This window comes from Methylobacterium sp. yr668 (genome assembly GCF_900116245.1).
Taxonomy (GTDB): Bacteria; Pseudomonadota; Alphaproteobacteria; order Rhizobiales; family Beijerinckiaceae; genus Methylobacterium.
Genome location: NZ_FOZY01000001.1, coordinates 290,493 through 346,741, shown reverse-complemented (window position 1 = coordinate 346,741; position 56,249 = coordinate 290,493). Strand labels below are relative to the sequence as shown.

Sequence of the window (56,249 nt, the reverse complement as noted above, 5' to 3'; positions counted from 1 at the left end):
GGCTGATGGCCACCGTCCTGCACAAGGTCGCGCCTCTGGTCGGCGTACTGGTCGAGGCGGTGCCTGTCGCGGGATGGAGCGTCGGTGCCGAGGCGATCGCCCGCGCCGCGCAAGTGGACGCCATCATCAGCGCGGACACGAATACGCCCGATGAGAAATCGCGCTTCATTTCTGAAGTAAACCAGCTCCTGAAGACCGTCCTCGGGGCCGAATTGGCGGAGGTGTCCTACATCGTCATCCACGAGGTGCCGAAGGACAGCTGGGGTTACGACGGCCTGACCCAGGCGGAGCGCGGGCGCCGCCGCGCATAGCTCGCAGCGTTCCGCAAATGGGCGCGCCGGATCATGTGTCGGCCGACCGGCGCCGCTGGCCTATCACGAACGCGCCCGGCGCTTAATCCGACTGCCGGCACCAACGACGTGAAATTGTGGTGCCTGCAGCTTTTACGACATGTGGAACGGACAATCTGTATTAATCGTCTGGGATCGCCCAAAATCTCAGCTTGACGGCTCGACCCGTCTCGGGAGATCTCCCTCCCAGAGTGCCACGGTGAAGGGCACACCGCGCACGCGGAATCTTGGAGAGGAAACGATGGTCTTCGCAGGTCGCGCTGCAGCCGCGGTGCTGTTATTGACGATGGTGTCGGCCCCGGCGCGGGCCGCGGACCCGATCAAGATCGGGCTGAGCGGGCCCTATACGGGCGGCTCGTCTTCGATGGGTGTCTCGATGCGGGACGGCGCCAAGCTCGCCGCCGCCGAGATCAACAAGGCCGGCGGCGTTCTCGGCCGGCCGATCCAGCTGATCGAGCGCGACGACGAGGCCAAGAACGAGGTCGGCGCGCAGGTCGCGCAGGAACTGATCAACAAGGAGAAAGTCGTCGCGAGCGTCGGCTTCATCAATACCGGCGTGGCTCTGGCCGCCCAGCGCTTCTACCAGGAGGCCGAGATCCCGGTCTTCAACAACGTCGCGACCGGGACGATCATCACCAACCAGTTCAAGGAGCCGGACTACGACGCCAACTACGTCTTCCGGAACTCCGCCTACGACGTGCTTCAGGCCGGCCTGATGGTCGACGAGGCCCTCGCCCAGGGTCACAAGAAGATCGCGGTCCTGGCGGACTCGACCAATTACGGGCAGCTCGGGCGCGAGGACATCGAGAAGTATCTCGCGACCAAGAACGTGAAGCCCGTCGCGGTCGAGAAGTTCAACATCAAGGACGTCGACATGACGGCCCAGCTGCTGAAGGCGCAGCAGGCCGGCGCCGAGGTGATCCTGGCCTACGGCATCGGGCCGGAACTGGCCCAGATCGCCAACGGCATGGCCAAGCTCGGCTGGAAGGTTCCGATGATCACGAGCTGGCCGTCCTCGATGCAGAGCTTCATCGACATCGCCGGCACGAACGGCAACGGCGTGATCATGCCCCAGACCTTCATCGAGGATCAGACCCTGCCGAAGCGCAAGGCGTTCCTTGAGAACTACTACAAGACCTATGGCGTCACGAAGATCCCGACCCCCGTGGCCGGCGCCCAGGGCTACGACTCGATCTACCTCCTCGCCGCGGCGATCAAGCAGGCCGGCGGCACCGACGGCGCGAAGATCCGCGCCGCCCTGGAGAACCTGAACGAGAAGGTCGAGGGCGTGGTCACGACCTACGACAAGCCCTTCACGGCGAAGGACCACAACGCCATCTCGCGCAACATGGTCGTGTTCGGGAAGGTGCAGGACGGCAAGATCGTCTACGCCAAGGACGAGGACGCCAAGAACGCCGGCGTGGTTCGTCTGAAGGAGAAGTCCTCGAACTGAGGATCCGGACGCTGCGCCCGCGACGGGCGCGGCGTCTCCCTAAGGGCCGGCGGCGTAACAGCCCGCCGGCGCTCAGCACAGCGGTCCCGCGGCGCCCGCCGCGCGACCGGACGTCCCTCCGGCGACAGCGATCCCATGGAAATCCTGCTCCAGCTCATCGCGTCCGGCGTCGCGGTCGGCATGATCTACGCCGCCATCGCGTTCGGCTATCAGCTGACCTTCGCGACCTCGAAGACCCTCAATTTCGGCCAGGGCGAGGCGCTGGCCCTCGGGGCCCTGTTCGGCCTGACCCTGGTGCCGTTCGTCGGCTACTGGCTGATGATCCCGCTGGTCCTGGTCTTCGGCTTCGCCCTCGGAGCCGTGGTCGAGCGCCTCGGCGTGCGCCCGGCCGTGAAGATCAAGTCCGAGTACGGGTGGATCATGGCCACCATCGCGCTCGGCATCATCTTCAAGAACGTCGCCGAGAACGTCTGGGGACGTGACGACCTCAAATTCCCCTCCCCGCTGCCCGAGACGGCGCTCCAGGTCGGCGGCGTGCGCGTCCTGCCGATGGAACTGCTGATCGTCGCGGGCGCGCTGCTGATGATGCTGGCGGTGGAGATCTTCAATCGCAAGTCGATCTGGGGGAAGGCGGTCGTCGCCACCTCCAACGACATCGACGCCGCCGGGCTGATGGGCATAAACACCCAGAAGGTCATCACCCTCTCCTACTCGATCAGCGCCATGACGGCGGCCTTCGCGGGCGTGCTGGTGGCGCCCGTCACCCTGACCGGGGCGACGATGGGCTCCGTGCTGGCGCTCAAGGCCTTCGCGGTGGCGATCATCGGCGGCCTCGAATCCGGCCTCGGCGTCATCGTCGGCGGCCTGATCCTCGGCGTCGCGGAGACGCTGACCGGCTTCTACATCTCGACCGGCTACAAGGACGTGCCGGGCCTGATCCTGCTCCTCGTCGTCCTCTCCATCCGCCCGGTCGGCCTGTTCGGCAAGGCCGTCATCAAGAAGGTCTGAGCGTGACCTCCCGCGCAATTCTCACGGCAGCCTGAGCCATGGCGCAGACCCTCGCCCCCACCGAAGCGCCCGCCCCGGCGGCCGCCCCCAGCCTGTCGCGCCACGTCGGCATCCTCGGCGCCGTGCTGCTGGTCGTCGGCCTCGCGGTCTTCCCGCACGTGGTCACGAGCTCGTACTACATCCACCTGATGATCGTGATCGCGATCTACGCGATCCTGATCCTCGGGCTCGACATCGTGGTCGGCTATACTGGGCAGGTGAGCCTCGGCCATGCCGGCCTGTTCGGCGTCGGCGCCTACTCGGCGGCGGTGCTGTTCCTGCACTTCAAGCTCGGGATCTGGTGGGGCATCCTGGCCGGGATCGGGGTGACCTCCGCCTTCGGCGTGCTGCTGGCCGTGCCGGCCCTGCGGGTGACCGGCCCCTACCTCGCCATGGTGACGCTGGCCTTCGGCACCATCGTCCAGATCTTCATCAACGAGCTGACGCCGCTGACCAACGGTCCCCTCGGCATCACCCTGCCGCCGGCCCGGGTCCTCGACTTCTCGCTGCTGGGCCTCCAGGCCCCCTGGGGCGCGGCCGGCCGCAAGCTCGAGTTCTACTACCTGGTCTGTCTGGCGCTCCTGGCCACGATCCTGGTCGTCAACCGGGTGGTGCGCTCGCCCTACGGCCGCGCCTTCGAGGCGCTGCGCGACTCGCCGATCGCCTGCGATTGCATGGGCGTCAGCGTCTACCGCTACAAGGTCTACGCCTTCGTGATCTCGGCGGCTTTGGCCGGCCTCGCGGGCGCGCTGTTCGCGTGGTCGGAGCGCTACGTGGCGCCGAATTCCTACGGGTTCGAGCTCACCGTGCTGTTCCTCCTCGCCGTCACGATGGGCGGCCGCAAGTCGCGGGCGGGGCCGATCATCGGCTCGGCGATCATCGTGATGATGCCGAACGTGCTCGCCGATATCGGCCTGGTGCGGATCATGGCGGGGATCATCGCCGCCGCGGCACTGGTCGTGGGCGCTCTCACCTTCCTGCGTCGCGCAGAGAACCGGTTCGCCCTGCTGGTGCCGGTCGCGCTCTGCCTCGCCTTCTTCCCGGCCACGCTCGCGCTCGAATCGGTCACCGACTTTCGGCTGACCGTGTTCGGCCTGATGATCCTGTTCGTGGTGTATTACCTGCCGGACGGGATCGTGGGCTTCCTCCGCGAGAAGATCCCCGCCCTGCGCCCGGCCCACACGGCCGAGGGCAAGAGCCTCCACGCCGAGGGCGCGGCCCTCAGCGTGCAGAGCGGCGACCGGGGCGCCGACCCGCTCCTCACCGTCGATCAGGCGCTGATGCAGTTCGGCGGCCTCAAGGCGCTGGCCGGCGTCGACCTCACGGTGCGGCCGGGCACGATCCACGGGCTGATCGGTCCCAACGGATCCGGCAAGAGCACGATGATGAACGTGCTCACCGGCATCTACAAACCGACCGGCGGCAGCGTGACCCTCGCGCGCGGCCAGGGGACGAAGCGCCTCGACGGGCGCACCCCGTCGGAGATCGCCGCTGCCGGCGTGGCACGCACCTTCCAGAACGTGCAGCTCTTCCGCGAGATGACCGCGCTCGAGAACGTGCTGGTCGGCCTGCACCACAGCTTCCGCGGCACCCTGTTCGACGCGATCCTCGGCACGCCCCGGCGGCGCCGGGAGGAGCGCGAGCAGCGCGCCCGCGCCATGGCGATCCTCGACTTCGTGGGCCTCGGCGCCCTGGCGCAGGTGGAGGCCCGCAACCTGCCCTACGGCAAGCAGCGGCTCCTCGAGATCGGTCGCGCGCTCGCCCTCGACCCGGTCCTGCTGCTCCTCGACGAGCCGGCCGCGGGCCTCACCGCCCCCGACATCGCCGAGCTGACGGCGATCATCCGCAAGATCCGCGACGCCGGCATCACGGTGATCCTGATCGAGCACCACATGGACGTGGTCATGGGCCTGTGCGACCGCGTCAGCGTCCTCGATTTCGGCCACAAGATCGCCGAGGGCAGCGCCCGCGAAGTGCAGGCCGACCCGAAGGTGGTCGAGGCCTATCTCGGCAGCCCCGTCGCCGACGAGGAGATGACCCATGCTTGAGGTCACGGGTCTGTCGGCCGGCTACGGCCAGGTGGAGGTTCTGCACGGCCTCGACTTCCAGGTTCCGAAGGGCCAGGTCGTGGCGCTGATCGGCTCCAACGGGGCTGGCAAGACCACCACGATGCGCGCCCTGTCGGGCATGATCCGGCCGCGGGCCGGCTCGATCCGCCTCAACGGACAGGAGATCGGCGGCCTCGACAGCCACGACGTCGCCCGGTTCGGCCTCGCGCACTCGCCGGAGGGCCGGCGCGTCTTCCCGACGCTCTCGGTCGAGGACAACCTGACCCTCGGTGCCTTCCCGCGCCTGACCGGCTCGCGTCCGAAGGGCGACGTCGCGGCCGACCGCGAGCGGGCCTTCGAGATGTTCCCGCGGCTCAAGGAGCGGCGCGCCCAGCTCGCCGGCACGCTCTCGGGCGGCGAGCAGCAGATGCTCGCCATGGGCCGGGCGCTGATGCTGCGGCCCGAGATCCTCCTGCTCGACGAGCCCTCGATGGGCCTCGCTCCCAAGCTGGTGGAGGAGGTCTTCCGGATCATCCGGCTGCTCAAGGCCGAGCAGGTGACGATGCTGCTCGTCGAGCAGTTCGCCATGGCGGCGCTCGGCGTCGCCGACCACGCCTACGTGCTGGAGAACGGCCGGATCCGCTTCCAGGGCCCGGCGCAGCAGATGCGCAACGATCCGGCCGTGCGGGCGGCGTATCTCGGCGGCAGCCACTGACATCCGACCGCGGATCGGTGCCGCGCGTGGCCTGGGATGTCCCCCAGTCCCGGCGCCCGGCATGACCCTGTCCCGCCGGGGCCGGCGGGTCACGCCCGGCGCACCGTCGTCGGCGCGGCTCGCGAGTGCCTGACGGTCGGCGCATCACCCTCGCGGACAAGCGCCCGCGCTCGCGGACGCCCTACAGGATTGTCCGACGCCGGGCGCGGGCGGCCCGGTGTTTGCTGAGGTTCGCCGGGGACAACGCTGAGGCCGGTCGGGCACTGATGCCCGTAGGCCGCGCCGCCGCTCTCCTGTAGAGACCGTCGGGACGCGGCCGGCGCGACGGCCACACGGGAGGTGTCGATTTTGGACGACGGTTGGGCGACTGCCTTAGGGTTGTTTGCCGTCCTCGCCCTGGTTCTGGCGAACGGCTTCTTCGTCGCAGCGGAGTTCGCCCTGGTCGCGGTGCGCAGGAGTCGCGTCGCCGAACTCGTCGCCGAGCGGCGCGTGAACGCGAAGGCGCTGCTCTGGGCCACGGACCACCTCGACGCCCACCTCGCGGCGACGCAGCTCGGCATCACCATCTCGTCCCTGGCGCTCGGCTGGGTCGGCGAGCCGGCGCTGGCCCACCTGATCTTGCCCACACTGACGTGGCTGCCGGACATGCTCTCGACGGCGGCCGCCCACACGGTCGCCGTGGTGATCTCGTTCGTCATCATGACGGCGCTGCACATCGTGCTGGGCGAGTTGGCGCCGAAGAGCCTCGCGCTCCAGCGCAGCGAGCGCACGGCCCTGGCGGTGATCCGTCCGCTCAGCGTGTTCCTGTTCGTGTTCCGCCCGGCCATCCTGTTTCTCAACGGGCTCGGCAACGGCGTCCTGCGCCTGTGCGGATTGCAGCCCGGCCACGGCGAGGGCGGCCACCACTCGACGGCCGAGCTCAACCTCCTGGTCGAGGCGAGCCGCGAGGCAGGCCTCATCCGCGAGGCCCAGCAGGAAGCGGTCGAGCGCATCTTCCGGCTGGGAGACCGCCGGGTCCGCGAGATCATGACGCCGCGCCACGAGGTCGAGTGGGTCGACCTCGACGGATCGCCCGAGGAGATCACGCGGGCGGTCCGCGCCTGCAGCCACGCCCATGTCGTCGTGAGCCGCGGCGGCATCGACGAGGTCGTCGGCGTGCTGCGCAAGCAGGATCTGCTCGATCAGATCCTCGATGGGCGAGCCCTCGATATCGCCACCGCCATGCGGCCGCCGAACGTCGTCCACGAGGGCATGACGGTGCTCACGGCGCTGGAGAGCTTCCAACGCAACCCCGTGCAGCTGGCGGTGATCGTCGACGAGTACGGCAGCCTGGAAGGCATCGTCACGCAGACGGATCTCCTCGAGGCCATTGCGGGCGACATACCCGAGGTCGGTGAGGACCCGGCGGTCGTCGAGCGCGAGGACGGCTCGTTGCTCATCGACGGCATGATGCCGGCCGAGGACGCGTTCGAGCGTCTCGCCTTCAACGATCCGCCGGGCACGGACGACTACACGACTTTGGCCGGCTACGTGATCTTCCAGCTCGGCCGCATTCCGGCGGCGGGGGACGCGTTCGTGGCGGAGGGGTGGCGTCTCGAGGTGGTCGACATGGACGGCCGTCGCATCGACAAGGTCCTCGCCACCCGCTTGCCGGCGCGGGCGCTGGTCGGAGGGGCGTGAGCGCGTCGCCGGACCATCAATTGGCGCATGTCCAATCGGCGCATATGCCTGCGAGAATCGCGGGCGCGTCGTCTCGCGCGGCGGTAGCCGTCGACCGCGCGAGTTCGGAGCGATATCGCGACCGTCAGTAGTGATCGTAGCGATAGCCACCGTAACGTCGCCCTTCGTAGAAGCGCGCGTCCCTGCGTCCGTAACCACCGAACTCACTGTGGCGGCGATAGCCGTGCGCGGGCGCCCAGGGTGGCGGGCCGCCGTGACGGAAGCCCCGCTCTCCGCGGGCCCAGGGCGGATCGGCGAAGGCGGCCGAGGTCGATCCGAGGATGCCTCCGGCCAGTGTCAGTGTGCCGAGCAGGATCAGCGTTGGCGTGCGGATCATGGATGCCTTCCTCACAGCGGGGGCGTCCCGCGTCGCCCCAGTTACGGTGCTCCGCGGCAAACCGTTCCCCGCCGTCGCGAAGGCACGAGGCCGGTCAGCTCGGAGCCTCTCCGAATAACCGCGCGGTCTTCAGGATCGCGCTGGTCCGAGAATAAGCACAGGTGGCGATGGAACGGCACAGGTTCCGGTGGAACAGGCGTTCACAGCGTGATCGTGCGCAGTCACGACGTCGATAGCGGCACGAATTGTCGGAACGGTCCCGGAGATCCTGCCGTTTAGGGGCTCCAAAACAGGAGACGCTCCATGACACGCTTGCCGATTATCGTCCTCGCCACCCTCGCACTCGGGGGCAGCGCCGTCGCCGCCGAGCAGGGGGCCTCGTCCAAGACTCCGGGCCACGAGATGCAGGATCGCGGGAGCCGGGCCGGGAGCCCGGGCGCGTCCGGTTACGCGGCGGGCCACGAGATGAAGTCCGGCGGGACGGACTCGACCGGTTCGACGTCGCGAAGCGGCGGAAGCACGACGGGCACCACCGGCACCAGCTCGACCGGCACCCGTCGCTGACACGACCGTCGTCCCGTCCGGCTATTTTGCCCGACGGGACGAACCGGCCGCAAGTCGAGCAATGCTGATCAATAAGGATCCGGGCTCGGTTCCGGCTCATGAGGCGCGGATCGCCGAAGATGAATTGTCGATGAACGGCAAGATTGATTAATTTCGTGAGCCGTGGAACGCGATGATTGGCGACTGCATTTCTCGTTTCAGTTCGATGAACGAGGTTGGAGTATGAAGAAGCTTATCACGACCCTGGTCGCCGGCACCGCGCTGTTGGGTGCAGCCTCTGCCGCTCAGGCCCATGAGTGGGGTGGCGGCTATGGCTACGGCTACGGTCCGGGTCACGGCCATTCTCGCGTTATCGTGCGCGAAGGCTACGGCGACGGCTATCGCGGCGTTCGCTTCGGCCACCGAGACTGGGATCGTCCGGATGTTCGCGTGATCGAGCGTCGCGGGTACGGTCATCGTTACCACGACGACGATTGGGACGATTGATCCGACCCGGATTCATGCGAAGCAGAGAGGCGCCCGGCCGGGCGCCTTTCTTTTATTTCCGATCATCGGCGCACTGCATGCAACGGTTTGGCGCCCGTCCGGCTTTCTGAGCGGTTCATCGACATGAGGAACAGCATCGCTATGCCGATACGTCTGATCACGACTGCTCTGCTTCTGTCCGCAGGGGCCACGGCCGCGCTCGCCGCGCCCATGTCGGCCGACGACAAGGCGGCGCTCCAGCAGCAATGCATGGGCGATTTCACGACCTTCTGCGGTGGCATGCCGCCCGACGATGGGCCCGAGACTCAAGCCTGTTTCGAGAAGAATATGGCCAGGCTGTCGCCGGGCTGCCAGGGCGCCATCCAGAGCTACAAGCAGGGCAAGAAGGGCTGATCCAACCCGGCTGTCGTCTCCCAAGATCGGACGCGATCAGCCTCGCCATCGGTCCCGCGCGGGTCTGATCGCACAGGCAATACAGCGGATCGAAGACCGTAGACGCGGGGGCGACCCGAGCCGCCCCCGCAGGTGTTCAGTAGCTGTAGGACCGGCGCGGGTAGGCCTGGGGCGCGCCGTACCCGGTGTCGCGCGGCTGGACCCGCGACCCGTACTCGATCTCCTTGCGCCGCGCCTGCCGGTTGGCGAGGTAGCGGCCGCCCAGGCAGCCTGCGACGGCGCCGACGACGCCGCGCTCGGCGAGGTAATGGCCCGCCAGACCGCCGATGATCGCGCCCTTGATACAGCCCTTCGCCTCAGCCGCACCGACGCTCATGAGTGTCACGAGAGCGATGGCGGATGCTTGTCCCACGATGCGCATGCTGATGCTCCTCTTCGATCCGGAAGAGAATGCACCTGCGTCACGACCGTTCCGGACGTCGGAAAAGGGGTCGGCGCCCCCTTGTTCGTCGCCGCGGAGGTCCGACTGTTTCGCGCGCGTCGCTTCGTCCTGATGTCGGCGCCGATCCTGTGGCTCCGCGACCGACGATCGAGCCGGACCGAGCCGTCGCCGTCGGAGGTCGTCCTTCGTGAGCAATGGCCCGTTCCAGAGCTGCGGTGCGCGTGCGGAGCGGCGATTGCCACTCCGCTTGACTCCAATGCTTAGGACTCCTAAATATCGATCTATGGACCACGCGGCCGACCCAGATCCCGTCCTGATCCGGCTGCGCGAGGGCTTCGAGCGCGTCGCCCTCGTGCTGCGGGCCGACCTGTGGGCGGCCGCGGGCGATGCGGGCCTGAATCCGACACAGGCGCAGGTGCTGGCGCTGCTCGCGGGACGCCCGGCCGGCCTGAGGGCGAAGGAGATCGCCGCGCAGCTAGCCGTCTCGGCACCGAGCATGGCCGACACGCTCGCCGCGCTCGCCCGCAAGGCCCTGCTGACGCGCGCGCCCGATCCCGCGGATGCCCGCGCGGTGATCGTGCGCCTGACCGACGAAGGCCGCGCGCTCGGGCGCGCCCTCGCCGCGGCCACGTCACAGGTGATGTCGGCTCTGGCGCGGCTGACGCCGCCTGAGCAGGCGGATCTCCTCCTGACCCAGATCAAGCTCATCCGGACCCTGCAGCAGGCGGGTGCCATCCCCGTGCAGCGGATGTGCGTCAGCTGCCGCCATTTCAGGCCGAACGCCCATCCGGCCGAGGCCCAGCCCCACCATTGCGCCTTCGTGAACGCCGCGATCGGGACCCGGGATCTCCGGCTCGATTGCGGCGAGCATGAAGCGGCCGATCCCGACGTCCAGGCTGCCACCTGGACGTCCTTCGCGAATGGATCGCCGCCCCTCCGAGCACCACGAGAGACCTGAAAGGACACATCGTCATGACGAGGATCAAGGCACGGGGCGTCGGCCTCGTGGCGGCGGCTCTGTGCGCGCTCTCCACAGGCGCCTCGGCCGAGCCCATCCGGGCGCAGCCGAGTCCCGCTGTCCTGGCGTCGTTCGATATTGTCGAGACGACGATCGCGACCAGGGGCGACACCGCCGTCTTCACCACCCGGGTCCGGGGCGAGGCGGGCAAGGACAAGCCGGATGCCACCGGCAAGTTCGAGGGCTCGAGCGTCTACGCCTACGTCTGGCCGACGACCCTCGACAGCGACGCGATCGGCTTCGACAAGGCTCAGGGTATCGTGGCGCTCGCCGTCACCTTCCACCCCGATTTCGACGACGCGGCCTACGGTGCCAGGAACCGCCATGTCTGGCACCCGCACTGGGTGGTGCTCGCCAAGGACGCGGCCTGCGGCGGCGGCCTGAAGGTCGTCGATATCCCGGACGGCGCGAAGCCGAAGGTTCCGCCAACCTGGCCGAAGGTCCCGCTCCTGATCGACAGCCCGGACTATCCGACCACCTTCCGGGGCGACACGGTTCAGGTCGAGATCCCGGTCTCGCTCATCACCGGCATCAAGGGTGCCTCGTTCGACGGGGTGACGTCCGGCCTCAAGGTGAACGGCAACCTGCACGCGCCGCTGCTCTGCGTCAGCGACGTCTTCAAGGTCGCCTCGGGCAACCTGTCGCTGCCGGGCAAGGTGACCCCTCAGAAGTAGGACGCGAGAGAAGCGGTTCGGCGACTGCCATCGCCGAACCGCCGGAAGATCCCCCTCCGAGCATCAGAGAAGGACGAGTCACCATGGCATATGCCCGCCTCGACGATCCACCCCCGGCCGCGGCCGGGCCCTCGCCGCGCGCAGACGTGACCGATCGCCGACCCGTGAGGGCGCCGACCGCGCCGAGGATCGCGGCGCTGGCACGCCTCGGCGGGATCCTTCTCGCGCTCCTCGCGCCGCCGACAGGGGCGATCGCCGCCGATGCCCAGGACCTGGTGGAGGCTCTGCGCACAGTCGCCGGCAGTCGGCCCGGCGTGCGCCCGACCTTCGCCAAAGGGCAGTGCGTCCGCGGCACCTACACCCCTGCGGCCGAAGTGGGACAGGTGACGCGGTCGATCAGTTTCACGCGGCCGTGGCCTCTCGTCGGGCGGTTCTCGGTCGGCGGCGGCAACCCGTCGGTGCCGGACGCGACCAGGACCGTTCTGCGCGGCTTCTCGATCAAGCTCCTGTCGGACGGTGGCGAGACCCATCTGCTGTTCGAGAACGCGCCGGTCCACTTCGCGCGGACCGTCGACCAGATGCTCGCGTTCCTGCAGGTCCGCGTTCCCGGCCCCGACGGCAAGCCGAATCCGGAGGCCATCGCGGCCTTCGCGAAGGCCAATCCGGAGACGACGCGCCAGGCGGCCTTCCTCGCCGGCAAGCCTGTCCCGGGCAGCTATGCCGACCTCGTCTATTGGGGCGTGCACACGTTCACGGGGCTCAACGCGGACGGCCGTGCCGTGCCCTTCAAGTTCAAGATCGTGCCCCGAGCCGGCGAGATCACCCTCAGCGACGAGGAGGCGAAGGGCAAGCCTGCACACTTCCTGGCCGACGCGCTTCGGGAAGAGCTGTCGAAGGGCCCGGCGGGGTTCGACGTCGTGGCCCTGCTCGCCGGGCCCAACGACGATCTCGGCAGCGACATCACCCAGCGGTGGCCCAACGAGGACGACCGGAAGGCGGTCACCCTCGGCACGATCGCCGTGACCGGCATCGAGCCGAACGAGACCTGCGACCAGGGCACCTTCGACCCGGGACAGCTGGCGGACGGCATCGACGCGCCGAAGGACGAGATCTTCGCGGCGCGCCGCACCGCCTACGGGATCTCGTTCGGCCTCCGCTCCCAGTGAGTCGCCGCGGCCCGGCGGCTGCCACCGCCCGGCCGCCACACCCGCTGGCCGCGCCTCGACAGGGCGCCGCGCGGCCAGCGGCCGATGCGACCAGACGGACGCCCGTCATCGACGACTGGAGCTCCGGAGAAGCGGCATGACCATCCTGGCCCCCGAACTCGTGACCGGTCGCTGGTTCAACACGCCCGCGCCGCTCTCCCTCGCCGCGCTGCGCGGCACGGTCGTCGTGCTGCACGCGTTCCAGATGCTGTGCCCCGACTGCGTGGCGCACGGCACGCCGCAGGCCGAGAAGCTGCACCGGATGTTTGCCGGGAACGGCGCGGTCGCGGTGCTCGGCCTGCACGCGGTGTTCGAGCATCATGCCGCCATGACCGAAGTCGCACTCGAAGCCTTCATCCACGAGTACCGTCTGACCCTGCCGATCGCCGTCGACCTCCTCGAGGACGACGGTCCGATCCCGCAGACGATGCGGCGCTACGGTATGCGCGGAACGCCGACCACGATCGTCATCGACCGCGACGGACGCGTCCGGGAACACGCCTTCGGGCAGGTCGACGACCTCGCGCTCGGGATCCTGGTGGGCTCGCTGATCGCGGCACCGGTCACGGGATCGGTGCGCGGGGAGTTGGTACCGGACGGGTGCGACGAAGCCGGCTGCCGGCTCACGGAGGAAGCGCGGCCATGACGGCGCCTCTTCTCCCACCCGTCCTCCCGCTCGTCCTCGCCGGCCCGGTCGCGCCGCTGGGACCGGACGGTCCGCCGAGCGGCATCGTCAAGAACCCCGTTCCCGCGCCGTGGCGGATCACGGCGACCGGTCTCGTGGGCGATGCCCAGGCCGATCTCCGGTACCACGGCGGTCCCGAGAAGGCGCTCCACCAGTATCCGCAGGACCATTACGCCGCCTGGGCCACCGAGATCGGCGATCATCCGCTGCTCTCCGCACCGGGCGCCTTCGGTGAGAATCTCGCGACGACGGGCTGGACGGAGCGCGACGTCTGCGTCGGCGACGTCGCCCGCTTCGGCTCCGCGCTCCTGCAGGTCAGCCAGGGGCGCCAGCCGTGCTTCAAGCTCGACCGGCGCTTCGGACGATCCGGGATGGCGCTCGCCGTTCAGAGAACGGGGCGGACGGGCTGGTACTGGCGGGTCCTCGAGGACGGCGTCGCTGAGCCGGGCGACAGGATCGAGCTCCGCGCGCGTCCGCGGCCGGACTGGTCGCTCGCGCGCCTGATCCACCTCCTCTACGTCGACACGCGCAACCGGTCCGAACTGCAGGCCGCGAGCGCGCTCCCGGAACTGGCGGAGAGCTGGCGCCTGCTCCTGCGCCGACGCTTGCGGACCGGTGCGGTCGAGGACTGGTCGAAGCGCGTCACCGGACGGGATGGCGGGCCGGACGCCTGAACGCGGGCGCGTCGATGCGGATGGGCCTCGGACGAGGGGCCGGGCTGCCGGTCGGATGCCGGCCACGGCTTGCGCTCATTGCGGGAAGGCCGACGGGAACAGGCGCCGGAGATGTGCGTGCAGGCCGGGCTCGCGCCACGTCCGGCCGCGCCAGGCGAGGTGCCCGTCCGGCCGGATCAAGCAGGCCAAGGTTCCCGCGCCGTAAGCCGTACCGAAGGACCTTGTCGGATCCGCGAGCGTCGTCACGCCCGGGATGGGCACCTCGCTGCCGATGACGACGACCCGGACGCGGGAACGGTGCTGGCGAGCCCAGATCGGCAGATCGGGGCCGGCCACGGCGTCCGACATCCCGGCAGGATGAATGAGGAGGACGTGCTCGGTGCCTCTGAGTTCGTCGAAGAGCCGCGTCGGGAAGCCGAGTCCGTCGCGGACCAGCCCGTTGACGTCGGGCGCCCGGTCGCCGGCCCTCGGGCCGGCCTCCGTCGACTCCGTCGCGTCGTCGGCGATCCAGGCCGTGTTCCGATAGCTGACGAGGACCTGCGTGTCGGCGAGGCGGTCCGGCGCGCCGCCGCGCTCCCGACCGTATCCCTCGCTCGCTGTTTGGGTCCGCGCGATCACGTCTGCGCCCACCGGGCGCCGCTCCCCCTCGTAGCTGTCGAGGAGAGCCTCGGGGCTGGCGCCCCGAAGAACCAGGGCGAGCTTCCAGGCCAGATTGTAGGCGTCCTGGATTCCGGTGTTCATCCCCTGCCCGCCGGTCGGCGGATGGATGTGGGCGGCATCGCCCGCCAGGAAGCAGCGGCCGCGCCGATAGGCGGCGGCGAGGCGCATGCTGATGCGGTACACCGACGACCAGCGCAGGTCCGACAGGCGCGAGCCGTCCGGCAGGAGATCGTCGGCCACGGCCTGCAGGTCGGCCAGCGACGGGCCTTGAAGCTCGGCCTGGATCCCGTGGTCCGACCCGCCCGCCGGCACCAGATGCTGCGGCGCGAGCATCGAGACGCGGTAGCGGCCCGGCTCGGGGAGCGGGATGGCGATGAACATGTCGGGCGGGGCGTCCTCGTTCAGTCGCAGCGCCCGGACCGCGAGGCCGTAGGGTACGTCCCAGGCGATGTGCACGTCACCGAGCATGAACGGCCAGGGATAGGCCTCGCCCTCGAACGGGATGCCGAGCTGGCGCCGGACCGTGCTGTGGGCACCGTCGCAGCCCACGACGTAGCGGAAGTGCGCCTCCGCGACCGCACCGTCCGCTTCCTGTAGGTGCGCGCGGATTTCGGCGCCGTCCTGCTCAAGGGCCGTCAGGCGCAGGCCGCGCTCGACCCGGACGCCAAAGCGCTCCAACTGACGGTTCAGGACGCGCTCGGTCTCGAATTGGGGCAGACCGAGCGACGCGTAGGGCAGATCGACCGGTGGACTGACCGCGTCGATTGGCGGCTGGCCGTGCAGGATCGTGCGCAGGCCCGTGAGCCAGAGACCCGCGTCGATCATCTCGCGGGCGAGGCCCATGTCCTCCCAGACTTCCAGCGTGCGCGGGGTAACCCCGATCGCGCGGCAATAGGGCGACGGCCGCGCCGCAGCATCGACGATCCGGCAGCGCGCCCCGTGCCGGGCGAGTTCGCAGGCGAGCGTCAGACCGACCGGACCGGCCCCCACGATCAGTACATCCGCCATCGCACCCTCCCCAGACCGATCCCGAATCGTCCCAGCGCCCGCACCTATCTGAGATCGCCTGGCCGGAATCACGCCGTCGACGCGCGGACTATAGGTGCCGTTCGAAGGATCCGCCGCAGGCACGGCTCGGGATGCGCCGCTCCCGACCGACGACGATGCGCCGATCCCGCAACAGCGGCTCAGCGCGCGTTCCGGAGAGCCGACGGCGGAGGGCGCGCCACGACCTCCCCAAGTCGATTGATTTCGTCGACTGTGTTTCGCGCAGACATTGCATTGATGCCGCGGTTCGAGGTGCGCCCGAAAAGTCAATGCTTCTCGGGAAAGACATCATTGTATATGGAGCTGACCAGTATGGGGGCCGTGTCCTGGCGCCCCGGGGTCGCGAGAGATGTCGAGTTTCGACGAGTCGGTCGCGCGCCAGCAGCGGTTCATGGGACCGCTCCTGGTGGCGGCGATCCTGTTCGGCCTGGCCGGGCTGCCGGTCGCGGTCTGGCTCGACCTGCGCGGCCTGTCCGAGCGCATGCTCGCCACGCAGGCGATCGAGACCGGCCGGATCATCGACCAGATGCGCAGCTTCTACGCCAGCGACGTCGTCCAGGCGGTCAACGCCGCGACCGGCCGGGTCGAGACGCGTCACGACTACAAGGGGGTGCCGAACGCGATCCCGATCCCCGCGACGCTCTCCCTGGAACTCGGCGAGCGGATCAGCGGCGGCGACGGCGCGGTGAAGTACCGCTTCGTCTCCGATCTCCCGTTCAAGGACCGCAAGCCGCACGATCTCGACAGCTTCGAGACCCAGGCCCTGGCGGACCTCCGGGCGCACCCCAAGACCGGCTTCGTCAGCGAGACGACGGGGTCCATCTTCGACCGGCAGGTGCGCATCGCTGCGCCGATCCGCATGGAATCCGCCTGCGTGCGTTGCCACAACGCCCATCCCCTGAGCCCGAAGACCGACTGGAAGGTCGGCGACGTCCGCGGCATCCAGGAGATCGTCCTGCACCAGCCGATCGCCGCCAACGTCTTCGCCTTCAAGTACCTGCTCGGCTACTTCATCCTGGCGGCGCTCGCCGGCACCACCTTCCTGCTGCTGCAGGCGCGCCAGTCCCGCCTCATCGACCGGATGAACAGGGAGCTGACCGAGTCGAACGGGTTCCTGGCGTCGGTCTCGGTGCAGATCGCCAAGTACATCTCGCCCCAGGTCTACAAGAGCATCTTCAGCGGCGAGCGGGACGTGTCGGTGGCGACCGAGCGCAAGAAGCTGACGATCTTCTTCTCCGACATCAAGGACTTCACCGCGACCACCGAGCGCCTGCAGCCCGAGGAACTGACCGCGCTGCTGAACGAGTACCTGACCGAGATGACCGCCATCGCGGTCAAGCACGGCGGCACGGTGGACAAGTATATCGGCGACGCGATGCTGGTCTTCTTCGGCGACCCGGAGAGCCGGGGCGTCCGCGAGGACGCGCAGGCCTGCGTTCGAATGGCGATCGAGATGCAGAAGCGCCTGGGCCAGCTCAACGCCCGCTGGCGGCGATCCGGCATCGAGCGCCCGTTCCAGGCCCGGATCGGCATCAACACGGGCTACTGCAACGTCGGCAATTTCGGCAGCGACGAGCGGATGGACTACACGATCATCGGCGCGGAGGCGAACCTCGCCGCCCGCCTCCAGGCGGCCGCTGTCCCGGGCGGCATCACCCTGAGCTACGAGACCTACGCGCTGGTGAGCGACATCGTCCAGGCGAGCCCGCAGGAGCCGATCCGCATGAAGGGCATCAGCCGCGAGATCGTCCCCTACGCCATCGAGGGCGACCTCACCGCCGAGGCCCCGGAGACGATCTTCTCCGAACACGCCCGGGGGATCGACTTCTACGTCGACGTCGACGCCCTGGAGATGGAGGGCGCGGCGCGGCTCCGGAAGCGCCTGCTCGACACGCTCGCCGCCGTCGACCGCCGGATGACCGGGGCTGCCACCCCCTCGGAGAACGGCACGCGGCCCTCCGCGACCGGTTGAGGTCCGCGCGATCGCCTCAGAGCGGCAGGGCCGACATCGCCAGGGCGCCGTGGTGGCGGAGCGCGTTCGTGGCCGCGACCTGCCGCTCGAAAGTTGTCATCAGCCTGGGCGAAACGCCCTGGCTGTCGGGCAGGCGGATCGTCATCGGGTCGAGGAAGCGCCCGTTGACGCTCACCTCGTAGTGGACGTGGGGGCCCGTCGAGAGGCCGGTCGAGCCCATGTAGGCGATGACCTGCCCCTGGTGGACGGTCGCGCCGACCTGAACGCCGTGCGCGAGCCGCTGCAGGTGATTGTAGGCCGTCACGTAGCCGTTCGCGTGGTGGATCTCGACGCGATTGCCGTAGCCGCCGCGCGGGCCCGCATACGCTACCGTTCCGTCGCCCGTCGCCATGATCGGCGTGCCGGCCTTGTTGGCCCAATCGACGCCGTTGTGGAAGCGGGCGTAGTGGAGGATCGGATGGACGCGCGTGCCGAACGGCGAGGTGATCCGCCCGTCGGCGATCGGCATGCGCATCAGGAACTTGCGGAGCGAGTTGCCTGTCTCGCTGAAGTAGCTCGCCGTCCCGGCCTCGGGCGCCTCGAAGCGGTAGGCGCGGTGCTTCACCCCGCCGAGCGTCAGGGCGACGTAGCGCACCTCCGGCGGGCCGCCCGCCTTCTCGCTCGGGCTGAACAGCACCTCCAGCCGGTCGGACGGGGCGATCCGGCGCTGCATGTCCAGGCCGAACGCGAAGATGCCGACGATGCGCTCGGCCAGGATGTCGGGCAGGCCGTTACGCAGGACCGCCTCGTAGATGCTCCTGTAAAGGCTGGCGCCCGAGCCCTCTCCGTCGCCGTCGTCACCGGAACGCGACGCCGCGACCTGGGCCGACGGCGGCGCCACCGTGACGAAGCCGCCGGAATCCCGTTCCGCGACGATCTCCTCGACGCCGCCCGCGCCGTAGAGCGTCACCCGGGCGATCCGGCGCGCGGCCTCGCCGGCGCGCGAGCGGACGAGGAGCAGGTCAACGTGCTGCCCCTCGGCCAGCCCGGTGCGGGCATGCTCGCTGAAGGCGGCCAGGATGGCGGTCACGCGCGCCGGCTCGGCGCCGTTCGCCGCCAGCGCGTCGGCCAGAGTCTCGCCGCGCTTGAGCACGACGTCGCGCGTCTCGGTCAGGCTCAGGCCGGAGGCGGGCTGGGTCTCGGCGAGGTCGGTGATGTTCTCCGGGACGACCCGCACTTCGATCGCGTGGAACGGGTCGCGGCCCGTATCGGCGCCGGCGGCAGTCGCGGCGGCGTCGGCCGGCGCGGCGACCAGGATCTGCGAGAGCAGGCGCTGCGGCGCGAGCGGCACGGCGATCCGCGGCCCCGTCTCGCGCGCCTCATCCGACTGCCTCTCCACGAGGGCCGTGACGTCCTCGTCGCTCAGGCCGGGCGCGTCGTCGGGAACCGGCGTGCCCGCGAGCGCGGAGCGCGTGATCGTGACCGTGGTCCCGGACGGATCGTCCACCGGCTCGTCTGCGACAGGGGCGACCTCTCCGTCCGCGGCGAGCTGGCGCGTCGGATCGAAGGGTGGGATCTGCCCGTCGACCGCGTCGCCGGAGGACAGGCTCGTGACCAGTCGCACGAAGGGCTGGGTCCGGATAATCTCGCGCGCGCCGACCTGGTGGGTCACCGGCGCGGAGAACTCCTCCCGGTCCGAGGCGACGAGTTGGCGCCGCACGAGGCGGTCGCCGCGCTGTCCGACCACACCTTGCCCCTCCGCGACCTGGGCGGACCCCTGGCGGAATGTCGGCTTGGCTGGCGCGAGATCGGTGTCGACGGACATGCGGAGCGCCGCCCCCATGAGGGCCGCGCCGCAGGTGGCGATCAGGCAGCTGGCGCAGAGCCAGCGCAGGTTCAGCCGTCGCCGGTCGAGCGGCGTCGTCACTCCGTGGGTCGGGGCCGCGACCGCGCTGCGCGACAGGGACCTGTGCAGAATGGGCAGCCCGCCGCGCGGTGCTCGTCCGCCCTCGTTCATCCGGTCCCCTCACGCTCAAGCTCGCCGCTTCGGCGGTGAGTGCGGCCTGAATGAGGCTGCGACTTGCGCCTGGCGCGACGCTCGTCCGCTCAAGGAGCGCACGTGTCGAGCGCGGTACCGGCGGGCAGGACGGGGCATTCGTCGACCGCCCACGATCGTTTCGACCGGACTCCGCCACGGAGCCGGGGAACGCCCGGCGCAGATCGCTGTTGCCCCAGTCGCCACAGAGGGTTGGGAGTCCGACCGCCGCGACTTCGGCACCTTCCCGCGACACATTCGGAGAACATGGTCATGGTCGACACGGACAGGATCACGGGCGCCGCGCGCACGCTCGGCGGGAAGGTGCAGGGCGCGGTCGGCGACGCCTTCGGCTCGGACCGTCACGCGCTCGAGGGGCGTCTCCGGGAGGCGCAGGGCACCGCCGAGAATCTCTACGGCCAAGCCAAGGACGCCGTGCGGCACGCGGCCGACGAGGTCTCGGACCACGCCGCGGAGGCCTACGACCGGAGCCGCCACGTCGCCTGGGAAGGTCATCAGAAATCCGTCGAGTGGCCGCACGCCTCCCTGATCGTGGCCGGTCTCGTCGGCTTCGGTCTCGGTTTCCTCGTCAGCCGTCTCTGACACGGATCGCCGCGTGCCGCCGTCGGCCTCACGTCGACGGGATCGCGGGGCCGCGAGCGCCGTGCGCGATTAGATCGGCACGGAGGCCAGGGCCGAGCCCGTGCCGCGAGAGGCGCGGGCCCCCTCTCCCGCGCGGGAGAAGGATGGCGCCGGTTCTCGACCGGGAACCGCCGTCTTAATCGAACCATCGCATATCGGTCGGAAGGGACCCGAGCGGGTTCAGGCACATGCCGCACGCAGCCGCCAAGCGCGTCGGAAGCCCATCGGCGCTGCCTGGTCGATCCTCGCGGCACTGAGGGTGTCGGCGACCTGCGAGGGTCCACGCCCGAGTCCGGGAATGAGCCTCCAGTATCCACGCCGTTGGTAACTTGTGTTCCATTATGGAACAGAGTCCTTGGCTCTATTCTCGCTCTAGACACCGCTGAGAGGTGTCTAATGCATCAGTTCATCGGCCTATTTGCCATCTTCGTCACGCTGGCCGGCGTGCTCCACACCTGGGGTGCGCCGCGCTGGGCGATCGCCGGCCTCTGCCTGATCGGTCTCCTCGGCGCGTCGGCCACGCTCGTCGGCATCCAACCCAAGGTGGCCCCGTCGCCGGTGTCCCAGGCGCAGTCGCTCAACGATGCGATGCAGCCCGTCTTCGAAGGCGTCTGGGACCCGCTGCGGCCCGGCCGGCTGCTGACGACGTCCCGGTAGCGTCTCCGGTCCGCGCGGCTTCTGAAACGAGCCGCGCGTCCCGTCAGGCAGCCCGCGCCAAAATCTAGAAGGTCGAGCGCGCCTCGATGCTGGAATAGTACCCGGATCCCTGCACCCGATCCCGGACGTAGCCCGCGGCCACCGACATCTGGACGGGTCCGAAGCGGACGCCGGTCAGGTGGGCGCCGATCCGATACTGGCGGAAGAAGTCGTCGCCGAGGAACAGCGCCTCGGGGCCGATATAGACGCCGTCGGCGAGCATGTAGCCGACGCGCAGGCGCGAGTAGTAGGCGTTGAACTTCGTCGAGTACGAGCCGTAGGCCGAGACCATGGTCCGGTCGGTCGGCGTCGCGTAGAAATTGCCCGCGACCTTCAGCCCGACTCCCGTACCGACGACCGGGTTGCCCGGATCGGGAATCGACAGCTGGTTGCTGCGGACGTTGAAGCCGATGAATCCTGCGAGGGCCGCGTCCTTCCAGACCCACTCGTAACCCGCCTGCAGGGCGCCTTCCTGCTGGTAGCCGGTGACCCGCGTCGCGACGGACCGGCCGGGATACGAGTAGGTGCCACCGATGGCGTCCACGCGGACCCGCAGGCCGTCCCGGGTGGGTGAGCCGTTCGGCGCGGCGGTCACCGTCACGGAGCCGAAGGCCGAGCTGTTCGACGTGACGCTGGTGGATCCGTCGACCGCGACGGCCCAGCTGTCGTCGACCGCCTGCTGCGAGGCGCCCGTGTACCAGTCGGCGCCGGCGCTGCGCGCCGGGAGGTCGGCGGCGGCGGCCTGCGTGGCGGAGGCCGCCGCGCAGGCGCACGAGAGGGCCAGAACGGTCGTGTACGGAGTGCGAGGACGTCGGGCAGCTGGTTCCGCAGTCCTGCCCATATTCGAAAGCTCCGTTAAGGTACGATTTACGCTTTAACCAACACTCGTCGACAATAGTTAACATCCACTTTTGGAAGGACTGAGTTTCGATCAGGGCGTCGGCGCGGAGAGCGAGCGCGAGAACCGCGCGGTCGCTCAATCGGGCGGGATGCGCGGCGATCAGGCCGCGCGCGCGCGGACCGCGGCGTCGAGGACGACCTGCAGGTCCTCGTTGCGGAAAGGCTTGTCGATCCGCAGGAAGGCGTCGGCGGAGCGCGGCAGCTGGCCGTGTGGGCTGGCGAGGATGACCCGGATCTGCGGGTAGCGCTCGACCACGGTGGCGGCAAGCTGGAGACCCGCCATCACCGGCATCGATTGATCGACGATCATCGCGTCGAAGGCGGCGTCGCGGGCAAGGATCTCGAGGGCGTGCGCCCCGGAGGCGGCCTGGACCACCGCGTGGCCGAGATCGGCGAGCACCTCTGCGACGCTGGCCCGCACGAGGCCGTCGCTCTCCACGAGCAGGATCTTCAGCCCCGCCGCGCGGATCGGAGGGAGCGTGGCGACGGCCGGGGGCGCGGCGGGCAGCCAGAACTCGGCCAGGAACGGCTCGGCGCCGGTCCCGTCGCGGATCAGGCGCCAGTGGCCGCCGGTCTCGGTGACGAGCGCCGCGGCCGCCGCGAGGGTCGGGCCTGCTGCCGTCGGCAGCGGCGCGGCCTCGGGTCGGCGACCGCTGCTGACGAGCACGCGCACGTAGGCCGCAACTTCCGCCGCGGCGCCCATGTCCTCGGGGGTGCCCTCGACGGCCGCGATGGCGAAGCCGGCGAGGCCGGCGTCTCGAATATGGAAGGCCAGGTTGAGGAGCAGCAGCTCCAGCACGCGCTCGCTGCACAGGACGGGCGGCAACCCGGCGGGGATGCGGTTGAGGACCGGCATCTCGCCGAGGGCGTTCGCGGCCAGGAACGGCAGGTAGCCCTCGAAGGTGGTGGCGAGGTCGGTCTCGGCGAGGGTGATGCCGGTCTCGTCGCCGCGCACGAGGTGCAGCATCCGGCGGGTGAGCGCCGCGCCCCGGCGCGCGCCGGCCGTCGCCCGCCCGACCAGCCGTTCCTGGTCGTCCCCGAGGGTGTGGCGCCGCGCCAGCAGCGTGAGATTCGTCAGGACGACGGTCAAAACGTCGTTGAACTCGTGGACGATGCCGTCGGTCACCCGCCGCAGGACGAGGTTGCGACGCGGCTCGACGGGCTGCGGCAGGGTCGCCCCCTCGCCGCCCGGCAGCTTCCGCATCAGGGCGAAGAGCCGCCGGTCGCCCCTGGCGTCGGCGAGGCACAGCAGCCTCACCTGGACCTGCTGCTCCGGCCAGTCGCGGAGGTGCAGGGTCACGTCGTGCGGGCCGTCGGCCGCGAGTGCGGCGTCGCGCGCCCGGTCGAGCACGGGCCGGTCCTCGGCGACGAAGCAGGCGGCGAACGGGGCGGCGACGGGGGCTCCGTCGTCGCCGGCCGCGCTCCGCGAATCCAGCAGGGTCCGGCCGGTGTCCGGATCGATCTCGCAGCAGGCCCAGCCGGAGACCGCCTCGAAGGTTGTCAGACGCGCCTTGAGGCGCGCGACCTCGGACCCGGCGCCGGCCATCTGCAGCCCGGCGCTGCGGCGATGCCCCGCGAAGACGTCCGAGAGCGCCGCGAACTCGCCGATCCACGTGCGGGGCGCTTCGGTCTCGCCGGCGGTCTCGCCCTCACCCCTCAGGAGGCGGCGCAGCGGTCGCGTCAGCCGCTCTCCCGCGACGAAGCCGAGCGCCGCCGCGCAGAGAATCAGGGCGAGCCCGACGCCGAGCATCCGCCAGTCCGGTGACGCGGCGAGCGACGCGCCGGAGGGCACGGCCTGCGCCGTCACCAGCCATCCTGGCGAACCGATCTCGGCCGCGAGACGCATCGGCGTCGTGGCCGAGACGGCCGTCGTCCGGAACGGGCTCGGGGCCCCCGACAGGACCCGGCTGTCCGGGGTGGCGACGAGGAAGCCGAGGGTGTCGGGCAGCGCCGCGGCGCGCCGCACCTCCTCCTCGACCTTGGTGAGATAGCTCGGGTCGGCGTCGAGGCGCAGCAGGCCGTCCTGACCGCGCTCGCCCAGCGCGACGGCGGTCCCGAACGGCGAGTCGGCCTCCGCCCCGTCGCTGACCACGATGACCCCGGCCGCGCGGCCGCGCAGGAACCACGTCTGCCGCGCGACGCTGCTGCCGACGCGGCGCTCGTCCCGGGCCGCCAGCACGGTACCGTCGGGCGCGACGAGGACGGCGTCCCGGTAGACCGGGTTGAGGTCGAGCCACCCGCGCAGGCGCGCGGCACGCTGGTCGGCGGAGAGCAGGCCCTCGTCGTCGCGGAGCATCAGGGCGGCGCTGCGCGCATCGACCACGGTCTGCCGCAGTCGCGCCGCGAGGGCGGCGACGTAGGCGCGCGAGGCCGAACCGACCATCTCCTGCGGGGACGCCGCGGGTCCGGGCCGCGCGGCCGGGACGACGATCAGGACGGCGGCCGCGAACCCCGCCGCCGCGGCGATCGCCACCTGCAGCGCGTTGAGCAATCCGAGGGAGATCTGCAGCGGCTTCGCGGTCATCCGTACGCCCGGGGGTCGGTCCCGAGCGAGGCGCGATTTTCGTTAAGGGTCGATTAAGGCCCGCGGCGCAACCCGGCCGTGCCCCCCGACGCGGGCGCGTTCCGCCGGGCGGGTCGTTCCGATTATCCATGGCGCTCTACGTCGCCTGCGCCGCACCGAAGCCGTTTATAGCGAAGCTTTAGAACGGAATATTAATGTATTCGGCGCAACGGCGCGTCCCGGTCTCGTTCTCGCAGCCCGATCGACTTCGCCACGCCGGGCATCATCTGGGTTGCCCGCATTCCTAAGTTAACCGTAATTTCCGGCTAAGTGGAGTGGGCTGGATATTACGAATGGGTTTGTTCATTGACCATCGTCGCTGTACAAACCCGGCGGTAGAGCCGTTGCACCTCGATCCGAGGGATTTTTGGCCCGGGAGGCTGTAGCGTGAGGCAGGCGTTGCGTTGGCTGGCCTGGGTTGGGGCGACAGTCGCCAGCCTCGCCCTGCTCAGCCAGCCGGTCGGGACGCAGGCCCAGCTCGCCATGAGCCTCGCCGCCATGGCGGTGATGATCGTGCTGTGGGCCGTGCTCGACGGGCCGCGCACGCGGTTCGTCTTCATGGCGCTCGGCAGCCTCGTGGTGCTGCGCTACATCCTGTGGCGGCTCACCAACACGCTGCCCTCGCCGGGCGACCCGGTCAGCTTCGGCTTCGGCCTGATCCTGCTGGTGGCCGAGCTCTACTGCGTCTTCATCCTGTTCGTCAGCCTGATCATCAACGCGGACCCGCTGCGGCGCGACCCGCCGCCGGCTGCCCCAGCCGCCGACCTGCCCACGGTCGACGTGTTCGTCCCGAGCTACAACGAGGATGCCGCGATCCTCGCCATGACCCTGGCGGCGGCGCGACAGCTGAACTACCCGCCCGAGAAGCTCACGGTGTGGTTGCTCGACGACGGCGGCACCGACCAGAAGTGCAGCGATGCCGACCCGGCCAAGGCCGCGGCGGCGCGCGCCCGTCGGGGTGAGCTGCAGGCGCTCTGCGACGAGCTCGGCGCCCGCTACCTCACCCGCGCCCGGAACGAGCACGCGAAGGCGGGCAACCTCAACAACGGTCTCGCCCATGCCCGGGGGGACCTCGTGGCGGTGCTGGACGCCGACCACGTCCCGTTCCGCTCGTTCCTGACCGAGACCGTCGGCTATTTCGCGCAGGATCCGCGCTTGTTCCTCGTGCAGACGCCGCACGCGTTCCTCAACCCCGACCCGGTCGAGCGCAATCTGCGGACCTTCGAGCGCATGCCCTCGGAGAACGAGATGTTCTACGCGGTCACGCAGCGCGGCCTCGACAAGTGGAACGGCTCGTTCTTCTGCGGCTCGGCGGCCCTTCTGCGCCGCACCGCCCTCGACGAGGCCGGCGGCTTCTCGGGCATCACCATCACGGAGGATTGCGAGACCGCCTTCGAGCTGCACTCGCGCCACTGGAACAGCGCCTACGTCGACAAGCCTCTGATCGCCGGCCTGCAGCCCGACACACTGGCGGACTTCATCGGCCAGCGCTCCCGCTGGTGCCAGGGGATGTTCCAGATCCTGCTGCTGAAGAACCCGGCCTTCCAGAAGGGCCTCAAGCCCATTCAGAAGATCGCCTACCTCTCCAGCATGACCTTCTGGTTCTTCCCGATCCCGCGGCTGATCTTCATGTTCGCGCCGCTGCTGCACATCTTCTTCGACCTGAAGATCTTCGTGGCCAGCGTGGACGAGTCGATCGCCTACACGCTGACCTACATCATCATCAACTTGATGATCCAGAACTACATCTACGGCAAGTTCCGATGGCCGTTCGTGTCGGAACTCTACGAGTACATCCAGGGCGTCTACCTGGCCAAGGCAATCGTCTCTGTCATCGCGTCGCCCCGCAAGCCGACCTTCAACGTCACCAACAAGGGGGCGACCCTCGACCACGACCACATCTCGTCGCTCGCCCTTCCGTTCTTCCTGATCTACCTGCTCCTGATGCTCGGCTGCGCCGTCGCGGCGTGGCGCTACCTGTACGAGCCCGGCGTGACCAACCTCATGCTGGTGGTCGGGCTGTGGAACTTCTTCAACCTGCTCACCGCGGGCGCGTCCCTCGGGGTCTGCGCCGAGCGGCGCCAGCTCGAGCGCACGCCCTCCCTGGCGATCGATCGCCGCGGCGTCCTCACGGTCGCCGGGCACAGCGTCGACGTCTCGATCGAGCGCGTCTCCGCCGAAGCCTGCACCCTGCGCCTCCTCGGCGGCGCCCTCGATCCGGGGCTCACGCGCCCGCCGCTGCGGGGGACGCTCAGCGTCGAGCCGACGGCCGGCGCGCGCCGGACCGCGCCGCTTCCGGTGCACCTGGAGCAGGCGACGCGCGACGGACAGGAGCTCGTCATGCGGGTGAACTTCGGCACGCTGGCCATCCGCGACTACCCGGCGCTCGCGGGACTCATGTACGGGGACGCCGAGGCGATGCGGCGCTTCCAGCTGCGGCGGCGGCGGCACAAGGATATTCCCACCGGCACGCTGCAATTCGCGTGGTGGGGCTTGGTCGAGCCGTTCCGCGCGCTCCGCTATCTTCTCGCGAGCCGGCGCCCCAGGCCCGTCGAGATCGAGGAGGCGCCGATCTACGACGCACCGCACGACGCCGCCGCGGCGCCGGTGCCGGCTCCGGTGCCGTCCGTCCCGGCACCGGCGGCCCCCGCTGCGGCGCCGTCGCTGCCCGCGACCGCCAAACCCACCGACATCGAGAGCGGGGACGACTGGGTCCGCCTGATGATGGATTACGAGAACGAGCGCACCCTGGCCGAGCTTCGCGGCCGGCGCACGAGCGCGGCGTGACGGCGATGGGTGCTCGGCTCTGCCTCCCCGTGCTGGGACTGCTGCTCGGTCTCGCGAGCGTTCCTGCCCTGGCCCAGAGCTTCCTGGGCTCGGGGCCGGCGGAACGGCTGACGGTCCCGCCGAGCGGCAACGCCCTGCGCGCGCCGTCCGAGGACGGGTCGGGCCCCGCACGCCGGCCGGACGCGTCGGCGACGGAGACGCGGCCGACCGCGCGCCCGTCCGAGCCGCCCCGGACCGCCGCGCCTCAGACGGTGCCGCGCGCGGCGATCCAGGCGACCATCGCGCCGGCGCGACGGCTTCCGTCCGGCCCGCGCGGCTTCCGCCTGACCGGGGAAGAGGATTCTCTGCGCTACCCCGTCTACCTCACCGAGGCGCAGACGCGGGGACCGGCACGGCTGCGCCTCTCCTACCTGTCGGCGATCTCGGTGGCGCCGGAGAGTTCCGAACTCGCTGCCTTCGTCAACGGGACGAAGGTCGGCTGGACCCGCATCCAGGCGCCCGGTGCCGTGAAGGTGGTGGAGTTCGCCATCGGCGACGGCGTGCTGAAGCCCGGCTACAACGCCGTCACCTTCACCGCCAGCCAGCGCCATCGCGTCGACTGCTCGGTCGGGGCGACCTACGAATTGTGGACGCAGATCGACCCGTCGCGATCCGGCCTCGTGGTCCCGCCGGCGACCGACATGGACGTCCGGTCTCTCGCCGCCGCGGAGCCGGACGAGAGTGGCGCCCTGCCGATCCAGGTCATCCTGAACGAGCGCCCGAACCTCGCTCGCCTGGAGCGCATGATCGAGGCGGTGCAGGCCCTCGCCCTCGTGGGCCGGGTCGCCCGTCCGACCGTGACCTTCGGCCCTCCCCTGCAGGGCCGGAACGGCATCAACCTCGTCGTCGGTACCGCCTCCGAGATCGCCGGAATCGAGGGCGTTCCCGAGCTGGGCCCGATCAGCGGGCCGCGTCTCGCCATCCTGCCGTCGCGGCCGAACACACCGCCGACCCTGGTGGTCACCGGCGCCCGCGACGAGGACGTCCGTCAGGCCATCACCAACCTCGCCGTGCCGGCCGACACCGGGACGCCGGGCGGGCTCAAGGCTGTCCAGCTCTTCCGCGGCTACATGGTGCACGGCGGCGAGAACCTGACGCTCGACCGCCTCGGCGTGACGTCCCGTGAGTTCTCGGGGCGCCTGCTCCATGTCGGCTTCGCCCTCCGCTTTCCCGGGGATTTCGTCCCGGCCGATTACGGCAAGGTGATGCTCCACCTGGCCGGGGCCTACGTGGCCGGGCTCTCTTCGGACGCCCGCATCGTCATCGACATCAACGGGCGCAACGCGGCCAGCGTCCCGCTACCCGACGGGCGCGGCGAGGTGTTCGACGACAGCGCGATCCCCCTGCCCTTCAGCCTCTGGCGCCCCGGGGTGAACCACGTCGAGATCTCGGCGCAGTTGCCGAACGCCGCAGACCAAGTCTGTGATACCCTCAGCCCGGCGGCCAAGCAGGCGCGCTTCCTGTTTCTCGACCGCTCGCGGATCGAGATCCCGCATTTCGCCCGGGCGGCGCGCAGCCCCGACCTCGCGGCGATCAAGGGCGGCGCCGTACCGTTCGTCGTCCCGGGGCAGCGCGCGCGCCTCGTTCTGCCGACGCCCGACCGCGACAGCGCCGACGCGGCCGCGACCCTCGCCGCCCGACTGGCGATGGCAGCCGAGCGGGTCATCGATTTCGAGGTCGTGACCCAGCAGCAGGTCGTGTCCGACACGAGCCAGCTCGTGGTCGCGCCCGCCCGCGCCCTCGACCCGGCGCTCCTGGAATCGGTCGGTTTCGATCCGCAGCAGGTCCAGCGGGTCTGGGAAGGCCGCGCCGACATGGTCGCCACCCCGGGCCAGTTCGGTCCCGAGGGCGTGCTCACCCTCGATCGGCTGCGCCGCAACCTCCCGATGCGTTGCGCCCTGCCGACCCTGATCCCGCAGGTGCGCCCGGCGCAGCCCGCCCCGACCCAGCAGGCGCCGCAATCCCAGGGCCAGACGAGCGCCGGGCCCGCCCCGACGGCTCCGCCGGCCACCCCTTCGGGCTCCGCGTCGGACCGCGAGCTCATCGACCGCTGGGAGGCGTCGACACGCGGCTCGCGCCAGATCTGGGCGGCCCTGGACTCCGTCTGGAACGAGATCACCGGCACGGTGCACTCCCTGCGCCAGACGATCACGGCGCAGGTGAAGCCGGACGAGACGGTCGAGGTTCCGGCCACGGCCTCGCTGCTCATCGCCGAGGGCCCCCCGGTCCAGTCGAGCAACACGGTGATCGTGACCGCGCCGAACGCGTCGCTGCTGAAGGCGTCCGTCTCCTGCCTCGTCGACCCGGTGGTCTGGGCGAAGCTCGGCGGCAGCGCCGCCTTCCTCGACGCGTCGAACGGCACGCTGGTGACGTCCCGGCCCGAGCGGATCGAGATCGTCGAGACGCAGCCGCGATCTCTGCCGAACCTGCGCCTCGTGTCCGCGGCTTGGCTGTCGATCAACACGGAATACTACGTGGGCATGACCCTCGCGATGGCTCTCTGCCTCGGCCTGGCCACCACGAGCCTCGTGCGCAACGTCGGCAGGAAGAATCCATGAGCCGCCGCGCCCGCACCCCCCTCGCCGCAGCTTTCCTCGCCGCGGCGATCCTGCCCGCGGCGGCGGCCTCGCCCCAGGACGAGCCCGCCGTGCCTCCGAGTACCGCGCAGCCGGGCACGCAGCCCGCGCAGGCGCCCCGGACCGCGACCCAGGGGCTCGCCGGCAAGCTCGGCAACGACGCCGCGTGGCGGGCCTACCGCGCGCGGTTCATCACCGACCAGGGGCGCGTGGTCGACACCGCGAACGGTCAGATCAGCCACAGCGAGGGCCAGGGCTACGGCATGCTGCTCGCCGTGGCGGCCGGTGATCGGATCAGCTTCGAGCGGATCTGGGGCTGGACCCGGGCCAACCTGATGGTCCGCGGCGACGAGCTGCTGGCGTGGCGCTGGTCACCCGACAAGCGTCCGGCGGTGAGCGACATGAACAACGCCACCGACGGCGACATCCTGATCGCTTGGGCGCTCACCGAGGCGGCCGAGGCCTGGAACGAGCCGAGCTACCGGACCGCCGCGCGCCGGATCGCCATCGAGTTCGGGCGCAAGACCATCCTGTTCCGGGACCCGCACGGGGCGCTGCTGCTGCCGGCGGTCTCGGGCTTCTCAGCGCGGGAGCGCCCGGACGGTCCGCTGATCAACCTCTCCTACTGGATCTTCCCCGCCTTCCCGCGCCTCGCCCTCGTCGCGCCGGAATACGACTGGGCGGCCCTGACGCGCAGCGGCCTCGCCCTGCTGCGGCAGTCGCGCTTCGGTCCGAGCAACCTGCCCACCGAGTGGATCTCCGCCAAGGAGGCGCCGCGTCCCGCGAACGGCTTCCCGCCGCTGTTCTCCTACAACGCCATCCGGATCCCGCTCTACCTCGTCTGGGCGGGGCTGGTGCGGCCCGACGACCTCGCGCCGTTCCAGGTCCTGTGGTCGGGCGCCGATCGGGAACGGCTGCCGATCGTCGACACCGGCGACGGGCGGAAGGTCGAGTGGCTCACCGAGGCCGGCTACATGGGGCTCCCGGCACTGGTGGCCTGCGCCCTCGACGGGACGCCCTTCCCCGAGGATGCGCGCGGCGACATCGGCAACCAGAACTACTACCCGGCCACTCTGAGCCTCCTCGCCCTGACCGCGGCCCGCATGCGTTACCCGTCATGCCTGAAGTCCTGACCGGTCGTCCGCCGGCACGCCTCCGACCGGCCGCGCCCTGCCTCCTGATGCTGGCGCTCACCGCCGCGCCGGCCGCCGCGCAGGTCGACGCGCGACCCGGTCCCGCGCCCCAGTCTCCCGCCGCGCCGACACGCCCCGAGCCCCGCATCGTCTACGGCGACGGCCCGCGCGCCCCGGCGATCCTGGCCGACCCGGCCACGTCCCGCACGACCGACATGGTCGACGAGAGCGCGCTGCGCTACTACGCGGCCCAGAAGCAGACGGCTCGGATGAAGGCCGAGATCGTCCGCCTGAAGCGGCTCTATCCCGGCTGGAACGAGCCGCCGGACCTCAACGCGCTGCAGCCGAGCCCGCCCGAAGAGGCGCCCCTGTGGGACCTCTTCACCTCGGGGCGGTTCGACGACCTCCGCGCGGCGATCGTCGCGCGCAGGTCGATCGACCCCGCGTGGCAGCCCTCCGAGGAGCTCGCGCGCAAGCTCCGCCGGGCCGAGTTCCGGTCCCGGATCACGGCGCTCACCGGCAAGGACGCCGACGCGATCATCGACCTCTACCGCGCCGATTCCGGCGCCCTCGATCCGCTCGACGTCCAGAGCGTCTGGATGGTCGCCGACGCCCTGGGCGATACCGGCTCGGGCGACGAGGCCTTCGAGCTCTACAAGTCGATCCTCGACGGCAACGCCGATTCCGGCGTGCGCCTCGCCACCATCCAGAAGGCGATGGCGCATCTGCGCATGGCGCAGGCGGAGCGCCTGATCGAGATGGGGCACCGGGGCGCGAACGGGGCCTCGGAATTCGACGCGATCCGCCTCGACATCACCCGTGCCCGGATCGCGGCCTTCCTGCACGAGGAGAGCGCCGAGACCCCGACCCCCGCCGATCTCGCGGCCTTCCAGGCCGTCGCCCGCAAGAGCGGCGATCCCACCCAGACGAGCCTCCTCGGCTGGTACGCCTACAAGCGCCGCCAGTTTCGGGAGGCGCTCGAATGGTTCAAGCAGGCGATCGCCCGGGGCGGCGACGCGATGGTCGCCCACGGGCTCGCCCTGACCCTGCGCCAGCTCGACATGGCGCGCGAGGCCGAGGAGGTCGCCTACGCGTGGCGCGACAAGTTCGTGGGCAACGAGCTGCTCTACATCGACATCCTGGAGCAGAAGCTGACGCTGCCCCGCCCGCCCGCGATCGAGCCCGCGCGCATCGCCCGCTACGCCCAGGTCGTGACGGCCTCCACCTCGGGCGAAGGCGCCCAGGGGTTGGCGTGGTACGCCTACAATTCCTGCCAGTTCGACACGGCGCTGGAGTGGTTCCAGCGGGCCGTCGCCTGGATGCCGAGCGAGGGGACCGTCTTAGGCTACGCCCTCACGCTGCAGCGCCTGAAGCGGCAGCGTCCGTACCTCGAAGTCGTGAATCGCTACGACGGCCTCTTCGCCAAGGTCGTCGACCTGCTGTTCCGCGAGAACACGGGCGGGTCGCCGCTGCCCTGCGACCCCGTGCCCGCCGCCGCCGGGCCCGCACCCGGGCGGCACGCCGCGCCCGCGGCGCGGGTCGAGACGCCGCCGATCAACCGGGTGCCGCGGCCGGACCTGCCGCCGGCCGGCACGGACGCCAAGCCCCTCGCCGTGCAGCGCAACGAGTTTCCCCTGGCGGTCTCCATGGAGAACGCGCTCCGCTACCCGCCGCCGGGGCTCGTGCGGGTCCTGGCCGAGCCCGTTCCCGCGGGGACCTACGCCCGCGAGCCCACGACCCCGGCGCCGCCCCTGGTGGCCCGGCGCGTGCCCGGCGCGGGCCCGATGCCCTACGAGCGGTTCGGCTACGCCCTGCTCCCGGATTATCGCGGCGTCGACAAGCCCGAATTCCTGTCGCCGCCCGCCGCCGGGACCCTGTGGCAGGACCAGCAGGCCGAGCGCGGGCGACCCGAGAATTCCGAGGCGAAGCGGTTCCAGCTGCCCGCGCGCTCGGCCTACGACACCTCCGCCACGACCGAGCGGACCACCCCGTGAGGCGCGCGGCGATCCGTGCGGCCCGGCTCTGCGCCCTGGCGTGTCTCCTGCTGCCCGCCGTCGCGCGGGCGCAGACGGTCCCGGTCCTGACCCTGCCCGGCGCCGGGACGCTGACCGCGGTGATCGAGACGCGCGAGCGCGACGGGTTCGACCAGCGGCTGCGCTATGCCGGCGGCGACGGTCGCAACCACGCCGAGATCGCCCTGCGCCGGGAGACCGCCGACCTGCTCCTCGCCTTCCCGCCGCGGCTGGCCAAGCCCAGCGAGTTCGGGATCGCGGGGGAGATCGCCGTCCGGTTTCCCGGGCAGGCGATGACGGTGCGGCCGCCGCTGCGGAACGCCTACGGCCCGGTGGGCATCGCGCTCGGCGCCGACTGCCTCTACGCGTGGCAGTGGATCGAGGGCGGACGCGGCGCCGCGTCCGCCGGCGGGCAGCCGCCCGCTCTGTTCCAGGCGGAGCCGCTCGCGCGCCGCGCGATCTCCCTGCGGATCCGGCTGTGCCGCACCGCCGAGGCCAGCCTCGGCGACCTCGTGCGGGCGGTGGAGGGCCTCAGGATCGCCCTGCCCGGCATCCGCCCCCCGCCGGTTGTCGCGCGCGTCCCGCCGCGTCGGGTCGCGCCGCGGGCCGCCGTCCGCCGCCCGAGCCGGCCGGCCGCGGCCGAGGCACGCCGAGAAGAGGTTCCGCCGGTGCGGACGCCGGCCGCGTCACCGCCGCAGGTGCCCGTGGCGTCGCCCGTCGCGCCACCCGCGGCGCCGCCCGTCGCGCCCCCGGCACCGTCCCCGAGCGCCGGGGCGCCGGATCAGAAGCGCTACATCGTGCCGCCGACCCCCCAGACCCCCGCACCGGTGCTGCCGGAGCCGGGCGGCCAGCGCTACATCACCGAGGGGAGCGGCAGCGGGATCGCACCGAAGCCGGCGCCGGGGCAGGCCCCCGGCGAGACCTTCTTCCGCGACCTGCCGCCGGAGGCCTATCGGCCGCCGAACTGAGTTCAAGTCCGGGCGCCCGCCTCGGATCTGAGCCGTCAGAGCACGAAACGCCCGAGCTCGTTCGCCGGGAAGGTTCGGAAGCGCCGGTATCCGCCCTGCACGGCCTGGGCGAGGGACGCGACGCCCGCGAGATCGCCCGCCTCGGCCCTGCGGGAATCCGCTTCGGTCAGGACGAGGCCCACCGTGATCGAGACCGCGCTGATCGCGACCGGCACGGCGAGAACGTGTCGGCCGGTCAGCCCGTCGGAGGCGACCACGTCGACCGCGTAGAGGCTGAACAGGTAGGCACGCTCCGCGATCAGCGTCCGCGCCTCCGCCAGGACGTAGCGAGGCTCCTCCCCCGGCAGCCGGCGATATCGGGAGATGTCCGGTGCCATCGCTCCCCCGAGCGGCGAGCCTTGGCGGATTCCTGCGGCGATCAGGCGGCGATCCGCTCCGGCTTATCCTCGCTCGCGGCCGGCTCCGGCCCGGCGGGGTCCCGGCTGGCGCGGAAATGATCGAGGATGCTGTCGCCCAGACCGTCGAGCACGAAGTCGGTCGCGGCCTGGACCTCGGGGTCGACCTCCTCGGGCCGGTACCAGGCCAGGATCTGCTCGGGCAGCGCGTCGAGGATCGCGCCCACCGGGTTGACCGGCTCGGCCTCGGCAGGCCCGTCCGCGGCGTCGGCGATCGCCACGACGACCGGGGTCGCCGTATCGGTCTCCTCCGCGAAGGCGGTCCGGCGCTGGCTCTCCAGAGCGGCGCGCCACGCGGCGTCGGCGGCCTCGGCCTCCCGGCGGGCGGTCTCGCGCGCCAGCGCCTGCGCGGCGATGGCGCGGGCCACCTCGCGGGCCTCGTCGCGGGCCGCCTCGGCCTCGTAGCGGTTGAGCAGCGTGATGACCGGGTGCATCTCCGGATCCGACAGGTCGCCGCAGGCTCCGATGGCGGATTCGATGAGGCGCCGCGACAGGCCGGTGCCCCGGACCGGGGCCGCCGCGCGGGCGAGTTCATGCCAGGCGGAGAGCGCCGCCTGCATCGCCGGCAGGAGCGCTTCGGGCAGCCCGGCGCGGTCGTGCAGGTCCGCGAACAGGCGCGGGTCGCGCATGGCCCGGGCGACCCCGGCATGATCCTGCCCCGACAGATCGGCCAGGGCGGCGAGCGCGAAGTCCGTCCGGCCCGAGAGCACGGCGCGCAGGATCAGGCCCGCAGTCAGCTGCCGGCTTGCGCGCAGATGGGTCACTAGCCGCGTCACGGCGGCCGCGCCGAAGCCCTCGCAGGCCTCGAGCGCGACGCGCTCGCCGGCCTCGCGGCTCATCCGGTCCAAGCGCTCGGCGCCGAGCCAAGCGCGGTCGGTGACGAAGTCGGTGAGCGCCCGCGCCACCGCGATCCCGAGGGCATGGCGCACCTCCGGCGGCAGGTCGGCGCGGGCGAGGAGCGCCTCGCGCAGGGCGGCCTCGTCGCCGCGGCGCTCGATCATGCGCAGCATCCGGCCCGCGGTGATCTTCGCCGTCGGATTGGCCGCGAGTACGACCAGCGTGTCGGTCTCGCCGATCTCCGCCAGGGCGCCCGCGACCGCGTGCGAGAGGTGGTGCCGGGCGGCGATCACCGCGCGGGTGGCCTCGTCGCCGAGGGCGGCCGCGTCCACGAGGTCGGCGTCGGTGAGGACCGGCGAGCGGGCGAGCACCGGCCGCGCCACCTCGGGAACGTCGGAAGACAGAGCGACGACCAGCGGGCGCGGCGCCCGCGCCGAGGCCGCGCAGGTCTCGGCGAGCGCCCGGCGCACGAGCGGCGACGGGTCGTCAAGGAGCGCGAGCAGCGCGGTCTTGGCCTCCCAGGCTGCGTCGGCGCCCAGGTCGCCGTAGAGGTAGGTCCGGGCCAGCGTCGCGGTCGCCTCGGCCCGGCGCTCGGCCGAGGCGTCCTGCGTCCAGGCCAGAAAGTCGCGGATGATCATCGACCGCTCCGGGGGGCGAACAGGCTGGTCCTGCTGCCGGACATGGACGCCGCGGCCGCGAGTTCCGCGGGTCGGCGGGGCGGCAGCGGCGGATTGAGGAGGGCGGCGCCCGGCGGCGTCGCCGCCGGTCCGGCCGTTGCGCCCGTGACGGCACCCGTGATGGCACCCGTGACGGCGGGCTCCGCGACGGCGACGCGCGGTGGCGGCTCGGCGTCGGAGCGCGGGAAATAGGTTGGCGCCGCGTGCTGCACCGGCGCGGCGCTGTTGCGCGCCTGCCAGAGACGGGCCGCGGCGTCGGAGGCCGCGCCGCGCTGGTCTGTCTGGAACAGGCTGCGCAGGTCCGAGGTCCCGCCGAACGCGGTCGCCGTGCTGGCGTAGGCCGAGACGGCCTGCGGCGCCGCGGCGCCGTCCTGGCGCAGGCCGGTGAGGTCGGTGGCCGCGGCGCCCTGGGCCGCCGCCGAGAGGCTGGCATAGAGTTCGGCAGCACTCCGCGGCCGGCCGGCGCGGTCGTAGAACAGCGCCCGGTTGGCACCGGCCGCCTCCGGCAGGTCGAGGGCGGCGGCGCGCTCGGGGAAGGCGCGGGCGGTCGAGATCAGGGCGGCCGCGCCCTTCGCGCCCAGCACGTGGGCCGCGTAGAGATCGCCCGCGGTCGGCTCGCGACCGAGGGCGCCCGTGAGGGCGTCGGCATTCTGCTGGGTCAGCGCGCCGGCCAGCGTCGCGGAGATCTTGGGATCGCGGCGCAGGTCGAGGATCGCCTGCCGCTGGCCCGCGTCGGGAACCGTGTAGGTGCCGTCCGACTGCCGGGTGATCGCGTCGGCCTGCGCCTGCAGGCCGAGCCGCGGCCCGGCATTCTTCATCACGCCGAGCCAGGTCTGCTCGATGAACTGGAACAGGCCGGTGGCCGAGGAGGTGCCGGCCTTGGCGGCGGGATCGAGGGCGGATTCGCGCCGCGCCGTGGCGAGGAGATAGTCGAAGCCGACGCCGCTCGCCGTCGCTCCGTCGCGGATGGCCTGGACCACCGGCCCGGAGGCGGGCGTGCCCGGCAGCGCCCGCGCCTGGGGCGGCGGGCTCTCCGGTGGGCTCGACGGCGTGGTGAACAGGAACATCCGGGCGGGCACGGTGCTGGAGACCGCCCGAACCTGCGCCCGCTATGGTAAACAAGTCCTCAATCGGCCGCGCGCGGCCGGTTCCTGTTTCAGGACCCGGTGAACTCCCCCGCGCCCTTCGGCCGGCGCATCTGGAAGCGCGTGTCGGCGGTGGCGTGGAAGTAGTCGAAGTACCCGCCGCGCATGATCGGGTGCATCGCCGCCGTATCGACCATTCCGTCCGCGACGTAACGTTCGTCGACGTAGATCGATACCACCTGCCCGATCACCAGGAAGTTCTCCGCCTCCCCGCCCGAGAGGGGCACCAGCGGCACGGTCTGGAGCCACCGGCACTCCAGGGCCGCCGGCGAGGCGGCCACGCGCGGCGGCCGCACCTTCTGCGAGGGCGCGGTCTCCAGGTTGGCGAAGGCGAACTCGCTCGTTCCGCGCGGCAGCGGCGCCGAGGAATCGTTCATCCCGTCGCGCAGGTCCCAGGTGGCGAGGCTGCAGACGAATTCCCGGCCCTCCTCGGCGAAGGTCATCGCGTCCTTCCGGCCCGAGGAGGAGAACGCGACCATGTTGTCGGCCACGGCGTTGAAGAACGAGTAGGGCGCGAGGTTGAGCGCGCCCGCGCGGTTCATGGCGCTGATCCATCCGATCGGTCGCGGCGCGACGATGGCCTTCAGCGGGTTGTGCGGGAGGGCGCGCGACTCGCGCGGCAGATCGAGGTCGTAGTGCACGGCCGGTCCCTTCAGAGGTAGGTGACGATCTCGTCGAGGGCCGGCCGCGGCCGGTCAGAGGGCACCTCGCGCGCCCGGCCGATATGGACGAAGCCGGCGAGCTTCTCGGTGGGCGCGAGGCCGAGGGCGTCGAGCACGCGGCGGTCGTAGGCGAACCACTCGGTCAGCCACGACGTGGCGAAGCCGGCGGCGTTCGCGGCGATCACGAGGTTCATGGTGGCGGCACCGGCGGAGAGCACCTGCTCCCAGTCCGGGATCTTCACGTGCGGGCCCGCCCGCGAGACCACCGCGACGACGACCGGCGCGTGGGTCAGGCGGGCGCGTTCCTGCGCGAGCCGCTCGGGCGCCGCGTCGGGATTGTCGGCCGCGAAGGTCGCCGCGATGACCTCGCCCACCTTCGCCCGGGCCTTGCCGGCGATGACGATGAAGCGCCAGGGCGCGAGCTTGCCGTGGTCGGGCACCCGCGAGGCGGCCGTCAGGATGGTGTCCAGCTGCGCCCGGTCGGGCCCGGGCTCGTCCAGCAGCGCCGGCGGCACCGAGCGGCGGGTCTTCAGGAGATCGAGGGTGGCGGTCATGCGCTCCGTCCCGGTATCGCGTCCCGACCGGGATGTGGCATGCGCGGGCCGCCGGTGGAAGAGCGGCCTTGCCGCCGCCACGGTCAGGAGTCAGAGGCAGGCCCGGACGATCCGGTGTCGCGACCGGCGAGACGAGCAGAGAAGGGCCGACCGATGCGCATGAGGCTTGCAGCGACCGCGCTGGCGATGCTCGCCGCCGGCCCGCCGGCCGCGCTCGCGCAGCAGGACCCGTTCCAGAACCGGCTCGGCGGCGCCCTGCCCTCGCCGTCGATCACGACCCCGAACCTGCCGCCGTCCCTGCCCCCGGCCGAGCCGGACGCGCAGCTGTCTCTGTCGGCGCTCCTGTCCGGACCGGGCACGGCCCTGCGCCAGGGGCTCGCGTGGCGGATCTACGAGGATCGCGGCGACGGCACGCGGCCGTCGATCGTCGCCCGCTCGACCGAGGCCGAGCCGCATTTCACCCTTGCGCCGGGCGCCTACGTGGCGACCGTGACCTACGGCTTCGCCAGCGCCTCGAAGCGGATCGTGATGGGCGGGCAGCCGACGACCGACACGCTGCGGGTGGCCGCCGGCGCCCTGAAGCTGGCGGGCGCGGTGGGCGATCAGAAGATCCCGCCCGGTCAGGTGATGTTCTCGGTCTTCGTCCCGGTGGGGACCAATTCCGAGGGCCGGCTCGTGCGCGCCGGCATCAAGACCGGCGAGCTGCTGCGCCTGCCGGAGGGCACGTACCACGTCGTCTCGACCTACGGAGAATCGAACGCGATCCAGCGCGCGGACCTGCGCGTCGAGAACGGCAAGGTCACGGAGGCGACACTCAACCACCGCGCCGCGACGGTGACCCTGAAGCTCGTCGCCGCCCCCGGCGCCGAGGCCTTCGCGGGCACCGCCTTCTCGGTCCTGACCCCCGGCGGCGACACGATCCGCGAGGCGATCGGCGCCTTCCCGCAGGTCACCCTGGCGGAGGGCGACTACGTGCTGATCGCCCGCCACGACGGGCAGGTCTACACCCGGGAGTTCAAGGTCGAGAGCGGGCTCGACCGCGACATCGAGGTCGTGGCGAAGTCCGGCTGACGCTCCCGGGCCGACGGCTCCGCGCCGTTCTCAGGCGAAGCGCCGCGCCAGCGCCACGCAGGCGGCGACGGCCAGCGCGGCGGCGATCATGGCGGGCTCGATGCGCTCGCCGAGGACCAGCGCGGCCACGCCGAGGCCCAGGAACGGCTGCAGCAGCTGCAGCTGGCCGACCGCCGCGATGCCGCCGCGCGCCAGGGCGCGGTACCAGAACACGAAGCCGATGAGCATGCTGAACAGCGCGACGTAGCCGAGGCCCGCCCAGGCCGGCAGCGGGATCGCCGTCAGCTCGGCCGGCCGGAGCAGCAGCGCGAGGGGCAGGCTCACGGGCAGCGACAGGACGGTGGCCCAGGCGATCACCTGCCAGCCGCCCAACCGGCGGGCCAGGACGCCGCCCTCGGCGTAGCCGAGCCCGCAGAGCAGGATCGCGGCCAGCATGAAGGCGTCGCCGGGACCCGGCGGACCGTCGAGCCCCCGCGCGGCGAAGCCGACCGTGACCAGCGCGCCGGTGATCGAGAGCAGCCAGAAGATCGGTGACGGCCGCTCGCCGGAGCGCAGCGCGCCGAACAGGGCGGTGGCGAGGGGCAGCAGGCCGACGAAGACGGTGCCGTGCGCGGCGCCGACCGTGCGCAGGGCCAGGGCGGTGAGGAGCGGGAAGCCGACCACGACGCCCGCCGCCACGATGGCGAGCGCCGGGAGATCGGTCCGGCGCGGGCGCGCCTGCCGGAGCGCCAGCAGGGCGGCCGCGCCGGCGAGGCCGGCGAGCGCCGCCCGGGCCGCGCTGAGGAACAGGGCGTCCATGCCGGTCAGCGCGAGGCGCGTCGCGACCAGCGACGCGCTGAAGATCGCGACGCCGATGAGGCCGTCCACCCAGGCGCCGGTCGCCGGTCCGCGCGTCGTCTCGATCACTCCCCCCGCCACGGATGTCCCCTCCCGATACGTGCGGGTCCCGGCATGCCGTGCCGGGGTGCGGCCGGCCAGGAACGGTCGGGGCGCCGCCGGCCAATCTGTCCCGGTCGATCTTCGATACAGTTGGCCACCCCGTTCACCGCGCCGGAGCCTCGTGAGGGGTGTCGCCGCGCGGGTCGCGCGCCGGCCGAAGGTTCCATGTTCCGCGCATTAACATTTCCGTGCAGTCGCGGAACGATGCGCGCGAGGCGGCCATTTCAGACCACCCATACCGGGCCACTGGAGTACACCATGCGCCGCCTCGTCATCGCCGCCTTCGCCGCCGCCGCCCTCGCCGGGCCCGCGCTCGCCGCCAACGAGGCGCCGCAGACGGTCGCGCCCAAATTCGAGACCGTGCCGCAGGACGCGGTGCTCAGCTACAACCTCATCGGCCTCAACGTGACCGACGCGCAGAACAACACGGTCGGCGAGATCAAGGACCTCGTGATCGATCACGGGAAGCTGGCCGGTTACATCGTCTCGGTGGGCGGCTTCCTCGGCCTGGGCGAGCGCTACGTCGCGGTCTCGCCGAGCTCGATCGCGCTGGGCTACGACGCCGACGCGAAGAAGTGGAAGGCCATCATCGGCGCCAGCAAGGACCAGCTGAAGGCGGCGCCGGAGTTCAAGTACGAGGGCAAGTTCAAGCGCTGAGGCGCACCGCCGCGGCCGGGCCCAGCGCCCGGCCGACCCGGCGCCCCGCATTCAGACGGAGGCGTCGAGGGCCTGTCGCGCCAGGCGGGCGACGAGGGCCTCCCGCTTGGCTTGGCGCAGCACGATCCGCGCCGCGGCCCGCGCGTTGGACGCGCGCAGCTCGGCCCGCGGGCCGCCGTCGCGAAGGGCGCGCCACGCCAGCGCGCGGAACCAGCGGACGTTGGCCAGCGCCGCCGCCCTGCGGCTCAGCGGCCCGCCGACATCCAGCGGCTTCTCGAGTGTTCCGGACGTCATGGTCTCGATCCTGAAGCGCGACTCGCCGCTTGTCCGATTATGGAACAACAGATGGCGATTCCACGGGAGCTGAGCAATAGTGTTGCCAACGTGAACTTTTGAATCGAGCGCGAAGACTGCGCATCCACGAAATGAGGTAGTCCCGCCCCGGGACGGCATCCGGCGACGAGGAGCCCCGCGGCGGGCGACCCGGCGGGAACGCCGCGGCGGGGACCCGACTTCCCGGAACGGGAAGCCGGTGCGGCGCCGATCCGGGCCGGTCGATCTGGAGAGCCGGTCGCGTGCCGACGATTTTCGATGCCCATACCTTCGCCCTCACGGCGCATGCGGGTCAGCTCGACAAGGGCGGCGAGCCGTGCATGCGGCACCTGGAACGCGTCGCGAACGCCGCCCAGACCCGGGCCGGTCACGCCCGACTCATCGACGGGCTCGACATCGACCCGATGCGAGTCATGCAGGCGGCGCTCCTGCACGATGTGCTGGAGGACACGCCGCGTACGGCGGCGGACCTCCGCGCCGCCGGCTTCGAGGCCGACATCGTCGAGACGGTGACGCTTCTCACGAAGCCGCAGAGTCGGATCGCTTATTCCGAGCGGATCACCACCCTGATCGCGGCCGGCAACCTCGCCGCGCTGCTGATCAAGATGTCCGATACCGAGGACAACCTCTGCCCGACCCGGATCCCGCCCAACGCCGCGTTCCTGCGCGAGCGCTACGCGACGGCGTTCGAGCGCCTGAAGGCGGCGGCGGCGGCGCGCGGGTACACCGGCCGCTGAGCACCAACCCAGGCGGGGAACATTCGCGCGAGCGTCCGGTAGATCCTGCAACGCCCGGGCTGTCTGCCGAGGTTCCGGACCCGGGGATGTGAGTGCCGGAGAAGCGCCGATGACACCGTCGACCCGTTCACCCGCCGCGATCAGCGACGAGGGGCGCCACGCCCGCGACCGCGGCGATCCGATCACCGCCAACCCCTATCCGGCGGATTCGGAATCCTGGGCCACCTGGGATCGCGGCTACCGGATGCCCGACGAGCAGGCGCGCGCCGCCACCCCGGCTGCGGTCCGGGAGGACGCGCCACCGGAAGCATCGTGATCCGGGACCCGTGCCGGCCGGTCGGCGACGCGGTCGGAACAGCGGCGGTGGCGCGGGGTTGCCCGCACGACCGGTAACGGCTCCGCGAGAGCGATTGCCGGACCGAGAGGGAGATCCGCCATGAAGGTCACGAGTCTCGCCATCGCCGCCCTCCTCGCGGCCGCGATTCCCGCCACGGCAGCCGAGAATGCCGGCGGCGCGACCAGCCGGTCGGGCACGGCCAACAGCACCGGCCCGAGCGACGCGGGGTCCGGCTCGACACCCGGCGCCGCCGGGAGCGGCCCGTCGACCGGCTCGATGAGCCGCTCCGGCACGACGAACAGCACCGGTCCGAACGATGCCGGATCCGGCTCCAAGCCGCCGGCCGGCGGCCGCTGACCGGACCGCGTCGCGCAGCGAGCGGCGCGGAGATCCTGTTTGGCGATATCGCCAAACAGGATCTCCGCGCCCTCACACGCCAAAGGGAGGATCCATGCCGCTAGGCACCCGCATCGCACTCGCCGCCCTTCTGCTGCTCGGCCTCGCCGCCTGCGACGACAAGCAGGCGCAGAACAACACGCCGACGAAACCCGACTCCACCAAGATGGAGCCGCAGACCGACCAATCGGCGCCGAACACGCAGAAGCGCTAGAGCCGTTCCCGAACGGGGCAGGTGCGGACGGGGACGCTCGCCGAGCCGCCGCTGTTCGTTACGCGGGTCCGTTGCCTCTGTGGCGGAGGCCACACGTCTCTGCGGCCCGACCGGGGAACCCGGTCATCCGGACCGTCGCGACACCTCCGGGGTCGGCACCGGCGACGGCCGGGCATCCCGGGCGGTCAAGTCCGGATCGGCGAGGGACTTGTCTCGGATTGGCCGGTGGTTGCGCCGGTCGGCGGATCGCCGGACGGGTCGGCGATCAGCGGTACGGCGGCGCCGAAGCCGAGAGCCGCCTCGACGAGGATATCGTCGAGCGCGTCCGCGACCCACACGGCGCCGTCGAGGACGGATGTCAGGATTCGAGTCATCGGCACCTCCCTCCCGCATCCCGGGTCGCCGCCGCCGGACGGCGGCGACCCGGGATGCGGTCTTCAACCGGTTCGCACCCGCCGTCTCAGACGAAGTGCATCGGGAGGGCACGGTCCAGGATTTCGACGTAGGTCCCGGCGAGAACCGCGACGGTGGCGGCGGCGACGGCCGTGGCGAGGGCGAAGCGGGCAACGAGGGTCATGGAAGTCTCCATCAGGTCCGCGACTGTGTTCGCGGTGTAACCCTGATGTAAGCTCAAGCTTTCCCCGCCGAGGTGCTGCGGCACACCCCGGCGATGAACTGGCCGGAGCGGCCTATATCGCCGGGCTCCTCAGTCGGCGCGTCAGGCGGCGCGCACGGTCGCGAGGAACCGTCCGACCTCGGCGGACAGGTGCTCCGACTGGCGCGACAGCTCCGAGGCCGCGCCGAGAACCTGGCTCGCCGCCGCGCCGGTCTCCTCCGCGGCGCCGGCCACGCCGGCGATGTTGCTGGTCACCTCGCCGGTGCCCTGCGCGGCCTGGGTCACGTTGCGGACGATCTCCTGCGTCGCCGCGCCCTGCTCCTCGACGGCGGCCGCGATCGAGGTGGCGACGCTGTTGATCTCGCGGATGCGCCCGGTGATCGTCCCGATGGCGGAGACCGCCTGACCGGTCACGCCCTGGATCCGGCCGATCTGACTGGAGATCTCCCCGGTCGCGCGGGCGGTCTGCTCCGCCAGCGCCTTCACCTCGGAGGCGACGACCGCGAAGCCGCGGCCCGCCGCGCCCGCGCGGGCGGCCTCGATCGTGGCGTTCAGCGCCAGGAGATTGGTCTGACCGGCGATCGAGGAGATCAGGCCCACCACGTCGCCGATCTTGGCGACGGCGCCGCTGAGTTCCTGCACGAGGGCGCCGGTCTCGTCCGCCTCGCCGGCGGCGGAGCGGGCCAGCTCGGCCGAACCCTGGACCTGGCGCCCGATCTCCTGGACGGAGGCGCCGAGTTCCTCGGCGGCGGCCGCGACGGTGCTGACGTTCGAGGCAGCCTCCTCGGCGGCGGCCGCGACCGCCCCCGACTGCGCCGAGGTCTGACCTGCCATGGCCGACATGGAGCCGGCGGTGGCCTGCAGCTCGGTCGCGGAGGCCGAGACCTGCCCGACGATGCCGCCGACCGCCGCCTCGAAGCTGTCGGCCATCTGGCGCATGCCGATCCGGCGCTGCTCCTCGGCGGCGAGGCGCGCCTGCGCGGTCTCGGCCTCCAGCGCCTTCATCTGGATAAGGCCCTGCTTGAACACCGCGACGGCCGACGCGATGGTGCCGATCTCGGTCTTCTCGCCCTGATGCGGGATCTCGGCCGACAGGTCGCCGGCGATCAGCGCCTGCATCGGCCGCACCACCGCGGCGATGCCGCGGGTGACGCCGAGGACGATGATCACGCCCGACAGAACGGAGACCGCAACGGCGAGAGCGATCGCGACGAGGCTCACCGTCCAGGTCTCGTTGAAGACGGCGGTGCCCTGGGCCTGCGCGGCATCGGCGCCGGCGTTGTTGATGGCGATCAGCTTCTCGAGAGCCTTGGAAGCAGCGCGGCGCGGGATGAGGCCCTTCGTCTCGTAGAGCTGATAGGCCTCGGTCTTCTTCCCGGCCCGCGACAGGTCGACGACGTCGTTGCGCACCGCCGTGAAGGTCTGAGATTCCTGGTTGAACGCGTCGAAGAGCGACCGCTCTTCGGGCGAGCTGAGCAGGCCCTTGTAGACGGCGACCCGGTCGGCCAGCTTCCGGTCGAAGCTGTCCATATCCCTCTCGATGCTGACGAGCAGCGCCGGATCGGTCGCCTGCGTGTGCCGCAGGAGAAGGCCGCTGCTGCGGGCGGTCAGCGTGTCGATCTCGCCCAGCGCCCGGATGCTCGGCAGCCAGTTCGTATCGATCTCGACCGCCTGCTCGCGCAATTTGCGCGTACTCACGAGCCCGAGCGCGCCGAGCCCGATCACGAAAACGGTCAGGACCGAGAAGGCCACGACCAGCTTTGTACGAATGGAGACACTCTGTAGCGACACGGCGGCCTCGACGGAGCCGAATAGAACAATTCTGCGGCTGCACGGCGCACGATTAGCGAAATGTATTTAATATCCGCTAATCAGACCTTCCCCTGCCTCGCGGGCTGTCGCTCGCCGTCTCACGGAGGGATGCCGGTTTCGCGGCATGGATCTCCGCGGCGGCGCCCAGGGGGACGCGGGGCGGCACCCGACGGGCTCGCCCGCGCCCGAGGCGCCTGCCGGTGTGCCTATCGGGCCGCCGGTTGGGGCATCTTCACGATCTTGCCGTCGGGCAGGATGATGTCGCCCGGGCTCTGTCCGGCCGCGCAGGGACCGATGTAGGTGGCGTCGATCACCATCTGGCGTCGCACGGGCTCCTTGGCGTTCGGCATGCCGGTCAGCGTCGTATCCACCTCCATGTGGATCTTGCTGTTGAAGTCGCCGCTGATCTCAGTCGTGCCCGCGGCCGAGATCGGGCCGAGCTTGCACTCGGTCTCGCCCTTGTAGCCGGTGCTCGTCTTGACGATGGTGCGCTTCGCGCAGTTCTGGCCGCCCCCGAACGCGGCTTGCGCGATCTGATCGGTCTTCTCGTCGATGCATTGACGCGCGGTCGTGTTGCCGTCGGGCGACGTGGTCTTGCTCTCCCACAGGCCGGCCTTGCGTGCCGGCAACGTCTCGGCGGAGGCCACACTGGTCATCACGGACAGAATCGCCGCAATTCCGATACCGACGGTACGTGCTCGCATGGATGATCCCTGGCTCTGACGCGACTCAGGCGCCGCAACGGGGCGTGGCTAACCGATGCGATACAGGCGAACAAGTCGATCCTGGACCAGCGTTCGCTCCGGAACACTGGAGGGGATCGGCACTTCGGCCGCGGATACCCGGCTTGAGCGGTCCGAATGCCGGGATGACTGAGGGGAGGTTTCGCCCGGGTTCGACCGGATGATGATTCGGCTCACACCGCCCGCTTCAGGCCGACCGCACCGGCGCCGAGACGCGCCTCGATCACCTGCACGATGTACTCGGCGTCGCGGCCGACCGCGCCGAAGCGGCCCGAGCCCCACGTGTTCAGCCAGGGCAGGCCGATGAAGGAGATGCCCGCCTCGGCCGTGACGCCGCGCCTGTGCTTCGGCTGGCCGGCGCCGTTGAACACGGACGCGTCGAGCCACCGGAAATCCGGCGCGAAGCCGATGCACCAGACCACGCTGGCGATGCCGGACCCTTCGAGGGGGAGCGCGGTGACCGGCTCGCCCGGCTCCCAGACCGGAGCGTAGGGCGCCTGGACCGGCGCCGCGATGCCGGCCGCGTCGATATGGGCATCGATGGCCGCGTTGATGCCGTTGTAGGTCCGGTCGGCCTGGTCGAGCGCGGGCCGGAGGTTGTCCCGGAAGCGGAGCGCGCCCGCCGCGTAGTCCTCGAGGACGCCGTAGAGCGCCATGCCCTCCAGGGCGAAGCGGCGCAGGTCGACGTCCCGGCCGCCGTCGCGGCCGGTCACGTAGTGGTTGGTGTTGTCCCGGACGCCGTCGCGCAGCGGGTGATCGTCGACGGTCTTCTCGTAGTAGCCCATGTCGGCGAGCCATGCGACGACGTCGCGGCCGCGGTAGAAGCGGGCGCAGCGGGGCGCGTCGCCCACGGCGAGATGCACCTGCCGTCCGGCGAGATGCAGGTCCTCGGCGATCTGCGCGCCGGACTGCCCCGAGCCCACGACCAGGACCGCGCCGTCGGGCAGCTGCGCCGGGTTCCGGTACTGATTCGAGTGGATCTGGGTGATCGCGGGCGGCAGCTTCTCGGCCATGCGCGGGACGATCGGCGTGTGGTAGCCGCCGGAAGCCACCACGATCTCGTCCGCGGTGTAGTCGCCCTCCGAGGTCCGGACCGCGAACACGCCGTCGTCGCGCCGCGCCACGCGCGTGACCGCCACGCCCTCGCGGAGCGGCGGCCGCACCTTGGCAACGAAGGCCTTCAGGTAGGCGACGATCTCGTCCTTCCTCATGAACCCGTCCGGGTCCGGCCCGTCGTAGGGGTGGCCCGGCAGGTCGCATTGCCAGTTCGGGGTGACGAGGCAGAACGTGTCCCAGCGCTGCGTTGCCCAGGTGTGCGCGGCCGTGTGCTTCTCGAAGACGAGGTGCGCGATGCCGCGCTGCTTCAGGTGGTAGCTGACCGAGAGGCCGGCCTGGCCGCCGCCGACGACGGCGACGGGAACGTGACGGGTCGTTGTCGTCATGGCTGCAACTCCGTGAAGGCTGACGCGCCGCGGGCGCAGGCGGCGTAGGCGGCGCGGTGACGCGTCGCGCAGGCGCGCCAGGAATGGGCGGCCGCGCGCTCCAGCCCCGCCGCCCGCAGGCGGGCGCGGGTCCGCGGTTCCAGCGCCGCCGCCATGGCTCCAGCGATGCTGTCGGGGTCGGCGGGGTCGACGAACAGCGCGTCGGCCGGCGTCAGGTACTCGCTGAAGGGCGGTCGGTCGGAGACGATCGCCGGCGTTCCGCAGGCCATGGCCTCCAGAACGCAGAGGCCGAACCCCTCGGTCCAGGACGGGAAGGCCAGCAGGTCCGCGGTCCGGTAGAGCGCCGGCATGTCGGCCTGCGCGACGGGCCCCGTCTCGATGACGGCCGCGCCGCGGCCCACGTCCAGACCCGCGGCGACGAGGGTGGCGCGGCAGCGTTCGCGGTAGCGGGTGTGGTCGAGGAGCGAGGCGCCGCCCGCGACGACGAGTTGGGCGTGCGGGTGGCGCGTCCGCAGGCGCGCGAACCCCGCGATGATGCCGAGGCTGTTCTTGCGCTCCTCGAGGCCGCCGACGCTGAGGACGATCGGCCCCGCGCCGAGCCCCCAGCGCGCCCGCAGAGCCGCGTCGCCCTCCGCGGCCACGGGGCGATAGACCGACAGGTCGACCCCGTTGCCGACGATCCCGGCCTCGGCGCCGATCGCGTCCCGGATCCAGTCGGCCCACAGGCGGCTGACGCAGAGCAGCCGGCCGGCCTCGCGGATCGCGCGGTCCTGCCAGCCCGCGAGGACGGGGTCGGCGAAGCTGTCGACGTGGTGGACGGTCCGGACAAAGCCCGGGATCAGGCGCCGGTGCTTCAGGGTCGCGAGGGCGTTGCCGCCGATGCCGTCATGGGCGTGGAACACGTCGAAGTCGCGGGCCGCCGGGCTCGCGAAGTGGCGCAGGTAGTCGTGGATGCGGGCCCGCACGAGGTCGGTCGTCCCGCCCGCGACCGGCTCGGCGGCGACCGCCACGGTCGCGCAGGACGCGTCCCGGAAGAACCCGCGGCCGGACGGGTCGGGCGCGTGGACCACCGCCGCGTGACCGAGTTCGCACAGGGCCTCGGCGAGGGCGAGGCAGTGGGCGACGCCGCCGCGCGGGTTGGTGGAGTGGGTCAGGAGGGCGACGCGCAGCGGCTTCACGGCGTCGCCCCCGGTCCGTCCCTGCCGCAGCCGATCAGTGGGCCGGCGGCGAAGTCCCACACGACGGCCTCGGCGCCCGAGGCGTCCCGCAGCCGGACGGCCCGGCCGGCGTCGAGGCCCCCGATCCGGGCCGCCGCGATGCCGCGCTCGGCGAAGCGCGCGGTGACGGCCGCCGTGCGGTCGGGGCGGACGCTCACGAGGTAGCCGAAGCTCGGGAACGCCGTCAGCCAGCGCGCGAGCGGGACGTGGTCGGGACGCGGGATCGCGTCGAGGTCGATGACGCCGCCGACGGCGGAGCATTCGAGCAGCATCAGGGCCGTACCGACGACCCCCGCCATGCTGATGTCCTTGGCGGCGCCGGCCAGGCCGTCCTCGGCGAGGCCCGGCAGCAGGGCGAGGTCGCCGCGCAGCCGCGCGCCCGGCGCGCCGGTGGAGGCGTCCCAGTAGGGGTGCGGGTCGCGGAAGCGCCCGCGCAGGTCGATGGCGGCGACGAGGTCGTCGCCGGGCGCGGCGTCGAAGCTCGTCAGCAGGCGCGGTCCCGCCCGGCCGAGCACCGCGACCGCGAGGTTGCTGGCGGCCGCGCGGGTGTTGGTGTGGCCGCCGACCACCGGGACGCCATAGAGCGCGGCGGCGTCGGACAGGCCGGCCAGGATCGGGTCTGCGGCCCCGGCCTCCCGGGCCCAGAGGGCGTCGACGACGGCGAGCGGGCGCCCGCCCATGGCGGCGACGTCGCTCAGGTTGACCATGATCCCGCAATAGCCCGCGAAGTACGGATCGTCGGCCACGAAGCTGTCGAGGAAGCCCTCTATGGCCAGCAGCAGGTGCCCGTCGCCGTCGGGGATCGCCGCGCAATCGTCGCCGACCGGCACGGCCGCGTGCCGGCTCCCGAGCCCGAGCCGCCGCACCACCGCGTCGATGTCGCGCTTGTGGCCGACCCCGCGGGCCTCGCGGATCTGGCGGGCCAGCGCCCGGACGTCGATCCCGGCGGTCACGCGGCCCTGCGGAAGGTGAGGAGGCCGTGCTCGGGATCGTGCATCGGCGGGTAGGCCGCGAGGTCCGCCTCCATCAGGTGGTGGGGCCGCCCGTGCAGGTCCAGCGCGTCGAGGCTCTCCCAGTGCAGGGCCTCGAACAGCGCGACGTTGCCCTCTTGGACATGCGCAAGGAAGCGGGTGCAGCCCCGCGCGTGGGCCGAGGACACCGCGACCCGGATGAGGCCGGTGCCGAGGGCGGCGGCGCTGCGGAAAGGCTTGGCGACGGCGAGGCGCGAGCCCCACCACGTTCCCGGGCGCGCGCCGTCTTCGTGGATCCGCACGGTGCCGACGACGGCGTCCGCGTCGCCGCCGAGCGTCGAGAGGGCGCAGACCGGGATGGCGTGCGCGTCGATCGCGTCGCGATCGTCCGCCCTGAAGATCCCCTGCTCCGCGCAGAAGACCTGCCGCCGCAGGGCCGCGCAGGCGCGCCGCTCCCAGGGCGCGACCGCGAATTTTACCCGGAAGTGGCTGGGCCGGTACGGCGGAACGGGGTCGAACATCAGGCCGCCTCCCCCGCGCGCTCGTAGGTGGAGAGCGCCGAGCAGGCACCGCACCGGCCGCAGCCGGCCTTGATGTCGGTGGAGCGCAGGTTCGCCCGCCGCAGCATCTCCGCGAGCGGCTTCAGGACGGCGTGCATGAAATCGGGCCCGGGGGCCGGATGGCTCTCCAGCGGCGTGCCGGAGATCGGCACGAAGGGCACCACGAACGGGTAGACGCCCATCCCGATCAGCCGGTCGGCCATCGCGAGGATCGCCTCCGGCGCGTCGCCGAGGCCGGCGAGGATGTAGGTGGAGACCTGGCCGCGCCCGAAGATCGGGACAGCGGCCGCGAAGGCGTCGTAGTACCGCTCCAGCGGCACGCCCGCCTTGCCGGGCATGATCCGCGCCCGCACCTCGGGCGTGACGGCCTCGAGATGCATGCCCAGCGCGTCGATGCCCGAGGCCTTCATCCGCTCGAACCAGCGGTCGTCGTCGGGCGGCTCGCACTGGGCCTGGATCGGCAGGTCGACGGCCGCCTTCACCGCGAAGGCGCTCTCGCACAGGATCGCGGCGCCGCGGTCAGTGGCGTTCGGCGTGCCGGTGGTCATGACCATGTGCTTCACGCCGTCGAGCAGCACGGCGGCGCGGGCGACCTCGGCGAGCTGCTCGGGTGTCTTGCGGGCCACCGTGCGGCCGGCCGCCAGCGACTGGCCGATCGAGCAGAACTGGCAGGTCTTCGCGCGGCTCTGGTAGCGAATGCAGGTTTGCAGCACCGTGGTGGCCAGCACGTCGCGCCCGTGCAGGACGGCGATTTTCGCGTAGGGCACACCGTCGAAGGTGGAGAGGGCGTAGAAGCGCGGGCGGCCCGGGAAGGTGACGTGGCCGACCACAACGCCCGCGTGCTCGATCACCGCGATCCCGTCCGCGTCCGGCGGGCGCACGAGGAAGGGCGAGTCGAAGGCGGCCTCGGTGTGGACCGGCACCATCACGGTGCGGCCCGCGATGGTCATCGCCTTGTGGTCCGAGGGGCCGGCGCCGCCGCGGCGGCTCGGCGCGCCGGCGCGGCTGTCGGCGAGCCTAACGCCGCAGGATTGCAACGCGTTGATCAGGCGCTCCGTCGGCATCCCGATCAGGCCCGTCGGGGCCGTCGGGGATATGGGACGGCGCGTCGGAAGCGGGCTGCTGCTCATGGTCGGGGCTCCGGGGGGCGGTCTGCGAACGGGCCGGCCGCTGCACGAAGGCGGCCGGGCGGTCGTCGTGGAGCAGGCTGAGGAGCTCCGGCCGCGCGTAGTGGCCGACCGAGTCCATCATCCGCTTGCGCTTGGTCACCAGCGCGAGATCCATGTCGGCGATCAGGATGCCCTCGCCCGGTCCCAGGGGATCGGCGAGGTGCTTGCCCTCGGGCGACACGATGGCGGTGCAGTTCCCGCCGCGGCAGGCGCCGCGCAGGCGCTCGTCCGGGCAGACCTGCGCGACCTGCGCGTCGGTGAGCCAGCCGGTGGCGTTGACCACGAAGCAGGCCGCTTCCAGGGCGTGGTGGCGGATCGTCACCTCCATCTGATCGGCGAAGATCTGGCCGACGAGGGAGCCCGGGAACTGCGCGGCGTGGATCTCCTCGTGGCCCACCATCAGGGCGTAGCGGGCGAGCGGGTTGTAGTGCTCCCAGCAGGCGAGCGCCCCAACGCGGCCGACCGCCGTCTCCACCACGGCGAGGCTGGCGCCGTCGCCCTGCCCCCAGATCATGCGCTCGTGGTAGGTCGGCGTGATCTTCCGGCGCTTGAGCTTCAGGGCGCCGTCCGCGTCGAAGATCAGCTGCGCGTTGTAGAGCGATCCGTGATCGCGCTCGTTGACCCCGACCACGATCACGGCCCCGTGGCGCCGTGCGGCCGCGGAGACCGCCTGCGTCACCGGACCCGGCACGGCGACCGCGCGCTCGTAGAGGCGCAGGTGCTCGGGCCCCTGGAGCGCGGGCGGGAGAACGAACGAGAAGTAGGGATAGTAGGGCACGAAGGTCTCGGGGAAGACCATGAAGCGCGCGCCCTTGGCGGCGGCCTCGTCGACGGCGTTGAGCACGCGCTCCAGGGTGCCGTCCGGGCGGTCGAGGTCCGGCGCGATCTGGATGGCGGCAGCCCGCACGATCCGGGTCTCTGACATGGGTGGTCCTCCGGCTGAGCCAGCGGCTGCGCGCGTCGCGCGCGGCCGCCGGGGGCGTTGGCGCGGCCGTCAGACGGTCCAGGTGTCGATGATCACCGCGTTGTCGCGCTTGTGCAGGAGGATGCAGTCGAGCACGTCGAGGGGGTTGATCATGCGAATACCCTCGATGAAGGCCGCCTCACTGTGCCCGTACAGCGCCTGTGTCGAGAAGCGGCAGGCGTAGACCTTGCCGCCCTCGGCCATGAACTTCTCGAGCTGGTTGTTGAAGTTGAGATGGCCCGGGAACGCCTCGTCGCCGAGCCGGGGGAACCCGCGCTGGACCCCGAGGGTGATGCCGGGGCCGTAGAGCAGGATCGAGGTCTCGAAGCCCTTGCGCTGCAGGCGGGTGGCCTGAAGCAGGTTGACGAGGCCGATCGAGCCCTCGAACGCCACGGTGTGGAAGGTGACGAGGGCCTTCTGGCCGGGTTCGGCCTTCACGTCCTCGAAGACCTTCTCCTCGTAGTCGACCAGGACGTCGCCCTTCTTGTGCGGCTCGCGGTTCACGGCAGGCATTGCTCACGCTCCTCGATGGTCTGACCCGCGGCAGGGGGTGCTGCGCACGTTCAGACAGTCGGATGGCAAGCCATGTGCCAGATCGGAGCCGTCAGGAATGCATTCAATAACGCGCCCTGCGATGCATACAATGATACGATCAATTGAGCGAAGTCGATCCGCCCGGTTCTACTCGACGACGCACAATTCATCATCAGGATTTGCGCACGTCGTCGCCAGATGACGCGCGCTTCGGCGACGAGTATTGTACGCATTGCACGCATCGGTCGCGCCGTGATAGGCCGTCACGCGCCCGGTACGGCGCTTGCAAGCCATACAATCGATCATTGATCGGTTTTCAGGTCGCGGGTGCTGGACGGATGAAGGCTGGCGGGCGGGGAGGACGGTCGGTCGACCGGGGCGACGCGGCCGGTATCTGGACGCCGGACCTCAGGCGCTGGGGCAAGCCCCATTACCTGGCCATCGCGGACGCGCTGGCGGACGACATCCGGACCGGCCACCTGCTTCCGGGCACGCGCCTGCCGACCCAGCGCGCGCTCGCCGCCACGCTCGACCTCAACTTCACGACCGTGTCCCGCGGCTACGTCGAGGCCCACAGGCGCGGCCTGATCGAGGGCCGGGTCGGCCGGGGCACCTTCGTGGTCGACCCGGCGGACGCCGCCCGCACCGCTGGGCCAGCCCTTCCCCGGCGGCCGGGACCGGTCGACTTCACCATGAACCTGCCCCCGGAACCCGACCTGCCCGGCCTGCGGGCCCGCATGCGGTCGTCCTTCGCGGAACTCTCGGGCGATCTCGCCGACCTCCTGCGCTACCAGGGCTTCGGCGGGACGGAGGCGGACAAGGAGGCCGCGCTGCGCTGGCTCGCGGGTCGCGGGATCGCGGCGGCGCGCGAGCGCCTCCTGATCTGCCCCGGCGCGCACAGCGCCCTGTCCAGCATCCTGGGACAGGTCGCGCAGGCGGGCGACACGATCTGCGCCGAGCGCATCACCTATCCGGGCATCCGGACCCTCGCGGCGCACCGGGGCCTGCGCCTCGTCGGCCTGCCGATGGACCGCCACGGGCTCGACCCCGACGCCTTCGCGGCCGCCTGCACGCGGGGGGCGCCGAAGGCGCTCTACCTCAATCCCCTGCTGCAGAACCCGACCACCGCGACCCTGTCCCGCGCCCGGCGCGAGGCCGTCATCGCGACGGCCCGCCGCTACGCGGTCACCATCATCGAGGACGACGCCTACGCGCGCATCTGCCCGGCACCGCCGCCGAGCTTCGCCGAACTGGCGCCCGAGATCACCTATTACGTGGCGGGCGTCGCGAAGTGCCTGGGCGCCGGCCTTCGCCTCGCCTTCCTGATCGCCCCGAACGCGCGGGCCGCCCTGCCCCTCGGCGACGCCCTGCGCGCCGCCACCGTGATGGCGTCGCCGATCTCGACCGCGCTGACGACGCGCTGGATCACGGACGGGACGGCGGACGCCATCGTGGATTTCGTCCGTGCCGAGTCGGCCGCGCGCCAGAGCCTCGCGGCCGCGCTGCTGCCCGCCGAGTCCTACGTCGCGGACCCGCACGCCTTCCATGTCTGGATCACCCTGCCGGCGGGATGGACGCGCTCGGCCTTCGCCAGCCAGGGCCGTGCGGCGGGTCTCGGGGTGGTCGGCAGCGACCCCTTCTGCGTCGCGGGGACGCCGCCCGAGGCCGTCCGCCTCTGCCTCGGCGGCCCTTCGACCCGGCAGCAGATCGCCCACGGGCTGGAGAGGCTGGCCCACGCCCTGGACGGCTCGCCGGCGCTGGCCTCGACCTACATCTGACGGAGCCGGCCGCGTCCCTTCGACCGCGGGCGTCGGGTCGGTCGAATCGTGCCGGTGCGTGGCATCCAGCTGCATCGCGTCGCGGTGCGCCGATCCGGCAGCGAAGACCAGAAATCCTATTCTACGTTATCATATGAACTTCCGTGCAACCTGAGAGCATGACGGCACCGGATCTCGGCGTCGAAATCCGTACTCTCGATTGTATAGTTTACCGGCACTGAGATCGAAGATTGCGTAAAAATTTACTCCTCTGGTAGTTTTGCACTATCCCAGACCCTCCCAATCTCGAACTATTGTGCCGTTCAGATTTAAGTCATCGTTCACGATTGTGCGCAATCATTATGCGAGGCCGTCATGCCGTGACAGTAAATCAGCGGCAGATCCCAAGAAGAACCGCGTGTTCGCACTCGGGATCCCGGCAATGACAAGAAGGGATGGGATAATGCTCGGCGCCCTGCGCGGTCGTGAAGATCTGGCGGCGAAATTCGATGCCCTCGACCGCTCACAGGCCGTCATCGAGTTCGAGCCGGACGGCACCATCATCACGGCCAACGCCAATTTCCTGACGATGATGGGCTACGCCCTGCCCGACATCCGGGGCCAGCGTCACGCCCTGTTCGTGGAGGCGGCGCATCGGGAGACACCCGCGTACCACGCCTTCTGGGACGCCCTGCGGCAGGGCACCCATCAGGTCGCCGAGTTCAAGCGGATCGCCCGGGGCGGCCGGTACGTCTGGGTGCAGGCGAGCTACAACCCGGTGCTCGACCGCGCGGGCCGCGTCGTGAAGGTCGTCAAGTTCGCCTCGGACATCACGGCGCAGAAGCTGCTGATGCTCGACTACGCCGGTCAGATCGCGGCGCTGCACCGGTCGCAGGCGGTGATCGCCTTCGATCCGGCCGGCACGATCCTGGAGGCCAACGGCAACTTCCTCGAGACGATGGGCTATCGCCTGGAGGAGATCCGGGGCCAGCACCACGGCGTGTTCGTCGACCCGGCCGAGCGGTCGAGTGCCGGCTACCGCGCGTTCTGGGAGGGCCTTGGCCGGGGTGAGTTCGCGGGCGGCGAGTTCCGCCGCATCGCCAAGGGCGGCCGTGACGTCTGGATCCAGGCGACCTACAATCCGATCCTCGATGCCAGCGGCTGCGTCCTCAAGGTCGTCAAGTTCGCCGCCGACATCACCGCGCAGGTCCAGGAGCGCCACCGGCGCGTCGCGGCGCAGCGGGCGATCGGCGTCGACCTCGACGCGATCGGCACCGCCGTCGAGGGCGCCAGCCGCCGGACCGCGGAGGCCGTCGACCTCGCCGGGCGGGTGTCCGGCGATATCCAGAGCGTGGCCTCGGGCGCCGAGGAACTGTCGGCCTCGGTGGGGGAGATCAGCCAGCAGGTCAGCCACGCGGCGCGGATGGCCGGCGAGGCCGTCGAGCAGGCCCGGCACACCAGCACGATCGTCGAGGGCCTGAGCGGGCAGGCGGCGCAGATCGGCGACGTCGTGACCATGATCCAGGGCATCGCGGCCCAGACCAACCTGCTCGCGCTCAACGCCACGATCGAGGCGGCCCGGGCGGGCCTCGCCGGCAAGGGCTTCGCGGTCGTGGCGTCGGAGGTGAAGG

At 71.3% G+C, this 56,249-nt stretch carries 53 protein-coding genes (2 of these 53 cut by a window edge); 30 read left to right on the top strand and 23 right to left on the bottom strand.

The genetic code is table 11. From position 1 onward, the window contains the following. The 6 genes from BM419_RS01610 to BM419_RS01585 form a co-directional block, all read left to right on the top strand. A protein-coding gene (locus BM419_RS01610) for a tautomerase family protein (RefSeq protein WP_091924526.1) crosses the window boundary here: on the top strand, positions 1-311 show its 3' portion. Its footprint begins 79 nt before the window's first position; the window shows 311 of its 390 coding nt (coding positions 80-390); its start codon lies off the left edge, out of view; the stop codon is at positions 309-311. 280 nt (positions 312-591) lie between these two features. Further along, positions 592-1,803 (top strand): ABC transporter substrate-binding protein, encoded by a 1,212-nt coding sequence (locus tag BM419_RS01605; RefSeq protein WP_026604708.1) that lies wholly within the window; start codon positions 592-594, stop codon positions 1,801-1,803. A gap of 135 nt (positions 1,804-1,938) precedes the next feature. Continuing rightward, positions 1,939-2,811, top strand: a complete 873-nt coding sequence (locus tag BM419_RS01600) for a branched-chain amino acid ABC transporter permease (protein WP_020091659.1) — start codon at positions 1,939-1,941, stop codon at positions 2,809-2,811. A 38-nt stretch (positions 2,812-2,849) separates the two neighbouring features. Further along, a complete protein-coding gene (locus tag BM419_RS01595; RefSeq protein ID WP_091924523.1) occupies positions 2,850-4,898 on the top strand; it encodes a branched-chain amino acid ABC transporter ATP-binding protein/permease in 2,049 nt (682 codons plus the stop codon). Then, positions 4,891-5,613 (top strand): ABC transporter ATP-binding protein, encoded by a 723-nt coding sequence (locus BM419_RS01590; RefSeq protein WP_010682999.1) that lies wholly within the window; start codon positions 4,891-4,893, stop codon positions 5,611-5,613. Before BM419_RS01595 ends, BM419_RS01590 begins: the two co-directional genes overlap by 8 nt. A gap of 378 nt (positions 5,614-5,991) precedes the next feature. Continuing rightward, the gene (locus BM419_RS01585) at positions 5,992-7,293 is read left to right on the top strand and encodes a hemolysin family protein (protein WP_244540681.1); all 1,302 of its coding nucleotides are present in this window, start codon (positions 5,992-5,994) and stop codon (positions 7,291-7,293) included. 124 nt (positions 7,294-7,417) lie between these two features. On the opposite strand, the gene BM419_RS01580 is transcribed toward BM419_RS01585, so the two are convergent. Further along, positions 7,418-7,669, bottom strand: coding sequence for a hypothetical protein (locus BM419_RS01580; RefSeq protein WP_091924516.1), 252 nt, complete (start codon positions 7,667-7,669; stop codon positions 7,418-7,420). Positions 7,670-7,972: 303 nt separating this feature from the next. On the opposite strand from BM419_RS01580, the gene BM419_RS01575 reads away from it, so the two are divergent. The 3 genes from BM419_RS01575 (at position 7,973) to BM419_RS01565 (ending at position 9,112) form a co-directional block, all read left to right on the top strand. Further along, positions 7,973-8,233, top strand: coding sequence for a hypothetical protein (locus tag BM419_RS01575; RefSeq protein ID WP_091924501.1), 261 nt, complete (start codon positions 7,973-7,975; stop codon positions 8,231-8,233). Positions 8,234-8,455: 222 nt separating this feature from the next. After that, positions 8,456-8,719, top strand: coding sequence for a hypothetical protein (locus tag BM419_RS01570; protein WP_091924500.1), 264 nt, complete (start codon positions 8,456-8,458; stop codon positions 8,717-8,719). Between the two features lie 141 nt (positions 8,720-8,860). Further along, positions 8,861-9,112, top strand: coding sequence for a hypothetical protein (locus BM419_RS01565; protein ID WP_091924785.1), 252 nt, complete (start codon positions 8,861-8,863; stop codon positions 9,110-9,112). A 136-nt stretch (positions 9,113-9,248) separates the two neighbouring features. On the opposite strand, the gene BM419_RS01560 is transcribed toward BM419_RS01565, so the two are convergent. Then, positions 9,249-9,533, bottom strand: a complete 285-nt coding sequence (locus BM419_RS01560) for a hypothetical protein (protein ID WP_020091654.1) — start codon at positions 9,531-9,533, stop codon at positions 9,249-9,251. A 304-nt stretch (positions 9,534-9,837) separates the two neighbouring features. Here BM419_RS01560 and BM419_RS01555 point away from each other — a divergent pair, with 304 nt between their 5' ends. From BM419_RS01555 to BM419_RS01535, 5 genes are all read left to right on the top strand, one after another. Next, positions 9,838-10,512 (top strand): MarR family winged helix-turn-helix transcriptional regulator, encoded by a 675-nt coding sequence (locus BM419_RS01555; protein ID WP_091924499.1) that lies wholly within the window; start codon positions 9,838-9,840, stop codon positions 10,510-10,512. A gap of 14 nt (positions 10,513-10,526) precedes the next feature. Next, on the top strand, positions 10,527-11,246 hold the full coding sequence (locus BM419_RS01550; RefSeq protein ID WP_091924498.1) for a hypothetical protein: 720 nt from the start codon (positions 10,527-10,529) through the stop codon (positions 11,244-11,246). 164 nt (positions 11,247-11,410) lie between these two features. Next, positions 11,411-12,412, top strand: coding sequence for a catalase (locus BM419_RS01545; protein WP_244540680.1), 1,002 nt, complete (start codon positions 11,411-11,413; stop codon positions 12,410-12,412). 136 nt (positions 12,413-12,548) lie between these two features. Next, entirely contained in the window at positions 12,549-13,097 is a 549-nt protein-coding gene (locus tag BM419_RS01540; RefSeq protein ID WP_091924496.1) for a peroxiredoxin family protein, read from the top strand. Further along, entirely contained in the window at positions 13,094-13,810 is a 717-nt protein-coding gene (locus BM419_RS01535; protein ID WP_091924495.1) for an MOSC domain-containing protein, read from the top strand. The genes BM419_RS01540 and BM419_RS01535 overlap by 4 nt, the downstream gene beginning before the upstream one ends. 75 nt (positions 13,811-13,885) lie before the next feature. Here BM419_RS01535 and BM419_RS01530 read toward each other — a convergent pair whose 3' ends face one another. Next, the gene (locus tag BM419_RS01530) at positions 13,886-15,478 is read right to left on the bottom strand and encodes an FAD-dependent monooxygenase (RefSeq protein WP_091924493.1); all 1,593 of its coding nucleotides are present in this window, start codon (positions 15,476-15,478) and stop codon (positions 13,886-13,888) included. Between the two features lie 388 nt (positions 15,479-15,866). Between BM419_RS01530 and BM419_RS01525 the strand changes: the two genes are divergently transcribed. Then, positions 15,867-17,489, top strand: a complete 1,623-nt coding sequence (locus BM419_RS01525) for an adenylate/guanylate cyclase domain-containing protein (RefSeq protein ID WP_091924491.1) — start codon at positions 15,867-15,869, stop codon at positions 17,487-17,489. Between the two features lie 16 nt (positions 17,490-17,505). Here BM419_RS01525 and BM419_RS01520 read toward each other — a convergent pair whose 3' ends face one another. Next, the gene (locus BM419_RS01520; RefSeq protein ID WP_091924489.1) at positions 17,506-19,395 is read right to left on the bottom strand and encodes a M23 family metallopeptidase; all 1,890 of its coding nucleotides are present in this window, start codon (positions 19,393-19,395) and stop codon (positions 17,506-17,508) included. Between the two features lie 381 nt (positions 19,396-19,776). On the opposite strand from BM419_RS01520, the gene BM419_RS01515 reads away from it, so the two are divergent. After that, positions 19,777-20,106: a CsbD family protein gene (locus tag BM419_RS01515; protein ID WP_091924782.1), complete on the top strand. Its 330-nt coding sequence runs from the start codon at positions 19,777-19,779 to the stop codon at positions 20,104-20,106. A gap of 435 nt (positions 20,107-20,541) precedes the next feature. Next, positions 20,542-20,802 (top strand): hypothetical protein, encoded by a 261-nt coding sequence (locus tag BM419_RS01510; RefSeq protein WP_091924487.1) that lies wholly within the window; start codon positions 20,542-20,544, stop codon positions 20,800-20,802. Between the two features lie 64 nt (positions 20,803-20,866). On the opposite strand, the gene bcsS is transcribed toward BM419_RS01510, so the two are convergent. Next, the gene (gene bcsS / locus BM419_RS01505; protein ID WP_091924485.1) at positions 20,867-21,682 is read right to left on the bottom strand and encodes a cellulose biosynthesis protein BcsS; all 816 of its coding nucleotides are present in this window, start codon (positions 21,680-21,682) and stop codon (positions 20,867-20,869) included. Positions 21,683-21,841: 159 nt separating this feature from the next. Next, positions 21,842-24,265, bottom strand: a complete 2,424-nt coding sequence (locus BM419_RS01500) for a response regulator (protein WP_091924482.1) — start codon at positions 24,263-24,265, stop codon at positions 21,842-21,844. A 426-nt stretch (positions 24,266-24,691) separates the two neighbouring features. Between BM419_RS01500 and bcsA the strand changes: the two genes are divergently transcribed. From bcsA to bcsN, 5 genes are read left to right on the top strand one after another with little or no spacing between them, the layout of a single operon-like run. Further along, positions 24,692-27,091 (top strand): UDP-forming cellulose synthase catalytic subunit, encoded by a 2,400-nt coding sequence (gene bcsA / locus BM419_RS01495; RefSeq protein WP_175556252.1) that lies wholly within the window; start codon positions 24,692-24,694, stop codon positions 27,089-27,091. Positions 27,092-27,096: 5 nt separating this feature from the next. Continuing rightward, positions 27,097-29,688, top strand: a complete 2,592-nt coding sequence (locus tag BM419_RS01490; protein ID WP_091924779.1) for a cellulose biosynthesis cyclic di-GMP-binding regulatory protein BcsB — start codon at positions 27,097-27,099, stop codon at positions 29,686-29,688. After that, positions 29,685-30,839: a family 8 glycosyl hydrolase gene (locus BM419_RS01485; RefSeq protein ID WP_091924475.1), complete on the top strand. Its 1,155-nt coding sequence runs from the start codon at positions 29,685-29,687 to the stop codon at positions 30,837-30,839. Before BM419_RS01490 ends, BM419_RS01485 begins: the two co-directional genes overlap by 4 nt. Further along, positions 30,824-32,833 (top strand): tetratricopeptide repeat protein, encoded by a 2,010-nt coding sequence (locus BM419_RS01480; RefSeq protein WP_091924466.1) that lies wholly within the window; start codon positions 30,824-30,826, stop codon positions 32,831-32,833. Before BM419_RS01485 ends, BM419_RS01480 begins: the two co-directional genes overlap by 16 nt. Next, entirely contained in the window at positions 32,830-33,819 is a 990-nt protein-coding gene (gene bcsN / locus BM419_RS01475; RefSeq protein WP_091924463.1) for a cellulose biosynthesis protein BcsN, read from the top strand. Before BM419_RS01480 ends, bcsN begins: the two co-directional genes overlap by 4 nt. A gap of 35 nt (positions 33,820-33,854) precedes the next feature. On the opposite strand, the gene BM419_RS01470 is transcribed toward bcsN, so the two are convergent. The 5 genes from BM419_RS01470 to BM419_RS01450 form a co-directional block, all read right to left on the bottom strand. Beyond that, positions 33,855-34,196, bottom strand: a complete 342-nt coding sequence (locus BM419_RS01470) for a hypothetical protein (RefSeq protein ID WP_082557710.1) — start codon at positions 34,194-34,196, stop codon at positions 33,855-33,857. A 41-nt stretch (positions 34,197-34,237) separates the two neighbouring features. After that, entirely contained in the window at positions 34,238-35,749 is a 1,512-nt protein-coding gene (locus BM419_RS01465; RefSeq protein ID WP_091924460.1) for a DUF2336 domain-containing protein, read from the bottom strand. Beyond that, entirely contained in the window at positions 35,746-36,855 is a 1,110-nt protein-coding gene (locus BM419_RS01460; protein ID WP_042672862.1) for a lytic transglycosylase, read from the bottom strand. The genes BM419_RS01465 and BM419_RS01460 overlap by 4 nt, the downstream gene beginning before the upstream one ends. Positions 36,856-36,944: 89 nt before the next feature. After that, on the bottom strand, positions 36,945-37,574 hold the full coding sequence (locus BM419_RS01455; RefSeq protein WP_020091635.1) for a flavin reductase family protein: 630 nt from the start codon (positions 37,572-37,574) through the stop codon (positions 36,945-36,947). An 11-nt stretch (positions 37,575-37,585) separates the two neighbouring features. After that, the gene (locus tag BM419_RS01450; protein WP_042672863.1) at positions 37,586-38,149 is read right to left on the bottom strand and encodes a nitroreductase family protein; all 564 of its coding nucleotides are present in this window, start codon (positions 38,147-38,149) and stop codon (positions 37,586-37,588) included. Positions 38,150-38,302: 153 nt separating this feature from the next. On the opposite strand from BM419_RS01450, the gene BM419_RS01445 reads away from it, so the two are divergent. Continuing rightward, entirely contained in the window at positions 38,303-39,220 is a 918-nt protein-coding gene (locus BM419_RS01445; RefSeq protein WP_026604700.1) for a hypothetical protein, read from the top strand. Between the two features lie 30 nt (positions 39,221-39,250). Here BM419_RS01445 and BM419_RS01440 read toward each other — a convergent pair whose 3' ends face one another. Next, the gene (locus tag BM419_RS01440; RefSeq protein ID WP_091924457.1) at positions 39,251-40,138 is read right to left on the bottom strand and encodes a DMT family transporter; all 888 of its coding nucleotides are present in this window, start codon (positions 40,136-40,138) and stop codon (positions 39,251-39,253) included. A 279-nt stretch (positions 40,139-40,417) separates the two neighbouring features. Here BM419_RS01440 and BM419_RS01435 point away from each other — a divergent pair, with 279 nt between their 5' ends. After that, complete coding sequence (locus tag BM419_RS01435) at positions 40,418-40,816, top strand: PRC-barrel domain-containing protein (protein ID WP_020091631.1); 399 nt, start codon at positions 40,418-40,420, stop codon at positions 40,814-40,816. A gap of 51 nt (positions 40,817-40,867) precedes the next feature. Here the strand turns inward: BM419_RS01435 and BM419_RS01430 are convergent, their stop codons facing one another. Beyond that, positions 40,868-41,110 carry a hypothetical protein gene (locus BM419_RS01430; RefSeq protein WP_020091630.1) on the bottom strand — a complete coding sequence of 81 codons (243 nt, stop codon included), beginning with the start codon at positions 41,108-41,110 and terminating at the stop codon, positions 40,868-40,870. Between the two features lie 281 nt (positions 41,111-41,391). Here BM419_RS01430 and BM419_RS01425 point away from each other — a divergent pair, with 281 nt between their 5' ends. From BM419_RS01425 to BM419_RS32240, 4 genes are all read left to right on the top strand, one after another. Continuing rightward, a complete protein-coding gene (locus BM419_RS01425) occupies positions 41,392-41,886 on the top strand; it encodes an HD domain-containing protein (protein WP_020091629.1) in 495 nt (164 codons plus the stop codon). Between the two features lie 109 nt (positions 41,887-41,995). After that, positions 41,996-42,202 carry a hypothetical protein gene (locus BM419_RS01420; RefSeq protein ID WP_020091628.1) on the top strand — a complete coding sequence of 69 codons (207 nt, stop codon included), beginning with the start codon at positions 41,996-41,998 and terminating at the stop codon, positions 42,200-42,202. Between the two features lie 120 nt (positions 42,203-42,322). Beyond that, positions 42,323-42,580 carry a hypothetical protein gene (locus BM419_RS01415; protein ID WP_042672868.1) on the top strand — a complete coding sequence of 86 codons (258 nt, stop codon included), beginning with the start codon at positions 42,323-42,325 and terminating at the stop codon, positions 42,578-42,580. Between the two features lie 94 nt (positions 42,581-42,674). Then, positions 42,675-42,833 (top strand): hypothetical protein, encoded by a 159-nt coding sequence (locus BM419_RS32240; protein WP_165923055.1) that lies wholly within the window; start codon positions 42,675-42,677, stop codon positions 42,831-42,833. Positions 42,834-43,018: 185 nt separating this feature from the next. On the opposite strand, the gene BM419_RS01410 is transcribed toward BM419_RS32240, so the two are convergent. The 10 genes from BM419_RS01410 to BM419_RS01360 form a co-directional block, all read right to left on the bottom strand. Beyond that, positions 43,019-43,207, bottom strand: a complete 189-nt coding sequence (locus BM419_RS01410) for a hypothetical protein (protein ID WP_020091625.1) — start codon at positions 43,205-43,207, stop codon at positions 43,019-43,021. Between the two features lie 344 nt (positions 43,208-43,551). Further along, on the bottom strand, positions 43,552-45,240 hold the full coding sequence (locus tag BM419_RS01400; RefSeq protein ID WP_042672873.1) for a methyl-accepting chemotaxis protein: 1,689 nt from the start codon (positions 45,238-45,240) through the stop codon (positions 43,552-43,554). A 227-nt stretch (positions 45,241-45,467) separates the two neighbouring features. Further along, positions 45,468-45,965 carry a DUF3617 domain-containing protein gene (locus tag BM419_RS01395; RefSeq protein ID WP_042672875.1) on the bottom strand — a complete coding sequence of 166 codons (498 nt, stop codon included), beginning with the start codon at positions 45,963-45,965 and terminating at the stop codon, positions 45,468-45,470. Between the two features lie 212 nt (positions 45,966-46,177). Then, positions 46,178-47,446 (bottom strand): MSMEG_0569 family flavin-dependent oxidoreductase, encoded by a 1,269-nt coding sequence (locus tag BM419_RS01390; protein WP_091924454.1) that lies wholly within the window; start codon positions 47,444-47,446, stop codon positions 46,178-46,180. Beyond that, on the bottom strand, positions 47,443-48,624 hold the full coding sequence (locus BM419_RS01385) for an MSMEG_0565 family glycosyltransferase (protein ID WP_042672879.1): 1,182 nt from the start codon (positions 48,622-48,624) through the stop codon (positions 47,443-47,445). The genes BM419_RS01390 and BM419_RS01385 overlap by 4 nt, the downstream gene beginning before the upstream one ends. Then, positions 48,621-49,616 carry a sll0787 family AIR synthase-like protein gene (locus BM419_RS01380; RefSeq protein ID WP_042672881.1) on the bottom strand — a complete coding sequence of 332 codons (996 nt, stop codon included), beginning with the start codon at positions 49,614-49,616 and terminating at the stop codon, positions 48,621-48,623. Before BM419_RS01380 ends, BM419_RS01385 begins: the two co-directional genes overlap by 4 nt. After that, the gene (locus BM419_RS01375) at positions 49,613-50,158 is read right to left on the bottom strand and encodes an MSMEG_0567/Sll0786 family nitrogen starvation N-acetyltransferase (protein ID WP_042672886.1); all 546 of its coding nucleotides are present in this window, start codon (positions 50,156-50,158) and stop codon (positions 49,613-49,615) included. The genes BM419_RS01380 and BM419_RS01375 overlap by 4 nt, the downstream gene beginning before the upstream one ends. Further along, complete coding sequence (locus BM419_RS01370; protein ID WP_091924450.1) at positions 50,155-51,258, bottom strand: MSMEG_0568 family radical SAM protein; 1,104 nt, start codon at positions 51,256-51,258, stop codon at positions 50,155-50,157. Before BM419_RS01370 ends, BM419_RS01375 begins: the two co-directional genes overlap by 4 nt. Beyond that, positions 51,212-52,288, bottom strand: a complete 1,077-nt coding sequence (locus BM419_RS01365; RefSeq protein ID WP_042672882.1) for a Nit6803 family nitrilase — start codon at positions 52,286-52,288, stop codon at positions 51,212-51,214. The genes BM419_RS01370 and BM419_RS01365 overlap by 47 nt, the downstream gene beginning before the upstream one ends. Before the next feature lie 69 nt (positions 52,289-52,357). Further along, positions 52,358-52,840 (bottom strand): MSMEG_0572/Sll0783 family nitrogen starvation response protein, encoded by a 483-nt coding sequence (locus BM419_RS01360; RefSeq protein ID WP_020091615.1) that lies wholly within the window; start codon positions 52,838-52,840, stop codon positions 52,358-52,360. A 359-nt stretch (positions 52,841-53,199) separates the two neighbouring features. On the opposite strand from BM419_RS01360, the gene BM419_RS01355 reads away from it, so the two are divergent. Together BM419_RS01355 and BM419_RS01350 are read left to right on the top strand one after the other, a co-directional pair. Further along, the gene (locus tag BM419_RS01355) at positions 53,200-54,639 is read left to right on the top strand and encodes an aminotransferase-like domain-containing protein (RefSeq protein WP_042672883.1); all 1,440 of its coding nucleotides are present in this window, start codon (positions 53,200-53,202) and stop codon (positions 54,637-54,639) included. Positions 54,640-55,081: 442 nt separating this feature from the next. After that, positions 55,082-56,249: the 5' portion of a methyl-accepting chemotaxis protein gene (locus BM419_RS01350; protein ID WP_091924448.1), read on the top strand. The gene runs 317 nt beyond the window's last position; only the first 1,168 of its 1,485 coding nucleotides appear in the window; the start codon lies at positions 55,082-55,084; its stop codon lies off the right edge, out of view.

What these genes read in the sequence shown, in the direction of transcription:
- BM419_RS01435 (WP_020091631.1), top strand. Translation starts at nt 40,418, where the DNA reads ATGCGCCGCCTCGTCATCGCCGCCTTCGCCGCCGCCGCCCTCGCCGGG.
- BM419_RS01355 (WP_042672883.1), top strand. Translation starts at nt 53,200, where the DNA reads ATGAAGGCTGGCGGGCGGGGAGGACGGTCGGTCGACCGGGGCGACGCG.
- BM419_RS01570 (WP_091924500.1), top strand. Translation starts at nt 8,456, where the DNA reads ATGAAGAAGCTTATCACGACCCTGGTCGCCGGCACCGCGCTGTTGGGT.
- BM419_RS01530 (WP_091924493.1), bottom strand. Translation starts at nt 15,478, where the DNA reads ATGGCGGATGTACTGATCGTGGGGGCCGGTCCGGTCGGTCTGACGCTC.
- BM419_RS01360 (WP_020091615.1), bottom strand. Translation starts at nt 52,840, where the DNA reads ATGCCTGCCGTGAACCGCGAGCCGCACAAGAAGGGCGACGTCCTGGTC.
- BM419_RS01445 (WP_026604700.1), top strand. Translation starts at nt 38,303, where the DNA reads ATGCGCATGAGGCTTGCAGCGACCGCGCTGGCGATGCTCGCCGCCGGC.
- BM419_RS01565 (WP_091924785.1), top strand. Translation starts at nt 8,861, where the DNA reads ATGCCGATACGTCTGATCACGACTGCTCTGCTTCTGTCCGCAGGGGCC.
- BM419_RS01550 (WP_091924498.1), top strand. Translation starts at nt 10,527, where the DNA reads ATGACGAGGATCAAGGCACGGGGCGTCGGCCTCGTGGCGGCGGCTCTG.
- BM419_RS01460 (WP_042672862.1), bottom strand. Translation starts at nt 36,855, where the DNA reads ATGTTCCTGTTCACCACGCCGTCGAGCCCACCGGAGAGCCCGCCGCCC.
- BM419_RS01595 (WP_091924523.1), top strand. Translation starts at nt 2,850, where the DNA reads ATGGCGCAGACCCTCGCCCCCACCGAAGCGCCCGCCCCGGCGGCCGCC.
- BM419_RS01600 (WP_020091659.1), top strand. Translation starts at nt 1,939, where the DNA reads ATGGAAATCCTGCTCCAGCTCATCGCGTCCGGCGTCGCGGTCGGCATG.
- BM419_RS01510 (WP_091924487.1), top strand. Translation starts at nt 20,542, where the DNA reads ATGCATCAGTTCATCGGCCTATTTGCCATCTTCGTCACGCTGGCCGGC.
- BM419_RS01430 (WP_020091630.1), bottom strand. Translation starts at nt 41,110, where the DNA reads ATGACGTCCGGAACACTCGAGAAGCCGCTGGATGTCGGCGGGCCGCTG.
- BM419_RS01395 (WP_042672875.1), bottom strand. Translation starts at nt 45,965, where the DNA reads ATGCGAGCACGTACCGTCGGTATCGGAATTGCGGCGATTCTGTCCGTG.
- BM419_RS01590 (WP_010682999.1), top strand. Translation starts at nt 4,891, where the DNA reads ATGCTTGAGGTCACGGGTCTGTCGGCCGGCTACGGCCAGGTGGAGGTT.
- BM419_RS01365 (WP_042672882.1), bottom strand. Translation starts at nt 52,288, where the DNA reads ATGTCAGAGACCCGGATCGTGCGGGCTGCCGCCATCCAGATCGCGCCG.
- BM419_RS01605 (WP_026604708.1), top strand. Translation starts at nt 592, where the DNA reads ATGGTCTTCGCAGGTCGCGCTGCAGCCGCGGTGCTGTTATTGACGATG.
- BM419_RS01525 (WP_091924491.1), top strand. Translation starts at nt 15,867, where the DNA reads ATGTCGAGTTTCGACGAGTCGGTCGCGCGCCAGCAGCGGTTCATGGGA.
- BM419_RS01500 (WP_091924482.1), bottom strand. Translation starts at nt 24,265, where the DNA reads ATGACCGCGAAGCCGCTGCAGATCTCCCTCGGATTGCTCAACGCGCTG.
- BM419_RS01420 (WP_020091628.1), top strand. Translation starts at nt 41,996, where the DNA reads ATGACACCGTCGACCCGTTCACCCGCCGCGATCAGCGACGAGGGGCGC.
- BM419_RS01390 (WP_091924454.1), bottom strand. Translation starts at nt 47,446, where the DNA reads ATGACGACAACGACCCGTCACGTTCCCGTCGCCGTCGTCGGCGGCGGC.
- BM419_RS01465 (WP_091924460.1), bottom strand. Translation starts at nt 35,749, where the DNA reads ATGATCATCCGCGACTTTCTGGCCTGGACGCAGGACGCCTCGGCCGAG.
- BM419_RS01515 (WP_091924782.1), top strand. Translation starts at nt 19,777, where the DNA reads ATGGTCGACACGGACAGGATCACGGGCGCCGCGCGCACGCTCGGCGGG.
- BM419_RS01450 (WP_042672863.1), bottom strand. Translation starts at nt 38,149, where the DNA reads ATGACCGCCACCCTCGATCTCCTGAAGACCCGCCGCTCGGTGCCGCCG.
- BM419_RS01415 (WP_042672868.1), top strand. Translation starts at nt 42,323, where the DNA reads ATGAAGGTCACGAGTCTCGCCATCGCCGCCCTCCTCGCGGCCGCGATT.
- BM419_RS01480 (WP_091924466.1), top strand. Translation starts at nt 30,824, where the DNA reads ATGCCTGAAGTCCTGACCGGTCGTCCGCCGGCACGCCTCCGACCGGCC.
- BM419_RS32240 (WP_165923055.1), top strand. Translation starts at nt 42,675, where the DNA reads ATGCCGCTAGGCACCCGCATCGCACTCGCCGCCCTTCTGCTGCTCGGC.
- BM419_RS01485 (WP_091924475.1), top strand. Translation starts at nt 29,685, where the DNA reads ATGAGCCGCCGCGCCCGCACCCCCCTCGCCGCAGCTTTCCTCGCCGCG.
- BM419_RS01560 (WP_020091654.1), bottom strand. Translation starts at nt 9,533, where the DNA reads ATGCGCATCGTGGGACAAGCATCCGCCATCGCTCTCGTGACACTCATG.
- BM419_RS01370 (WP_091924450.1), bottom strand. Translation starts at nt 51,258, where the DNA reads ATGCCGACGGAGCGCCTGATCAACGCGTTGCAATCCTGCGGCGTTAGG.
- BM419_RS01490 (WP_091924779.1), top strand. Translation starts at nt 27,097, where the DNA reads ATGGGTGCTCGGCTCTGCCTCCCCGTGCTGGGACTGCTGCTCGGTCTC.
- BM419_RS01580 (WP_091924516.1), bottom strand. Translation starts at nt 7,669, where the DNA reads ATGATCCGCACGCCAACGCTGATCCTGCTCGGCACACTGACACTGGCC.
- BM419_RS01410 (WP_020091625.1), bottom strand. Translation starts at nt 43,207, where the DNA reads ATGACTCGAATCCTGACATCCGTCCTCGACGGCGCCGTGTGGGTCGCG.
- BM419_RS01540 (WP_091924496.1), top strand. Translation starts at nt 12,549, where the DNA reads ATGACCATCCTGGCCCCCGAACTCGTGACCGGTCGCTGGTTCAACACG.
- BM419_RS01575 (WP_091924501.1), top strand. Translation starts at nt 7,973, where the DNA reads ATGACACGCTTGCCGATTATCGTCCTCGCCACCCTCGCACTCGGGGGC.
- BM419_RS01555 (WP_091924499.1), top strand. Translation starts at nt 9,838, where the DNA reads ATGGACCACGCGGCCGACCCAGATCCCGTCCTGATCCGGCTGCGCGAG.
- bcsS (WP_091924485.1), bottom strand. Translation starts at nt 21,682, where the DNA reads ATGGGCAGGACTGCGGAACCAGCTGCCCGACGTCCTCGCACTCCGTAC.
- BM419_RS01535 (WP_091924495.1), top strand. Translation starts at nt 13,094, where the DNA reads ATGACGGCGCCTCTTCTCCCACCCGTCCTCCCGCTCGTCCTCGCCGGC.
- BM419_RS01470 (WP_082557710.1), bottom strand. Translation starts at nt 34,196, where the DNA reads ATGGCACCGGACATCTCCCGATATCGCCGGCTGCCGGGGGAGGAGCCT.